The sequence below is a fragment of the Kurthia huakuii LAM0618 genome, from assembly GCF_000505545.1.
Taxonomy (GTDB): domain Bacteria; phylum Bacillota; class Bacilli; order Bacillales_A; family Planococcaceae; genus Kurthia; species Kurthia huakuii.
Window position 1 is genome coordinate 1 of sequence record NZ_AYTB01000002.1, and the last position, 57,671, is coordinate 57,671.

54 protein-coding genes, 2 rRNA genes and 2 riboswitches (1 of these 58 running past the window's edge) are annotated in these 57,671 nt (G+C 41.3%); of the genes, 42 read left to right on the forward strand and 14 right to left on the reverse strand.

Annotated elements, in window-relative coordinates; all coding sequences use genetic code 11:
* From V514_RS0100010 to V514_RS0100040, 7 genes are all read left to right on the forward strand, one after another.
* Positions 1-642: ribosomal RNA gene (locus V514_RS0100010) — 23S ribosomal RNA — on the forward strand; the annotation flags it as partial.
* 117 nt (positions 643-759) lie between these two features.
* A 5S ribosomal RNA gene (rrf, locus tag V514_RS0100015) occupies positions 760-875 on the forward strand.
* 110 nt (positions 876-985) lie between these two features.
* The gene (locus V514_RS0100020; protein WP_029497618.1) at positions 986-1,804 is read left to right on the forward strand and encodes a metallophosphoesterase; all 819 of its coding nucleotides are present in this window, start codon (positions 986-988) and stop codon (positions 1,802-1,804) included.
* Positions 1,805-2,010: 206 nt separating this feature from the next.
* Positions 2,011-2,448, forward strand: coding sequence for an NEAT domain-containing protein (locus tag V514_RS0100025; RefSeq protein ID WP_029497619.1), 438 nt, complete (start codon positions 2,011-2,013; stop codon positions 2,446-2,448).
* Position 2,449: 1 nt separating this feature from the next.
* Complete coding sequence (gene isdE / locus V514_RS0100030) at positions 2,450-3,331, forward strand: heme ABC transporter substrate-binding protein IsdE (RefSeq protein WP_029497620.1); 882 nt, start codon at positions 2,450-2,452, stop codon at positions 3,329-3,331.
* Positions 3,332-3,340: 9 nt separating this feature from the next.
* On the forward strand, positions 3,341-4,318 hold the full coding sequence (locus V514_RS0100035; RefSeq protein ID WP_029497621.1) for a FecCD family ABC transporter permease: 978 nt from the start codon (positions 3,341-3,343) through the stop codon (positions 4,316-4,318).
* Entirely contained in the window at positions 4,315-5,085 is a 771-nt protein-coding gene (locus tag V514_RS0100040) for an ABC transporter ATP-binding protein (RefSeq protein ID WP_029497622.1), read from the forward strand. Before V514_RS0100035 ends, V514_RS0100040 begins: the two co-directional genes overlap by 4 nt.
* A 39-nt stretch (positions 5,086-5,124) precedes the next feature.
* Here the strand turns inward: V514_RS0100040 and V514_RS0100045 are convergent, their stop codons facing one another.
* Together V514_RS0100045 and V514_RS0100050 are read right to left on the reverse strand one after the other, a co-directional pair.
* A complete protein-coding gene (locus V514_RS0100045; protein ID WP_029497623.1) occupies positions 5,125-5,379 on the reverse strand; it encodes a hypothetical protein in 255 nt (84 codons plus the stop codon).
* A 55-nt stretch (positions 5,380-5,434) separates the two neighbouring features.
* Complete coding sequence (locus V514_RS0100050) at positions 5,435-6,349, reverse strand: EamA family transporter (protein ID WP_029497624.1); 915 nt, start codon at positions 6,347-6,349, stop codon at positions 5,435-5,437.
* Between the two features lie 94 nt (positions 6,350-6,443).
* On the opposite strand from V514_RS0100050, the gene V514_RS0100055 reads away from it, so the two are divergent.
* Positions 6,444-7,133, forward strand: coding sequence for a Crp/Fnr family transcriptional regulator (locus V514_RS0100055; RefSeq protein ID WP_029497625.1), 690 nt, complete (start codon positions 6,444-6,446; stop codon positions 7,131-7,133).
* Positions 7,134-7,162: 29 nt separating this feature from the next.
* Here V514_RS0100055 and V514_RS0100060 read toward each other — a convergent pair whose 3' ends face one another.
* Entirely contained in the window at positions 7,163-7,729 is a 567-nt protein-coding gene (locus V514_RS0100060; RefSeq protein ID WP_029497626.1) for a GNAT family N-acetyltransferase, read from the reverse strand.
* A 186-nt stretch (positions 7,730-7,915) separates the two neighbouring features.
* Here V514_RS0100060 and V514_RS0100065 point away from each other — a divergent pair, with 186 nt between their 5' ends.
* Together V514_RS0100065 and V514_RS18610 are read left to right on the forward strand one after the other, a co-directional pair.
* Positions 7,916-8,866 carry a carbohydrate kinase family protein gene (locus V514_RS0100065; RefSeq protein WP_029497627.1) on the forward strand — a complete coding sequence of 317 codons (951 nt, stop codon included), beginning with the start codon at positions 7,916-7,918 and terminating at the stop codon, positions 8,864-8,866.
* Between the two features lie 87 nt (positions 8,867-8,953).
* Positions 8,954-10,150, forward strand: coding sequence for an MFS transporter (locus tag V514_RS18610; protein WP_035944038.1), 1,197 nt, complete (start codon positions 8,954-8,956; stop codon positions 10,148-10,150).
* A gap of 148 nt (positions 10,151-10,298) precedes the next feature.
* On the opposite strand, the gene V514_RS0100075 is transcribed toward V514_RS18610, so the two are convergent.
* On the reverse strand, positions 10,299-10,979 hold the full coding sequence (locus V514_RS0100075; protein ID WP_029497628.1) for an adenine nucleotide alpha hydrolase family protein: 681 nt from the start codon (positions 10,977-10,979) through the stop codon (positions 10,299-10,301).
* 270 nt (positions 10,980-11,249) lie between these two features.
* Between V514_RS0100075 and V514_RS0100080 the strand changes: the two genes are divergently transcribed.
* The 11 genes from V514_RS0100080 (at position 11,250) to V514_RS0100130 (ending at position 20,318) form a co-directional block, all read left to right on the forward strand.
* Positions 11,250-13,655 (forward strand): Na+/H+ antiporter subunit A, encoded by a 2,406-nt coding sequence (locus V514_RS0100080; protein WP_029497629.1) that lies wholly within the window; start codon positions 11,250-11,252, stop codon positions 13,653-13,655.
* On the forward strand, positions 13,645-14,073 hold the full coding sequence (locus V514_RS0100085) for a Na(+)/H(+) antiporter subunit B (RefSeq protein WP_029497630.1): 429 nt from the start codon (positions 13,645-13,647) through the stop codon (positions 14,071-14,073). Before V514_RS0100080 ends, V514_RS0100085 begins: the two co-directional genes overlap by 11 nt.
* On the forward strand, positions 14,073-14,417 hold the full coding sequence (locus V514_RS0100090) for a Na(+)/H(+) antiporter subunit C (protein WP_029497631.1): 345 nt from the start codon (positions 14,073-14,075) through the stop codon (positions 14,415-14,417). The genes V514_RS0100085 and V514_RS0100090 overlap by 1 nt, the downstream gene beginning before the upstream one ends.
* Positions 14,410-15,888, forward strand: a complete 1,479-nt coding sequence (locus V514_RS0100095) for a Na+/H+ antiporter subunit D (RefSeq protein WP_029497632.1) — start codon at positions 14,410-14,412, stop codon at positions 15,886-15,888. The genes V514_RS0100090 and V514_RS0100095 overlap by 8 nt, the downstream gene beginning before the upstream one ends.
* 12 nt (positions 15,889-15,900) lie before the next feature.
* Positions 15,901-16,395 carry a Na+/H+ antiporter subunit E gene (locus V514_RS0100100; protein WP_029497633.1) on the forward strand — a complete coding sequence of 165 codons (495 nt, stop codon included), beginning with the start codon at positions 15,901-15,903 and terminating at the stop codon, positions 16,393-16,395.
* Positions 16,388-16,672, forward strand: a complete 285-nt coding sequence (locus tag V514_RS0100105) for a Na(+)/H(+) antiporter subunit F1 (protein ID WP_029497634.1) — start codon at positions 16,388-16,390, stop codon at positions 16,670-16,672. Before V514_RS0100100 ends, V514_RS0100105 begins: the two co-directional genes overlap by 8 nt.
* Positions 16,650-17,027 carry a Na+/H+ antiporter subunit G gene (locus V514_RS0100110; RefSeq protein ID WP_029497635.1) on the forward strand — a complete coding sequence of 126 codons (378 nt, stop codon included), beginning with the start codon at positions 16,650-16,652 and terminating at the stop codon, positions 17,025-17,027. Before V514_RS0100105 ends, V514_RS0100110 begins: the two co-directional genes overlap by 23 nt.
* 127 nt (positions 17,028-17,154) lie before the next feature.
* A complete protein-coding gene (locus V514_RS0100115) occupies positions 17,155-17,772 on the forward strand; it encodes an NAD(P)-dependent oxidoreductase (RefSeq protein ID WP_029497636.1) in 618 nt (205 codons plus the stop codon).
* Positions 17,773-17,797: 25 nt separating this feature from the next.
* The gene (locus V514_RS0100120; protein ID WP_029497637.1) at positions 17,798-18,469 is read left to right on the forward strand and encodes an ankyrin repeat domain-containing protein; all 672 of its coding nucleotides are present in this window, start codon (positions 17,798-17,800) and stop codon (positions 18,467-18,469) included.
* 231 nt (positions 18,470-18,700) lie between these two features.
* On the forward strand, positions 18,701-18,901 hold the full coding sequence (locus tag V514_RS0100125; protein ID WP_029497638.1) for a cold-shock protein: 201 nt from the start codon (positions 18,701-18,703) through the stop codon (positions 18,899-18,901).
* Between the two features lie 160 nt (positions 18,902-19,061).
* Positions 19,062-20,318, forward strand: a complete 1,257-nt coding sequence (locus V514_RS0100130; protein ID WP_029497639.1) for a hypothetical protein — start codon at positions 19,062-19,064, stop codon at positions 20,316-20,318.
* Between the two features lie 496 nt (positions 20,319-20,814).
* Here V514_RS0100130 and V514_RS0100135 read toward each other — a convergent pair whose 3' ends face one another.
* The gene (locus V514_RS0100135) at positions 20,815-21,993 is read right to left on the reverse strand and encodes a serine-tRNA(Ala) deacylase AlaX (RefSeq protein WP_029497640.1); all 1,179 of its coding nucleotides are present in this window, start codon (positions 21,991-21,993) and stop codon (positions 20,815-20,817) included.
* Between the two features lie 129 nt (positions 21,994-22,122).
* Here V514_RS0100135 and V514_RS0100140 point away from each other — a divergent pair, with 129 nt between their 5' ends.
* From V514_RS0100140 to V514_RS0100165, 6 genes are all read left to right on the forward strand, one after another.
* Positions 22,123-22,416, forward strand: coding sequence for a DUF6509 family protein (locus V514_RS0100140; protein WP_407636635.1), 294 nt, complete (start codon positions 22,123-22,125; stop codon positions 22,414-22,416).
* 63 nt (positions 22,417-22,479) lie between these two features.
* A complete protein-coding gene (locus V514_RS0100145) occupies positions 22,480-23,628 on the forward strand; it encodes a VanZ family protein (protein WP_029497642.1) in 1,149 nt (382 codons plus the stop codon).
* A gap of 134 nt (positions 23,629-23,762) precedes the next feature.
* Positions 23,763-24,527 (forward strand): ABC transporter ATP-binding protein, encoded by a 765-nt coding sequence (locus V514_RS0100150; protein ID WP_029497643.1) that lies wholly within the window; start codon positions 23,763-23,765, stop codon positions 24,525-24,527.
* A complete protein-coding gene (locus tag V514_RS0100155; RefSeq protein WP_029497644.1) occupies positions 24,514-26,403 on the forward strand; it encodes an ABC transporter permease in 1,890 nt (629 codons plus the stop codon). Before V514_RS0100150 ends, V514_RS0100155 begins: the two co-directional genes overlap by 14 nt.
* Positions 26,404-26,407: 4 nt before the next feature.
* Positions 26,408-26,764: a YxeA family protein gene (locus V514_RS0100160; RefSeq protein ID WP_029497645.1), complete on the forward strand. Its 357-nt coding sequence runs from the start codon at positions 26,408-26,410 to the stop codon at positions 26,762-26,764.
* Between the two features lie 170 nt (positions 26,765-26,934).
* A complete protein-coding gene (locus V514_RS0100165) occupies positions 26,935-27,567 on the forward strand; it encodes a DedA family protein (protein ID WP_029497646.1) in 633 nt (210 codons plus the stop codon).
* Between the two features lie 45 nt (positions 27,568-27,612).
* On the opposite strand, the gene V514_RS0100170 is transcribed toward V514_RS0100165, so the two are convergent.
* Both V514_RS0100170 and V514_RS0100175 read right to left on the reverse strand, forming a co-directional pair.
* On the reverse strand, positions 27,613-29,025 hold the full coding sequence (locus V514_RS0100170) for a sensor histidine kinase (RefSeq protein WP_029497647.1): 1,413 nt from the start codon (positions 29,023-29,025) through the stop codon (positions 27,613-27,615).
* A gap of 4 nt (positions 29,026-29,029) precedes the next feature.
* Entirely contained in the window at positions 29,030-29,719 is a 690-nt protein-coding gene (locus V514_RS0100175; protein WP_029497648.1) for a response regulator transcription factor, read from the reverse strand.
* A gap of 105 nt (positions 29,720-29,824) precedes the next feature.
* Here V514_RS0100175 and V514_RS0100180 point away from each other — a divergent pair, with 105 nt between their 5' ends.
* Complete coding sequence (locus V514_RS0100180) at positions 29,825-30,442, forward strand: PH domain-containing protein (protein ID WP_029497649.1); 618 nt, start codon at positions 29,825-29,827, stop codon at positions 30,440-30,442.
* 37 nt (positions 30,443-30,479) lie between these two features.
* Here V514_RS0100180 and V514_RS0100185 read toward each other — a convergent pair whose 3' ends face one another.
* A complete protein-coding gene (locus tag V514_RS0100185) occupies positions 30,480-30,953 on the reverse strand; it encodes a hypothetical protein (protein WP_029497650.1) in 474 nt (157 codons plus the stop codon).
* Between the two features lie 208 nt (positions 30,954-31,161).
* Here V514_RS0100185 and V514_RS19550 point away from each other — a divergent pair, with 208 nt between their 5' ends.
* On the forward strand, positions 31,162-32,994 hold the full coding sequence (locus V514_RS19550) for a S8 family peptidase (RefSeq protein ID WP_029497651.1): 1,833 nt from the start codon (positions 31,162-31,164) through the stop codon (positions 32,992-32,994).
* Positions 32,995-33,154: 160 nt separating this feature from the next.
* On the opposite strand, the gene V514_RS0100195 is transcribed toward V514_RS19550, so the two are convergent.
* Positions 33,155-34,354, reverse strand: coding sequence for a class I SAM-dependent rRNA methyltransferase (locus V514_RS0100195; protein ID WP_029497652.1), 1,200 nt, complete (start codon positions 34,352-34,354; stop codon positions 33,155-33,157).
* A gap of 223 nt (positions 34,355-34,577) precedes the next feature.
* Between V514_RS0100195 and V514_RS0100200 the strand changes: the two genes are divergently transcribed.
* On the forward strand, positions 34,578-35,474 hold the full coding sequence (locus tag V514_RS0100200; RefSeq protein WP_029497653.1) for a C40 family peptidase: 897 nt from the start codon (positions 34,578-34,580) through the stop codon (positions 35,472-35,474).
* Positions 35,475-35,614: 140 nt separating this feature from the next.
* Here V514_RS0100200 and V514_RS0100205 read toward each other — a convergent pair whose 3' ends face one another.
* Positions 35,615-36,775: an acyl-CoA dehydrogenase family protein gene (locus tag V514_RS0100205; protein WP_029497654.1), complete on the reverse strand. Its 1,161-nt coding sequence runs from the start codon at positions 36,773-36,775 to the stop codon at positions 35,615-35,617.
* Positions 36,776-36,951: 176 nt separating this feature from the next.
* Here V514_RS0100205 and V514_RS0100210 point away from each other — a divergent pair, with 176 nt between their 5' ends.
* Positions 36,952-37,707, forward strand: coding sequence for an amino acid ABC transporter ATP-binding protein (locus V514_RS0100210; RefSeq protein WP_029497655.1), 756 nt, complete (start codon positions 36,952-36,954; stop codon positions 37,705-37,707).
* A gap of 147 nt (positions 37,708-37,854) precedes the next feature.
* Here the strand turns inward: V514_RS0100210 and V514_RS0100215 are convergent, their stop codons facing one another.
* Complete coding sequence (locus V514_RS0100215; protein WP_029497656.1) at positions 37,855-38,202, reverse strand: heme oxygenase; 348 nt, start codon at positions 38,200-38,202, stop codon at positions 37,855-37,857.
* A 461-nt stretch (positions 38,203-38,663) separates the two neighbouring features.
* On the opposite strand from V514_RS0100215, the gene V514_RS0100220 reads away from it, so the two are divergent.
* From V514_RS0100220 to V514_RS20730, 4 genes are all read left to right on the forward strand, one after another.
* The gene (locus V514_RS0100220) at positions 38,664-40,235 is read left to right on the forward strand and encodes a sensor domain-containing diguanylate cyclase (protein ID WP_029497657.1); all 1,572 of its coding nucleotides are present in this window, start codon (positions 38,664-38,666) and stop codon (positions 40,233-40,235) included.
* 148 nt (positions 40,236-40,383) lie between these two features.
* Positions 40,384-40,830, forward strand: a complete 447-nt coding sequence (locus V514_RS0100225) for a helix-turn-helix transcriptional regulator (protein WP_029497658.1) — start codon at positions 40,384-40,386, stop codon at positions 40,828-40,830.
* 137 nt (positions 40,831-40,967) lie between these two features.
* Positions 40,968-41,900, forward strand: a complete 933-nt coding sequence (locus V514_RS0100230; RefSeq protein WP_029497659.1) for an AEC family transporter — start codon at positions 40,968-40,970, stop codon at positions 41,898-41,900.
* A 63-nt stretch (positions 41,901-41,963) separates the two neighbouring features.
* Positions 41,964-42,092 (forward strand): hypothetical protein, encoded by a 129-nt coding sequence (locus tag V514_RS20730; protein ID WP_268744190.1) that lies wholly within the window; start codon positions 41,964-41,966, stop codon positions 42,090-42,092.
* A 135-nt stretch (positions 42,093-42,227) separates the two neighbouring features.
* Here V514_RS20730 and tnpB read toward each other — a convergent pair whose 3' ends face one another.
* On the reverse strand, positions 42,228-43,373 hold the full coding sequence (gene tnpB, locus V514_RS0100240; protein WP_029497660.1) for an IS200/IS605 family element RNA-guided endonuclease TnpB: 1,146 nt from the start codon (positions 43,371-43,373) through the stop codon (positions 42,228-42,230).
* Between the two features lie 219 nt (positions 43,374-43,592).
* Positions 43,593-45,080: a catalase gene (locus V514_RS0100245; protein ID WP_029497661.1), complete on the reverse strand. Its 1,488-nt coding sequence runs from the start codon at positions 45,078-45,080 to the stop codon at positions 43,593-43,595.
* A 462-nt stretch (positions 45,081-45,542) separates the two neighbouring features.
* Here V514_RS0100245 and V514_RS0100250 point away from each other — a divergent pair, with 462 nt between their 5' ends.
* The 5 genes from V514_RS0100250 (at position 45,543) to V514_RS0100270 (ending at position 53,081) form a co-directional block, all read left to right on the forward strand.
* Entirely contained in the window at positions 45,543-46,592 is a 1,050-nt protein-coding gene (locus V514_RS0100250) for a nitric oxide synthase oxygenase (RefSeq protein ID WP_029497662.1), read from the forward strand.
* A gap of 72 nt (positions 46,593-46,664) precedes the next feature.
* Positions 46,665-47,492 carry a response regulator transcription factor gene (locus V514_RS0100255; RefSeq protein WP_029497663.1) on the forward strand — a complete coding sequence of 276 codons (828 nt, stop codon included), beginning with the start codon at positions 46,665-46,667 and terminating at the stop codon, positions 47,490-47,492.
* Positions 47,489-48,535: a HEAT repeat domain-containing protein gene (locus tag V514_RS0100260; RefSeq protein ID WP_029497664.1), complete on the forward strand. Its 1,047-nt coding sequence runs from the start codon at positions 47,489-47,491 to the stop codon at positions 48,533-48,535. The genes V514_RS0100255 and V514_RS0100260 overlap by 4 nt, the downstream gene beginning before the upstream one ends.
* Complete coding sequence (locus tag V514_RS0100265; RefSeq protein ID WP_029497665.1) at positions 48,519-49,910, forward strand: glycosyltransferase family 2 protein; 1,392 nt, start codon at positions 48,519-48,521, stop codon at positions 49,908-49,910. Before V514_RS0100260 ends, V514_RS0100265 begins: the two co-directional genes overlap by 17 nt.
* A 12-nt stretch (positions 49,911-49,922) precedes the next feature.
* Complete coding sequence (locus tag V514_RS0100270) at positions 49,923-53,081, forward strand: hypothetical protein (RefSeq protein WP_029497666.1); 3,159 nt, start codon at positions 49,923-49,925, stop codon at positions 53,079-53,081.
* A 685-nt stretch (positions 53,082-53,766) separates the two neighbouring features.
* Here the strand turns inward: V514_RS0100270 and V514_RS0100275 are convergent.
* Positions 53,767-54,975 (reverse strand): CynX/NimT family MFS transporter, encoded by a 1,209-nt coding sequence (locus tag V514_RS0100275; protein WP_029497667.1) that lies wholly within the window; start codon positions 54,973-54,975, stop codon positions 53,767-53,769.
* A gap of 180 nt (positions 54,976-55,155) precedes the next feature.
* A riboswitch (Lysine riboswitch) is annotated at positions 55,156-55,333 on the forward strand.
* Between the two features lie 123 nt (positions 55,334-55,456).
* Between V514_RS0100275 and V514_RS0100280 the strand changes: the two genes are divergently transcribed.
* Both V514_RS0100280 and V514_RS0100285 read left to right on the forward strand, forming a co-directional pair.
* Complete coding sequence (locus V514_RS0100280; RefSeq protein WP_029497668.1) at positions 55,457-56,908, forward strand: amino acid permease; 1,452 nt, start codon at positions 55,457-55,459, stop codon at positions 56,906-56,908.
* 353 nt (positions 56,909-57,261) lie between these two features.
* Positions 57,262-57,363, forward strand: a riboswitch (purine riboswitch).
* 132 nt (positions 57,364-57,495) lie between these two features.
* A protein-coding gene (locus V514_RS0100285; protein WP_029497669.1) for a xanthine phosphoribosyltransferase crosses the window boundary here: on the forward strand, positions 57,496-57,671 show its start. 394 nt of this gene lie beyond the right edge of the window; the window shows 176 of its 570 coding nt (coding positions 1-176); its start codon is at positions 57,496-57,498; the stop codon falls past the right edge of the window.

Sequence of the window (57,671 nt, forward strand, 5' to 3'; positions counted from 1 at the left end):
CGCCTCCTAAAAGGTAACGGAGGCGCCCAAAGGTTCCCTCAGAATGGTTGGAAATCATTCGCAGAGTGTAAAGGCACAAGGGAGCTTGACTGCGAGACCTACAAGTCGAGCAGGGTCGAAAGACGGGCTTAGTGATCCGGTGGTTCCGCATGGAAGGGCCATCGCTCAACGGATAAAAGCTACCCTGGGGATAACAGGCTTATCTCCCCCAAGAGTCCACATCGACGGGGAGGTTTGGCACCTCGATGTCGGCTCATCGCATCCTGGGGCTGTAGTCGGTCCCAAGGGTTGGGCTGTTCGCCCATTAAAGCGGTACGCGAGCTGGGTTCAGAACGTCGTGAGACAGTTCGGTCCCTATCCGTCGTGGGCGTAGGAAATTTGAGAGGAGCTGTCCTTAGTACGAGAGGACCGGGATGGACACACCGCTGGTGTACCAGTTGTCTTGCCAAAGGCATCGCTGGGTAGCTATGTGTGGACGGGATAAGTGCTGAAAGCATCTAAGCATGAAGCCCCCCTCAAGATGAGATTTCCCATTACGCAAGTAAGTAAGACCCCTGAAAGACGATCAGGTAGATAGGTTCGAGATGGAAGTATGGCGACATACGGAGTTGACGAATACTAATAGGTCGAGGACTTAACCAAATATACTTTCATGTCACATTTTATCCAGTTTTGAAAGAACAATTCTTTCAAGGAACTTACGCTAAGTTCACAACGTCCATGTTGTAACACGTAAGTCAGTACATCCTTGTACGTAAGTCTAGTGATGATGGCAAAGAGGTCACACCTGTTCCCATGCCGAACACAGTAGTTAAGCTCTTTAGCGCCAATGGTAGTTGGGGGTTTCCCCCTGCGAGAGTAGGACGTTGCTAGGCACACGAAGTACCGATTTTTATCGGTGCTTTTTTTGTATTTTCAATTAGACTGTGGATATTTGCCAAACACGACACTTTTAATATACAGTGGATAAGTGAAGGATGATTAGATGAAAAAATGGATAGCGATTTTAGCAGTGATCGGCTTATTAGGTTGTTTTTTATATGCTAATCAACAATGGCTTCATCTAACGAAATATACAATGACCTTAAAAAAGCTACCCAAAGAAATGGATGGCTTGAAAATTGTACAAATTTCGGATTTGCATCATGCAGAATTTGGACCTGAACAAAGTAAGTTGATTGAAAAAGTGAAAGACGAAAAACCAGATATGATTGTTATTACAGGGGATTTGGTCGATCGTTATCGCTATGACTTAGATAATAGTTTAGAGGCTGTTGAGGGCTTTGTGAAGATTGCACCTGTTTATTATGTAAATGGGAATCATGAAGTGTCATTAAATGATGTGCCACAAATCAACAAATTATTGAGAAGTATTGGTGTACATGTGTTAGAAAATGAAACGGTGTCATATTATCGTAATGGTGCGGCCATCGACATTATCGGTATTGATGATCCGCTTAATGGTAAAGAGTCTCCGGAGATGTTGCGTGAGGCGTTAGTCGGTACATCAGATAAAACGTTTCGATTATTGCTGGCACATCGCCCAGAATATTATCAAGACTATGTAGATGCGGGCATTGATTTAACGTTTAATGGGCATGCACATGGCGGCCAGATAAGAGTTCCTGGTATTGGAGGTCTTGTCGATCATCAGATGAATTTATTCCCGTCACATATTGAAGGCATTGAACGCAAAGGTCAGCTGACACAAGTGATTAGCAGAGGCCTTGGTAATAGTCGTGTTAATGTGCGTATTTTTAATCCACCTGAAATTGTCGTAGCCACGCTACATTCGGAAAAGTGATCATGATTGATCACTTTTTTTATTTTGCACGAAGAAAAATACTTGACATGATTTATTACGCTGAAATAGAAAAAGCATGGACTTTTGAGCTATAACTGTGCTTAATATGGATTTTTGCGTAAAAATAAGTGATTCCATTGACGATATTGGATTATCGTTTAAAATTTAAATGAGAATGATAATCAGTTAATCGGAGGGAATAGGATATGAAAAAGTTTTTAGCAATGGCATTGGCATTTATTTTAGCGCTCGCATTAATCCCAGCGCAACAAGGGCAAGCTAAATTAAAGGATGGTACGTATAAAGTGAATTATACGGTTATGAATGCACAAGGAAATTCGACTTCTTATGGCAATGATTATTTTGTGAAGCCAGCAACAATTACTGTGAAAAATGGCAAAATGACCGCGCGCATTACAATTAAAAAAAGTAGTTGGATTAAAAAGTTTTCAGCTACAACGGGTGGCAATAAGGTCGTAAGCCGCAATAAAAAGAAAGATACACGTGTTGTGCAATTTAAAGTGAGTAGCTTGAGCTCGAAAAAACCGACAAAAGTGAAAACACGTGTGGAGATTCCTTCACAAAATTACTACCATTCATACACAATGAAATTGAAATTTGGTTCTGTGAAAAAGGTGAAGTAACGTGAAAAAAAGATGGTTACTACTACTCGCTAGCTGCATGATGCTCGTTGCGTGTAGCAATGAAAAGACAGAAGAAAAGGCGGCTGCAGAAGCGACGGCTGATACGAAAACAGTGGTCGCTGGAACGATGGTTGTAGCGGACATTTTGGATAAGTTAGAAATTGATTCAGTTGTTGGGGTACCCACATCAACGGTGGAGCTACCAGTACGTTATAAAGATGCAACAGAGATTGGCAATGCGATGAACCCCGATATGGAAGTCGTGAAATCATTAAAACCGGATGTCTTTATTTCGGTGACGACGCTTGAGTATGATTTAAAGCCTGCTGTGAAGAATATTAATGTAGAGGGGCAATACCTCGATCTACAAGGTGTCACGCAAATGCAGCAGACGATTTTAGCGCTCGGAAAAGAATTTGACCGTGAGGCGCAAGCGCAGAAACTCGTTGCGTCTTTTGATGCGAAGCTAGCAGCATTAAAAGAGCAGACTGCGCATAAAACGAAACCGAAAGTATTAGCAGTTTTAGGAGTGCCAGGGAGCTATTTAGTCGCCACTGAGCATTCATACATTGGTAGTTTAATCGAAGCTGCTGGAGGCGAAAATGCGATTCAAGGACCTTCAGAAGAGTACTTAGCATCGAATACAGAATATTTACAGCAAAGTAAGCCAGACATTATTTTGTGTATGGCACACGGTATGCCAGATGAAGTAATGGCCATGTTTGATAAGGAATTTAAAACGAATACGGTGTGGAAACATTTTGATGCCGTAAAACAGGGGCGTGTCTATGACTTAGAGGAGCCGTTATTTCAAACGACGGCTAATCTTCAATTAGGTGATGCGCTTGACGAATTATATCGAATTTTTTATGAGGAACAATAGGGGATTATGATGACAAAAAGGATTGTAAGCTTTGTAGGAGTGACGTTACTGTTGCTTGTCGCGATTTTTTTCTCGGCAACGACAGGTAGCGTCAATATGGGGTTAGGTGAATTTATTCGCGCATTGTTTGGTGCACATAATGACGATTTTGCGGTTATTAAAGATTTGCGCTTCCCGCGAATTATTATTGCTATTTTTGCAGGTGCTGCGCTATCCGTAGCAGGTGCATTGTTGCAAGCTGTGATGCGTAACCCACTAGCAGATGCAGGGGTGATCGGGATTTCAGCTGGTGCAGGTTTTATGTCGATGTTCATTATTACGTTTGTGCCAACGCTATTTTTCTTTACACCACTGTTTGCGTTTATCGGTGGGGCACTTGCTTGCTTCCTCGTCTTTGCATTGTCGTGGAAGTCAGGGCTAGAGCCGATGCGGTTGATTTTAGTCGGCATTGCGATTAGTGCGGTATTTACGGGACTGCGCGAGGCCTTCATTATGATTTGTAGCTATATGAATGTGACGATTGATGGCTCGTTTACATCGAATATGACGATGAAAACATGGACTGAAGTGGAAATTATGGTGCTGTACGGCACGATTGGTTTAGTGCTCGCATGGCTGCTTGTGAAATGGTGTAATTTACTGACACTCGATGATAAAACGGTGCGCAGTCTAGGCTTTCCATTAATGACAGCGCGCGTCATCATCGCGGCTGTCGCGGTTTTATTATCAGCGATTGCGACGGCTGTTGCAGGTGTTATTTCATTTGTTGGCTTGTTGATTCCACATATTGCACGGCGCCTTGTCGGCAATGATTATAAATACGTCATTCCGTTTTCGATGCTTGCAGGGGCGCTATTAATTTTAGTGGCGGATACGTTAGGACGGACATTAGTAGCACCGCAAGAAATTCCCGCCTCTACATTGATGGCTATTATCGGCGGGCCATTTTTAATTTTCTTACTGCGAAGAGGTGACCGAGCGAAATGAATATTGACCATGTAACGTTATCATACGATGGCAGTCGCAATCATTTAGAAAATGTGTCGACGATTATTCCACAACAAAAGATTACGACGATTATTGGGCCAAATGGCAGCGGCAAATCGACGCTATTAAATGTCATTTCACGTAATCATAAAGTGAATAGTGGGATTGTTACAGTTGAGCAAAAAGATATTTTAACATTTAAGCCAAAGGAGTTTGCGCGCAAATTAGCGATTGTTTATCAGCATAATACGACGCCTGAGGAGCTAACGGTTGAGAAGCTTGTCGCATTTGGCCGCGTGCCGCATCAAAGCTTTATGAAACGTCAAACAACACTTGACGATGAGGCGGTTGATTGGGCGCTTACGGTGACGAACTTATTGGATAAACGCGAGCGCTCGCTAATGGCACTGTCAGGCGGCGAACGTCAACGCGTATGGATTGCGATGGCGCTTGCACAGCGTACGGCGATTTTATGCTTAGATGAGCCGACGACGTACTTAGATATGTATTATCAGCTTGAGCTACTCGATTTAGTCAAGCGATTAAATGATGAGCACGGGTTAACGATTGTTATGGTGCTTCATGATATGAATCAGGCGCTGCGCTATAGCGACCACATCATCATGATGAACGATGGCTACATTGTAGCGGAAGGAACACCAAGAGAGGTCGTGACGGCTGAACGTGTTTATGATGTGTACGGTGTGACATCGCGCATTTATGAGGATGACGAGCTAGGGACAGTTATGTTGCCAATTTCACGCTAAAAAAGAGCAGGAAGTGCATAATGGCGCTTCCTGCTCTTTTTAGTTTACTCGCGCTACACGAATAACAGAAAAAATCGCACAAATGACAACGGGGATTCCAAGATAGAGTGTGAAGTCGATGCCGAGGTCAAGTGAGCCGAGGACAATAAACAATATGCCAGCTACTAAAAAGGAAATCGTAATCATCATCGCTGTTTGCTTAGGCATACGTTGACGCAAAAAATTGCCAATTACCCAATATTCGGTGATGCCCATGATTGTACCTACTGAGAGCATTAAAACTGCAATGGTCATATGCATCCACCTTTCTATAGTATTCTTTACCCGGGCGTTGAAAAAAAGAACCGCACTAATGTGCAGTTCCTTTAGAGTGTAATGCCTGTTTTCGTTGTTCTAAAATGGTCGGTAAAATCATACCACCGATTATGAGAATGATACCAAAAATTTGTAAGTTTGTCAGTACTTCGCCAAGGACGATAACCGATGCAATAATTGCTACCGGTAATTCTGTCGCACTTAAAATCGAGGCTGTGGCGCCACCAACTTTTGGGACCGCAATCGAGAATAAAATAATCGGTAAAATAATCCCGAAGAAGCCAAGTGCTAGACCAAAGTATAATAAGTCTGTCGTAAATAGCTTGCCGTTAGTGATGACTTCTGGTGATTGGAAAATCAACACGATGATCAATGCGAAAATCGACATTAGTAACATACGGCTAATCGGTGTGACACCTTCGACTTGCTTTGAGTTAAATTGCATAAAGCACGCAAAGCTAAATGCTGCTGCAAAGCCAAATGCCCAACCACGCCAGTCAAGACCTGTTAAATCAGCGTCAATGACACCGGCAGCTAAAATCGTCCCAACGATTAAAATCGCAATCGAAATGATTTCTGGACGTTTTGGTAGGCGGCGGTGAACGACGCAGTCTAATAGTACGCCAATCCATGTAAATTGGAAGAGCATCACGACTGCAAGTGACGCTGGTAAATAGTGTACTGATTGTCCGTAAACAATACCGGTTGTTCCTGTTAGAAGACCAGCACACATAATAATTAAAAATCCTTTGCCTGTTAGTTTAGGCATCGAGCGTTGTGTCAAAATAAAAAGAAAGGCTGCTAATAAAAAGCCAATTACATATTGTGCAGTGACGGCTTCTGAGGTTGTAAAACCATGTTCCATCGCAACTTTAATCATCGTTGATAAAATCCCATAGCAGCTTGAGCCAATAATGATTAACAGCGGATAAAGTAATTTTTTGTTCATATTTTTTGTACTCCTCAAGTAAATTCACTTTCCCCATCATAACAATTCTTTCTATAATGAAAAAGGACATATGTCCAAAAAGAGGAGGCTTTGCGTGAAGATTGTTAAAAATGAACATTTATTACATGAAAAATTAGTGACGTATCATTTTGAAACGATATTTCCTCAGCTAAAAAAGCATCCATTTGTGCTACAAGCATTTGAAGCGGGTGAGGTGATGCTTGCCGAGGGGGCGGACATGACGAGCTTGCTGTATTTAGTCGAGGGCACGATGAAGGCGACTGCGAGTGTAGGAAACGGGAAATCGTTGTTGTTGCGCTTTAATCATCCACTAGCGGTCATTGGCGACATCGAATTTATTCGCCATGTACCGGTGCAATCACAAATCACCGCGGTGACGGACTGCCTGTGCATCGCGTTGTCATTTGAATATTTGCGGCGCTTTGAAATGAACAATGCGGCCTTTTTAAAGTCGCTGTTGCAACATGTGACGTATAAATTACAGACGAATACGACGGCGTCGCGCGTCAATTTACTATCATCGGTCGACCAGCGCTTTGCGAGTTACTTATTGTCGGTAACTGATAGCGAGGATTTTGCGTATGACATGCAGTATGCGAGCGTTAGCGAAATTGCCGATTTACTTGGGACGACACATCGTCATCTAAATCGCGTGATGAAGCAGCTAGTTGAACGGCGCGTTATCGAAAAAAGTCGCCGTTCAATCCATATTTTAAATAAAGCAGCGCTCGAAGAATTGTCACAAGGGGCACGTTATGAATAAAAAAAGTATCGCCCGGAAGCGATACTTTTTTAATGTAATTCTTTTACTAAGTGGTCAAATTCTTCGCCGATAATCATCCACGGCTCAGAGAACTTAAAGCCAACGCGTTCGTACAATTGACGTGCGCGTACTTTTTGTTTTTCGACACTAAGTGATACTTTATGATAGCCTTTTTCTTTCGCTACAACATCGGCATGGTTTAATAGCGCTGTACCGACACCTTGGCCACGATGTGCACGTGATGAGCAAATCGTATCAATATAAAATTCATCTGGGCGCGCTTCTACTTCAATTGTAGGAACAGCGGCCCCTTTATCTGCTAACCATTTTTCTAAGTTTTTATCGAGTGTTTCCGCTTTATCGCCGCCGTACACGACCATAACGCCTGCAAACTCCCCATCAAGCTCTGCCACATACGTGTTCAAATATGAATGACGGTTCGCTGTGCGTTTAAACAGCTCATCTAACATTTGTAATACTTTTTCAGAATCTTCTTCACCTGTTAAACGATTGGCAATTTCATCGATTGCATCTACGATTAACGGTGCAGCAAGTACGCCATCTTCCGGCTTCGCTGGTCGAATGGTTACTACCATGAAAAATCATCTCCTCTAGACAGCAGTATAGCAGAGCTTTATGAAAAATGCGTTCAATATACTTAAAAATGCAGTAGAATTTTCACATTTTCAAAAAAATTGACGTAATTCTTTTTCAACTAGCTTTCATGTTGTCTGACTTCTATGGTACGATATGGGGACATATTATTTTGAAGGAGCAGAGCAATGACACAGTCCAAAAAAGAGTTCGTTTTATTATATGGGGACGCATTTGTTGATTTTATTTCAAACGACCGAACAAATACAACATTTACGAAGTTTTTAGGGGGAACAACGGTTAATGTAGCTGCAGGTGTAGCTCGTATTGGCGCACCAGCCGCATTAATTACACTTACAGGTGATGACGAAGTATCCGAATTCGTACGCGATGAAATTACGACGGAGGGTGTTCGTTTAGATTACGCGAAAATGGTTCCAGAAAAACGTGTCACAAGTGTAGATGTTTATTTGTTAGAAGGCAATGAACGCATGTTTACAAACTATATTGATGAAACACCAGATTTACAAGTAGAAGCGGATTCTTTAGCGGAAGAAGCATTTGAAAAAGCTTCTGTTTTTAGCTTTTGTTCCAATACAATGTTCCACCCTGTCGCATTAGAAACGACGAAAAAAGCTGTTCATTTAGCGGTGAAACATGAGGCGATTATTGCGATGGATGCCAATATCCGTCCGCTGCGCTGGGAAAGTCCGAAGCAATGCCATGACACAATCGCTGAATTTTTATCACAAGCAGATGTGTTAAAACTTGCCGATGAAGAGCTGTTATTCTTAATGGAAGCAGACACAATCGAAGAAGGTATCGAAAAGTTAGCGGCATACAATATCGGTTTAGTGATGATTACAGTTGGCGCTAATGGCACATATTTAGTCATGAACGGAGAAACGCGTCACGTGCCGTCTATCGACATTGTGTGCGTTGATACGACAGGTGCTGGCGATGCCTTTATGTCCGGGATTTTACGTCAAATCCACTTACAAGGGATGCCTACAACAATAGATGAAGCATTTGACTATGTGTATTTTGCGAATCGCTTGGGCGCGATGGCTGCGACAAAGCCGGGCGCGATTACGGCGATGCCACATTTAAAAGATATTCAACAATTAATCAACGCATAATCGTTAGCGAGCAGCTCAGAATCATTTCTGGGCTGCTTTTTTTTTAGGAGAATTCTGTATACTGAGAGAAAGACGGGGGGAAAGTACATGAAGAAAGTTGCGAATGTGACAGGAAATCCGGTATATCCGATTATTTTAGCGATTGGCTTTTGCCATCTATTTAATGATACGCTGCAGGCGGTCGTACCGGCGATGTTTCCGGTGCTTGAAAACGAAATGGGGCTGACCTTTACACAGCTCGGCTTTATCACGTTTACACTGCAAATGATTGCGTCGGTATTGCAACCGGTGTTTGGTTATTATAGTGACAAAAAGCCAAAGCCATTTTGGTTGCCGCTCGCGATGACGTCATCGTCGATTGGGATTTTAGGACTCGCATTTGCGCCAAGTTATGCGTGGATTATCGTGTCGATGATTTTTTTAGGGCTTGGTTCGGCGATTTTTCATCCGGAGGGCTCGAAAGTATCGTTTATGGCGGCTGGTTCAAAGCGTGGGTTAGCGCAGTCTATTTATCAAGTTGGTGGCAATGTGGGGCAGTCACTCGCACCGTTAATTAGTGCCTTTGTGCTCGTACCGTTTGGACAAATCGGTGCCGCGTGGTTTTTAATTGTGTCATCAGTTGGCATTTTTGTACTTTCACGCATTGCTTTGTGGTATCGTGATGTTTTAGAAGAAGAAAAGCGCTCGAAGAAAAAACGCATGCTTATTTCTAAATTTACGGCGCTGACGAAGAAGCAAGTCTATTCGGCACTTGGCATATTATTGTTCTTATTATTTATTCGTTCATTTTACGTGGCCAATATTACAAACTTCTACGTCTTTCATTTAATGGAGCATTATGATTTACACGTTAAATCCGCACAAATTATCGTGTTTGTCTTTTTATTTTTCGGCGCCATTGGGACGTTTGTCGGCGGGCCACTCGCTGACCGTATTGGCAGTAAACATGTCATTATGGCATCGATGATTATTCCGATGCCGTTTGCGCTCATGTTGCCGTATGTTCCGCTGTGGGGCGCGTGGGTACTAGCATTCATCATTGGTTTTAGTATTATGCTGAGCTTCTCGGTGACGGTCGTCTATGCACAGGAGCTTGTGCCGGATAAAATTGGCATGATGTCAGGACTAACGGTCGGTTTATCGTTTGGTATGGGAGCACTTGGCTCGGTTGTGATTGGCGTGCTGATGGACCAGCTTGGCATTACGGCGACGATGCAACTTGTTAGTTTTTTACCGCTACTCGGCATTTTTGGCTTTTTCATGCCAAACGACCGCAAAGTATAACGAAAAAGAAGCGGTTAGGACAACATACGTCCTTTTTCTTTTTTCGCGTTCGCAACGAAAAACCGGAACCGCGCCACAGCGCAATTCCGGTTTTTTTATGCTCATCGGAGCGGTTGTTTTTACACATCTGTTCCAATCTCTTCTTACTTTATGCGGATTCAAATTCCGGTAGCTTTTTGGCATCTAGTTCATCGACAGCGCCTTCATCAATTGGAATTTCATGGAGCGCACCTTTGTACATGAATTTAAAAATGCCATTTTCAAAATCCGTACCAATTTCCTTAAAGAAAATCCCTTCACAAATCATGTTTTTCTTACACACAAATGTGACTTTGTAGCGATCTTCTTCATGGACTAAATATGCACGTGCCCCTTTTTCAAACATCGTGTCATTTGAATTAATAACTTCACGTTCAACTGATACGACATGTAAATCAACGAATGGTAGTGCACGTAACAATAAGTTGACGAACGAGCCTTTTGTAATTTCTTCCCAGCGACTTTGCGCTGTCTGGCCGATAATCGCTTGCGTAATGTTTAAATCATGACAAACTTCGGCGATAACGCGTTGAATCGGGCGGTCTTCATCATCTTTAATAATAAATTCCTCGACTTCGAGTTCATCGCAAAGCGTGTGCCACTGCTCGAGGCTGTCGCGTTTAGTTGAATCGATTTCGTCTAGCGGTAGTCGATCAATTGTTAATACATATAAAGGACAATCGAGCATTTGCGCGATTTCATGTCCCCTGCGAATTAAACGTTCTCCGTTTGGACCGTAGTACACACATACTAAAATGCTTTCATCCATACGTCCGCGTAAATATTTCACAGAAATTCCCACCTTTTCAACGATTTTTTGTGTTTTCAATATAATTTCATACGAAATCAATCCTCATCGATGAAAAATGCGAGAGGATTGTGTATAATTTTAGTATAAAAATAACTCAAAACAGCTTTTTATTGTTCGAAATAGATGCTGTTTTATGTGCTATTTTACGACAGAAGAATCGTAGGACATTCTTTTTTACTGTATGGCTATCTATTATGATGGCTTACTACAACAACGTCAAGTAAATTGAAAAAGGAGGACAAAAGATTTGTGACCATTCATTTCGCAATTATTTTCCCATTATTGATGGCTGCACTTATTCCATTTATTTATAAGGCATTTACAAAGGTGAAAATCGGCTGGTTTGTGTTACTTGCACCAGTGACGGTATTTATTTTACTAGCGCGCCTTATTCCACTGATTTCCTCAGGTGAAACTCAAACGCATACATATGAGTGGATCCCATCGCTCGGCATTAACTTTACGACATATTTAGACGGTTTAAGTATGATTTTCGGCTTGTTAATTTCCGGCGTTGGGGCGCTCGTTGTGCTCTATTCTATTTTTTATTTATCCACAAAAGAAGCACTTCATAATTTTTATTGCTACTTACTACTATTCATGGGTGCGATGCTTGGCGTCGTATTCTCAGACAACTTAATGGTGCTTTATGCATTTTGGGAATTAACGAGCGTCTCGTCATTCCTATTAATCGCCTTTTGGCATCACCGCCGCGCCTCAAAAGCAGGTGCACGAAAATCGATGCTCATTACCGTTACAGGCGGTATTGCGATGCTTGCCGGTTTTATTATGCTGCATGCGATGACCGATACGTTTAGTATTCGCGCAATGATTGCACAAGCACCATCACTCGTTGAGCATACGCTTTTTATTCCGGCTATGATTTGTGTATTATTAGGCGCCTTTACAAAATCCGCACAATTTCCATTCCACATTTGGTTACCTGATGCGATGGAAGCACCAACACCGGTTAGCGCATATTTGCATTCGGCAACGATGGTGAAGGCAGGGATTTATGTAGTCGCGCGTCTAACCCCGCTATTTGCTTATGATTTAACATGGTTTTGGACGGTCATGATTGTCGGGCTTATTACGCTATTTTGGGGTTCGTTTAATGCGGTGAAGCAGACTGATTTAAAAGCATTACTCGCGTTTTCAACCGTTAGTCAGCTCGGCTTAATTATGAGTTTGCTTGGAATAGGCTCGCTTGCGTTTCATGTGGACATAGATGCCACGGCGATTATTTATACACAAGCCGCTTTTGCTGCCTTATTTCATTTAATCAATCACTCCACATTTAAAGGCGCCTTATTTATGATGGTTGGCATCATTGACCATGAGGCGGGAACGCGCGATATTCGCCGCCTTGGTGGTTTGATGACGATTATGCCAGCGACGTTTACAATCGCCGTCATCGGGAGTATGTCGATGGCAGGGCTACCGCCGTTTAATGGCTTTTTAAGTAAGGAAATGTTTTTCACATCGGCACTTCATATCGCAGAAGCTGATGTGTTGTCACGTGCAAGTGCTACGGCGCTCGTACCGGTTATTGCCTGGATTGCGAGTGTCTTTACATTTATTTATTGCATGATTATTGTCGTTAAAACATTCTTTGGGACGACCGAAAAATTACCGCAAGACCGTAAGATACATGAGGCTCCGCTTGGCATGCTTATTTCCCCATTTGTGCTCGTGTTTTTTGTCATTGCGATTTTCTTTTTCCCGAATGTGTTAGCGACGTATATTTTAGCGCCGGCGATGGTAAGTATTTATCCGGGGCTTGCGTCGATGCAAGAGATGACGCCACATGTTTATGCATGGCATGGTTTTAATACCGAGCTCATCATGACGCTTGGCGTTGTGCTGTTAGGGTTTGTCCTATACCGGACGCTTGCTGTGTGGCGCCGCATTTACAATACGTTGCCGGCACAGTTTACGCTTAATCATGTTTTTAATCGTGTGCTAAGCGAAGGTGAGAATGTGTCGTCATTCGTGACAAAACTGTATATGACTAGTTCACTACGCCATTATTCGCTGTACATTTATGTGTTTTTAATTGTGATAATTGGAGGCTATTTCATCGTGAATGATGCCTTCCGTTTTAGCATGGCAAATAATGCGGAAATTCATGTGTATGAAGTATTGCTCGTATTTATGATGGCCGTTGCAGCTGTCGCAATGCTATTTGTCCAGTCGCGCGTCACGGCGACGGTGTTAAATGGTGTGATTGGCTTTGGTATTTCGATTTTCTTCGTTATTTTCCGCGCGCCAGATTTAGCGCTGACACAGCTCATCGTCGAATCAGTGACGACGGTCTTATTTTTATTATGCTTCACGTATTTACCAGCGTGGAAGCCTGAAAAATCATCACGTCGCGAAAAGACGACCAATGCGTTTATTGCGCTATTTGTTGGCGCACTCGTTGTTCTCGTGTCGTTATCGGTACTGCATTTCAATGAATTTAAGACAATTTCATCTTTCTTTGAAAATGCCTATGAGCTTGCGGGTGGTAAAAATATCGTCAATACGATTTTAGGTGATTTCCGCGCCTTTGATACGATGCTTGAAGTCGTCGTGCTTTGTATTGCCGGGATTGGTGTCTATACGATGATTAAATTTAGAATGAGGAAGGGAGACGACCGTCATGAGAATTAATGATGTTATTTTACGGACGGTTGTACGCTTTGTCGTCTTCATTATTTTAACGCTCGCGATTTATTTGTTTTTTGCCGGGCATTATTCGCCAGGTGGAGGCTTTATCGGTGGTTTAGTCATTGCGTCGGCATTTGTCTTATTGTATTTAACATTCGACATTGAAAAGGTACAGCAAGGCATTCCGGTAGATTTTAAAAAAGTAGCGGCACTCGGCGTCTTTTTAGCAGTAGGGACGGGTTTTGGTTCGGTGTTATTTGGCGCTGATTTTCTGACACAGACGGCACAAAAATTCCATATCCCACTACTTGGGGACAAGGAATTAGGTACGGTGATGATTTTTGAGCTTGGTGTCGCACTAACGGTTGTTGGTGTTGTGATGACGATTATTGTCAGTATTGCAGAGGGGGACGGGGACTAATGGAAACGTTAATGATTTTATTGATTGGCGTGCTCGTCTCTGTCGCCACGTATTTAGTATTATCGCGCAACGTTATTCGCGTGATTTTAGGGACGGCCGTTTTATCACATGCGGTCCATTTATTAATTTTAACGATTGGTGAAGTGAAAAAAGGTGAGGCGCCACTACTTGGCAATCAAACAGCAAATGGTCCGTATACGGATGCATTGCCGCAGGCGTTAATTTTAACGGCGATTGTCATTAGTTTTGCGGTAACGGCATTTGTGCTCGTACTCGCATTTCGTGCATACAAAACGAATGGTACCGATGATTTAGAGCAGTTGCGAGGTGATGAGCATGACTAATTTGATTGTGATGCCACTCGTTATACCAATTCTCGTAGCGGTCTTACTCATTTTCTTGCGCAATTATCGTTATTTGCAGCGCGCCATTGTTGTCGTGACGCTTGTTGCGATGATTGTCATGAGCGTGATGTTACTACAACTTGTGCATACAGAAGGAATTCAGCGCGTTGATTTTGGTGGCTGGCAACCGCCATTTGGTATTTTATTTGTCGCAGATCCGTTTGCGGTCTTACTTGTCGTCATCGCAAATGCCGTGACGCTCTGTTGTATGCTTTACGCGTTTCGTTCGTTTTCACCACACTATGAGCGAATGTTTGCCTATCCACTAATGCTCATGATGCTTGCGGGCGTTAACGGTTCATTTTTAACGGGCGATATTTTCAATTTATTCGTGTGCTTTGAAGTGATGTTGCTTGCGTCCTATGCGCTAATTGCACTTGGTGGTCGCGCGGAGCAGCTTCGTGAGTCACTCAAGTACGTCATTATTAATATTGTGGCGTCGTGGCTATTTCTTGTCGCGATTGCCTTTTTATACGGTACAATTGGAACGCTAAACATGGCACATATTGCCCAGCGTGTGCAAGAGCTTGGGCCGGACCCACTCATTACGACAATTGCGCTATTTTTCTTAGTTGTCTTTGCGTTAAAGGGCGGACTGCTGTTGTTCTTCTGGTTACCGGGGTCTTATAGTGTGCCACCTGTACCGATTGCGGCGATGTTTGCGGCGTTACTGACGAAGGTTGGGATTTATGCGATTATCCGCACGTTTACACTTCTATTTACGACGCAGCCAAACGTGACACATGGGTTGATTACTGTGATGGCGATTAGTACGCTAATTGCCGGTTCGCTTGGCGCCATTGCGTACCGCGATATTCGCCAGATTGCGGCGTTTAATGTTGTTATTGGTGTTGGCTTTGTGTTGCTCGCTGTTGGCGCAAATAATGAAGCGGCTTATGCTGGCGCACTTTATTACATGATGCACGATATGGTCGGGAAGGCGATGCTATTTTTAATTTGTGGCACGATGATTTATTTGACGAAGCAGGAGCGCTACGACGATATGAGTGGTCTTATTCATCACTATCCGCTGTTTGGCTGGATGTTCCTTGTCGTCATGGTCGCGCTGACAGGTATGCCACCATTTAGTGGTTTTGTTGGCAAGGTTCTGATGGGGCAAGGGCTTGTTGCATCGGGTTCTTACATTTCACTGGCGGTTGGTTTTGGTGCGAGCGTCATCGTGTTGTATTCACTGTTACGCGTCATGCTTCATGCGATTTTCGGTGAAACGATGATTGCTGATGAGGATAAAGTAAAGCTACCAAAGTCCATGTTGCTACCGATTGTCGCACTTGGCGCTATGTCGCTTTATTTAGGTGCGAGTGCTGAAACGTTGATGCCATATGTTACCGATGCGGCGCGTGTTCTTGCGGATTCATCTATTTATATTGAAGCGATTTTAGGAAAGTAGGAGGTGTACGACATGTCATCGCAATTTTTATTAAATTTATTCATTGCGGTTTTATGGATGTTGCTGAAAGATGAAAATGAAATTTATTTAACGACATTTTTCAGTGGGTTTTTAATTGGAATCGTCGTGCTTTATTTAATGCACCGTTTCTTCGGTACACCATTTTACTTGCGCCGCGTCGTTGCGATTATTAAATTGATACTGCTGTTTTTAAAGGAACTCGTCATGTCGAGTGTGCTCGTATTTAAACAAATTTTGAGCCCGAAAATGAACATTACACCGGGCATTTTCACATATAAAACGGAGTTAAAAAGCGATACCGAAGTGACAACTTTGGCGTTGTTATTAACATTAACGCCAGGCTCGGTCGTCATGGAAGTGTCGCCTTCTGGCAATGTTTTTTACATTCATGCGACCGATATGGGCGATGCACGTCTGTCGATTTTGAAGTCGATGAAGTCATTTGAAGATGCGATTAAGGAGGTGACGCGACGCTATGATGATTAACGCTATTTTAACAGTAGCACTTATTTTCTTTACGATTACGGTCGTCATTTGCCTTTACCGTGTTATAAAAGGGCCATCGTTACCGGACCGTGTTGTGGCGCTTGATATGATTGGCGTCAATATGCTATCGATGATTGCGATTATTTCATTGTTGCAGCGCACGACCGCGTATTTAGAAGTCATTTTAATTCTGGGCATTTTATCATTTATTGGCACGATTGCTTTTTCAAAATATATTGAGCGAGGTGTTATTATTGAGCGCAAATCAAATCGTTGAGTTGCTTGCCGCGCTACTCATTTTATTGGCGAGCATCATGAGTGTGATAAGCGCCTTTGGTATCATTCGTATGCCGGACGTTTATACGCGCTCTCATGCGGCGACAAAAAGTTCAACACTGGCTGTATTGCTAGCGCTGATCGGTGCGTTTATTTATTTGATTGCGTCGACAAATTACGTGAGTGTGCGCTTATTGCTCGGTATTATTTTTGTCTTTTTAACAGCACCTGTAGCGGGGCATTTAATTACGCGTGCAGCGTATCGTTCAGGTGTCCCATTATCACAGCAGTCCGGGGATGATGCATTGTATGAGCAATTATTCGATGAAAAAGGGAAAAAAAGAAGCGACTATTAAGATGAAGAAGCCGGTTTTTACGGCTTCTTTTCTTTTTGATAACAAAGCAAACTCTTACTAACAATTGTCGTGCAAAATAATTTACAATAAGGTATCACCAGCTTTAATAAACAAGGGGGAATTCGTCTTGCATATTGCTTTATTTGGCGCAACGGGACGCGTAGGGACTGTTTTTTTACAGAAGGCATTAGAAGAAGGGCATACGGTCACCGCACTTGTGCGTGATGTGACAAAATTAAAGGCGCATCCAAATTTAACAGTCGTTGTCGGCGATGCAAAAGTGTATGAGGACATTGAACAAACGGCTGAAAAGGCCGATATGATATTATCATCACTTAGCACTGATCAAACGACAACGCTGACAGAGTCGATGCAACATATGATTGATGTGTGCTTGAAACTTCAAATCGAGCGAATCGTCTCTATTGGCACGGCGGGTATTTTAGATAGTCGTTTAGAGCCTGGAAAGTTACGTTATGACTCCGTGGAATCGCGCCGCGCAAAAAAATTCGCGGCAGAGGAACACGCAAAAACATTTTATATGTTACAAAAAACGACGCTTGATTGGACGCTTGTTTGTCCAACAGCCTTACCGATGGGTGAGCGAACTGGTGACTACCGTGTAGAAGCTGACTTGTTACCAGAGGAAGGACAACGCATATCCGTTTATGACACCGCAGACTTTACGTACAAAGTAATGACCGACCACCTATTTTCTAAAAAGCGAGTCGGCATTGCGTATTAATCGATTATAGGATGTGTTCGCTTTTATGAAAAAACGCAATAAATTAGCGATGCTCGCGCTCTCAATTGGAGTGGCGCTTGGCTATAAAAAGAAAAAAGAAGGACCAGAGCCAACATGGTTTCGGTCGATTCAAGAACAAGAAATAAAAGAAGTAAAACGATATATAGCACGTGGGCAAAATGTGCATGTCACAAATCGGCGTGGGCGTTCAGCATTGATGATGGCTACATACAATCATCATGTTGAACTTGCTGAGATTTTAATCGAAGCGGGCGCCAATGTGAATCAACAAGATGATTTAAAAAACACACCGTATTTATATGCGGCTGCAGAAGGGTATGTCGATATTTTAGAGCTTATGAATGGGAAGATTAATCCACATATTACAAATCGATATGGTGGTAACGGCTTGATTCCTGCTTGTGAACGCGGCGCTGTTGAGACGGTAGCGTGGATTTTAACGCATACAGCGAGCGATATTGACCACATTAATAATTTAGGTTGGACGGCTCTTTTAGAAGCGATTATTTTAGGAGACGGCAGTAAAAATTACCAACAAATTATCAAGTTATTGTTAGAAGCAGGTGCAAACGCGAATATCGCGGATAAGGACGGTGTGACACCGCTTGAACACGCGGAAAAACGCGGCTATAGCGAGATTTCTCGTTTGCTAATCCAACATTTAAACCGACTCTAAAAACGAAATTCCCTCAGTAAATGGAAAAAATTCTGACGTTTTGTAAATTTTTTGTTCGACATTTAGGTCTATATCGTTATATAATGAGTGTAATAAAGAAATCGGTTCATCGTAATTAATACATTCACTTATTGGAAGGGAATCGTGTTTTGCGATTCACTCTCTAGTAAGTGAATTTTTTTACCAATTGAAAGATCTCTATTATTAATTTTTTTTAGGAGGTCATTACACATGACACAAGGTACAGTTAAATGGTTTAACGCAGAAAAAGGCTTCGGTTTCATCGCAGTAGACGGTGGCGACGATGTATTCGTACACTTCTCAGCAATCCAATCTGAAGGTTTCAAAACTTTAGAAGAAGGTCAAAAAGTTGAATTCACAATCGAAGAAGGCAACCGCGGACCACAAGCAGCTAACGTAGAAAAAATCTAGTAGCTGATTTAAACGAAGTTGGGATTTCCCAACTTCGTTTTTTTTGTACCTAAATCGCCTTATGGCTGATAATTTCAAAAACCTACAGAATCTTCTATAATAGAGTTATTCATTCGTTAAAATTGTATGCGCATACATGTGAGGGGAGTGTTGAATAAGTATGACGATTTCAAATGATGGGAAACGAACAGATCACATTGAGGGGTATGTAGATCCGACAGATTTGGCTGAGCTGAAACGTATTTATATCGAGCGAGCAGAAGAGCGCTTACCGCATTACTATTCACCAGATAAACAAGTCATGCTTCAAAATATGTCACGTGATGAAATTTATGAGAATGGGTTACCACGTGATATTTTATGGAAAATGGTTGAATACAATTTGAGTGCCAAAAATGGCATTTCGACAAAACGTATGTGTACGATTGTCGAACATGTCGATTATTTAGCATCGCAATATGTGACGTATCATGCGCGTATTCATCGCGATTTTGACGACGATGAGCGCGACGAACAACTGAATAGTTTACGCGAAATTTTTAATCGTAGTTTTGAGCGAATGACGAATGTATTCGTTGAAGGCATTGGCGACTTTTTTGCACGCAATGAATTGCCGAATGAGCGCCCGCTATTATTTGAATCAATTCAAGAACTGTATCGCCGAAAAATTTATCAATATGCGGAATATGTCCGTTTACATGAAGATTTTGCACAAGTCGTTGGGACACCTGAGGAATGGCTGTTACGTGATTCGTACTTTATGGGCGATATTTTACGTCTTGTAACACTTAAAAACGGCACAGAGCTTCCTGAACGCCTTTATAGTGAGCATGAATTAATTGCAGCAGCGGCTTTTTACCAATCAGCACGTAAATGGCTAATTATGCAAAAATCAACGTCTGTTAGTGAAGAGCAGCTCGGCATTGAACTCGGATTTTTTGCGATGAAAACACAAGTACTGATTGAACATCCGCAAATTACACCCGGCTTACGTGAAAAATTCCAAATTGCGTACAATTCATTTTATACTTATAAAGTAAATGATTTAGATAAACGTCAACGCGAGGAATCAAACAATCCATATGCGCCAGATAAGCGTTTATATGCACCGATTGATCGCGAAGCAGTCGCATTGTGGACGAATAAAATGCATAAACTCGCAATCGCACATGCCATCGAACCGATTTTTACGAATGTTGTGCATGAAGCATTTGAAGTTTTTGATGAAAAGGTGCGCATCGGCAGCACGCTTGAACGCTATCAAGATTCAAATGAATGGTATCGTTTTAATCAGCAAGATGATATGGTGAGCGCCGAAGCAGATGCTTTTACATTACAGCTTCGAATTGCGGATTGGAATAAGTTTTTAAATATCGTTAAAGCAGAAAAATATTGGTTTTTCGAGATAAAATATTAATATTTTAACAAAAAATAGGTTTTGTGTGAATGTGGCGGGGTAATTAATAAGTAATCCTTAATAGAAAATGCGAAATTGTACAAGACCACATTTGTTGGCTTATCCATTTCGCTTTGGATAAGCGAATTTCACTTACACCTAATGCTTTCTATTAAGGTACGTAATAGGACAGCTAGAATCTCCCATAGTCTAGATTTGTCAAATAGGCGTTCGCTCTTCCTTTTTCCGATTAACCATCGGAAGTGTCCATAATAATGAGCAAGAGTCGACGTCTATACATAACCACTTGCCTTGCAGGTGGTATGTAATCTCCCTTTTCATATTCTTTTTTGACTCATCGATGTTGGTGAGTTTTTTTTTGCGCAAAATAAGAGACTAGGACAAAACATGTCACTTTCCTTTTTTAGCGTTCGCAACGAAAAACCGGAACGGCGCTACAGCACGATTCCGGTTTTTCTTATGCTCATATGAGATGATATTTTTCAGCCTCTAGCGCTTAATGGAATTGCTTGGTAATAATCGCTAACACCGTTGCGGCATCAAGTGACGTATCGCCGCCACCTTGTGCAAACGTATCATTGCCGCCACCTTTACCGTTCATTTGTGCAAGCGTCGCCTTTAGCACGTCATTGGCGCTTGCGGCAACGCCTGATTGCTTGCCTTTAGCGAGGACGATTTGCGTTTTTGTATGGTCTGTTGTCACAAGTGCAACGGCTTTTTCAGCATGATTCGCAGTTAATGTGCGCGCGATTTTTTGGAGATGCTGCATGGAATACTGTTCAAATGTTGCGGCGATGATAGGTTCATTCGTTGCCGCTAACTTCGCAATCTCAAGATCAAGTAATTGCTCACGCGCTGCTGCCAGTTGTTTTTCGAGCTTTTTATTCGTGTCGATTAAATTTTCGATACCAATTGCGATGTCACTTTCTGGGCGACTTACAAGCTGTGCCGCCTTCGCCATGACCTGTTTACGCATCGTCATATTTTGGCGCAGACGCTCGCCACACATAAAATGCACGCGCGTTTGTTTTTTCTGACGCTCGGTCGATAAAATTTTAATCATCGCAACCTCACCTGTAGCGCGAGGGTGCGTGCCGCCGCAGCCATTGTAGTCAAAGTCTGGAATGATGACAAGGCGCACATCTTCGGTGAATTTTAATTGTTTGCGAAGCGGATAAGTTGCCGCTTCTTCAGCCGTTACCCATTTGGTTTCAATTGGACGATTTTCAAGGACGATTTCATTCGCGCGGTCCTCGGCTTGTTGAAGCTCGGCTGCTGTGACATTTTCAGTAGCTAAATCAATCGTAATCGTCCCAGAGCCTAAATGGAATGACACCGTTTGATAGTTGAATAATTCAACGAACGCGGCTGTTAAAATATGCTGCCCTGCATGTTGTTGCATATGGTCAAAGCGCACCGCCCAATCAAGTTGCCCGCGAACCACACCATGTAGCTCGGCGTCTACATAATGACGGATTTCGTCGCCTACTTTTTGGACATCACGAACGCGGACATCATCAAGTGTCCCAACATCTGTTGGTTGGCCCCCACCTTCTGGATAAAAAGCCGTATTGTCTAAGACGACATATAGACCTTGGTCATCGGTTGCTGTGCGTGTAACTGTTGCGTCAAACTGTTGTATGTACGCATCTTGATAATAAAATAACTCGCGCATAAAAAACGCCTCCTTTTTTAATTAACTCTATTGTACCGAATGTTCTAGTAAGAAAAAAAGTGGTCAAAACTTTACTAATTAAAAATATTCGTTATCATAAAGAGGTGAACTAGTATTAAAGGAGTCGAAATGATGAATATTCTCGCATATACGATGGAAGAAATTAAAGACCCAACAAACATTTTAGAAGGTCAACGCTTCGAATTTTTATTAGATATCGAAGTAGATGAAGAAGATGAACTTTATACTGAAGGCGGCATCGACCTACGTGTGATCGCATCAAAAAATGACGATGCTATTAAAATCGCTAATTATTTCTTCATTCAAAAATCAGATCAAGCAATTCTTGAATTTGGTTTAGAAGAGGATGAAGAGGCTGATGTGTTAGCGTTTATTACAGCGCATATTACAGCTGGAGAATAATCACGAGAGGTAGGCTAGGGCATTTGTCCAAGCTGCCTCTTTTTTATAAAGGGGGCGTAGTGCATGTCGGCTTATATGCAGCCGCTTTATTCTGCTTCGATTGTATTTATCTTGCTAGGATTTCTTTTATGGATTCCTTGGATGATACATATGTATCGAAAACATGGATTTTTTTCATTATCACAAACATTGTTATCATTTTCATTTATTTTCTACATGATTTCAGCACTATTTTTAGTGTTACTACCGCTACCAGATACGCGTAATACGTGCGCGATGCAAAATCCAAACACACAGCATTATTCGCTTATGCCATTCCGTTTTGTTGCGGACACATTAAGCGGTGGCTGGTTTGATATTACGCGTCCGGCGACGTATATGCTGATTTTTAAGCAACCAGCATTTTATCAAGCATTTTTTAACTTTATTTTATTAATGCCATTAGGTGTGTATTTACGTTACTTTTTAACGCATAAAAAATTATGGTGGAAAGCAGCCATCATTGCCTTTTTAACGACACTATTTTATGAAGTGACGCAAATTACTGGCATTTATGGCATCTACAATTGTGCGTACCGTATTTTTGACGTCGATGATTTGCTGTTAAATACATCAGGAGCCATTTTAGGTTTCTTCTTAGCACCGGCCGTACTTGCGATGTTCCCATCAAAAGAACGCATCGATGCGCGCGCAAACTATTTATTAGAGCGCGATGAAGTAAAATCAATGTCGGTCTTACTAGCGATTGCGATTGATATTTTCTTAATCGATATTATTCGCCAAGTCTTTTTATATTTCACAAATCAAAATGAAGTGACATCATTTATCGTCTTTTCAATCGTGTCATTCATTTGGATGTGCGTCGTGCCAATACTTTGGAATGGTCGCACAGTCGGTACGGCGATTATGCGTTTCCGTTACGATAGTAAATTATCGAAGAAAACGACGATTTCACGCTTAATTAAACGCTATGCCGCCTTTTATATGGCCTACTTTACACTCGCGGTTGTTGGCGTGTTAAATAACGTCGAAGTAACAATGGCGTCACCGTACTATAAAGCATCGGTCTTTTTAGCGGTTGGATCGTCGATTTTAACGGCTATTTTAATGGTCGTGCTCTTTATCCACATCATGCTTGTCGTATTTGGTAAAGGAAAACGCCGCTTCTTCTTTGATGAATCATCGGATTTATATACAACGCGTAAAAAATAATGTATGAAGACGTTCCTTACTACAAGGAGCGTCTTTTTTTGTGAACTTAAGGTTGTTGTAAGGTTTGCCTAAACAGCATGTAAGGTAGCAGCTTTAAAGTAAAGATATGAACAACAGCGAAAGAAGGGACATACATGGCATTATTAGATGTAGCACATATACAAAAAAAGTTTGGTAAAGGACAAAATGAAGTAGTCGCGCTCAATGATGTGACATTTTTGATTGATAAAGGAGAGTTTGTCGGTATTATGGGGCCGAGTGGGGCAGGGAAATCGACGCTTCTTAATTTACTCGCAACGATTGATACGCCAACAGCAGGCTCGATTGTCATGGACAATTTAAATTTACATGCGATGAGCGAAAATGAACTCGCTGATTTTCGTCGCGATCATCTCGGCTTTATTTTCCAAGATTATAATTTACTCGATTCCTTAACGGTAAAGGAAAATATTTTACTACCGCTGGCGATTGCAAAGGTGAAATCAAGCGATATTAATCAGCGTGTGCAACAGATCGCACAGCTCTTTGGCATCGCTAATTTACTCGAAAAATATCCGGTACAAATATCCGGTGGTCAAAAACAACGTACTGCAGCGGCGCGCGCGCTTGTGACCGAGCCGTCGATGATTTTAGCCGATGAGCCAACCGGTGCGCTCGATTCAAAATCAGCGACCGACTTACTTGAAAGTTTTCAACATTTAAATGAAGCGAAACAGGCGACAATTATGATGGTGACGCATGATGCGTTTGCGGCGAGTTTTTGTGAACGAATTTTATTTATTCAAGACGGAGCGTTATCGACTGAGTTACATAAAGGGTCAAAAACGCGCAAGGAGTTTTTCCAAGACATTTTAGCAACGGTCGCAACATTTGGAGGTGGCGCGCATGACATTATTTAGCATCGCTAAAAAGAATGTCGCGCGCAATTTCTCACAGTACTTTTTATACATGGCATCGATGATATTTTCGATTGTCATTTACTTCACGTTTGTGACGTTGAAATATAGCGAGACGATTGAAAAGGAAATTGAGGGCTCTCAAAAAATTGGCTCGCTGATGAGTGGTGCGGCCTTTGTATTAATCTTTTTTGTCGCGATTTTTATTTTTTATTGCAACGCATTTTTTATGAAAAAACGTAAAAAAGAAGTGGCGCTGTATGCGTTACTTGGCGTTCGAAAACGTCAAATCGGCTTCATGCTATTTTTTGAAAACTTATTATTAGGTGCGGTGTCATTACTCGCAGGGATTGTCGTTGGCTTTCTCGCTTCAAAAGGATTATTATCCATTTTAATTAAATTAATGGGTTATGATGTGGCGGCACCGTTTGCTTTTTCATGGCAGGCAGTTGCCAATACGGCGCTCGTCTTTATGATTATTTTCCTTATCACCTCGCTGCAAGGTTACCGCGTCATTTATCAATTTAAATTAATTGACCTATTTCATGCGTCGGCGCAGCGAGAGCTTGCCTCAAAACCGAATCCGGTCATTGCGGCGCTTGGCGTCTTTTTAATCGGTCTTGGTTACTTTTTAGCGCTACAAGATATGATGAGTGACATTTGGCAAACGCTCGGTTTACTCGTGGCACCGATGATTATTTTATTTTCGGTCATTATCGGCACGTATTTACTGTTCCATAGTTTTACGGGGACGGTATTAAAATGGCTGAAAAAATCTGAAACATGGTTGTGGCGTAATTTGCGTGTCGTGACGGTTTCGCAGCTCCTACATCGTGTAAAGGCACATGCGACAACGCTAACATTGATTGCGATTTTAAGTGCGACAACGATTACAGCGGGCGGCGCGGTATTTGGTATGTATTACAATATTTCATCAGCCGTAAAGCAAATGGACCCAAACACGTATATGTTTGTTGAGCAAGACGAGCTGGTAACGAATAAAGTGAATCGTCTTGTCGGCGATGTTGAATACAATCGTACAGTCCAAACGCTAGAGCAACCATTTGATTATAATGGTGAGCAAATGGCCTATACGCTTATGATGCAGTCAGATTATAATCGTTTAGCACATGTTCATGGACGCGATGAAATTCATGTGAAAGGGAATGAGTTCTACGTGCTTGATGCGACTTATGACGAACGTTTTTCACCAGCTTATAACGGTATGACCTTACAAGCGCATGATGAACAATACGAAGTTGTTGGCTATGAAACATACAATGTGTTAAATGTCGCATTAGCTTATTTAACGATTGTCGTACCAGACGACACGTATGAACAGCTAGCACGACAAAAAGGCGCAACAGCGCAAACATTCCAAGTTATTGTCGATGCGAATGCGACGAAAGACGAGGCCAAAAAAATCGCTACTATGTTACCTGAGGATGCGTATATTAGTAGTCAATTCGCCGATCAGCAGAGCAATGTTGAAAGCATTGGTGTGTTGCTATTTATCGGTAGCTTCTTAGGACTTGTATTCCTGGCGTCAACAGGTAGTATTATTTACTTTAAAATGTTAACAGAAGCTGAAGAAGATAAAGCAAAATATGTCATGCTGCATAAGATGGGCGTGTCGATAAAAGCGATGCGTAAATCGATTGCAGGACAAAACTTCATTATTTTCTTCGTACCACTTGTCGTTGGGATTTTACACAGCGCCATTGCGTTAAATGCATTTTCTAGTTTATTAGCGATGAATTTAGTCGTGCCAGTATGTATGTGGATGCTCGCTTACACGATCGTCTATGCGTTATTCTATGTATTAACAGTATGGTCTTACACAAATATTATGAAACAAACGATTCAATCGGAGGGATAATTTAATGAAAAAGTTTTTACTCACAATCGCTATTTTATTCGTTGTCTGTCTCGGCGCATTATACGCTTTAATGACAATCGACTTTAACCGCATGAATGCGGACCACTATTATGTACAAATTACCGAAGATGGGGAAGTATCTGAATCGCGCGGTCCGGGTGGTCAAGTGTATAAAGATTATAACTACAAATTACCAGCGTACAATGAACAAGGTGACGAGCGTGAATTAGTGTTTAGAGCACAAAAAAATCTGCGTCACGATGCTTATTTGAAAATGTATGTGAAAGAAGACGGTGTATCCTCATATGATGAAGTGAAATTTGACGATATCCCAGCAAAAGCACAAGCAAAATTACAATAATGAATGAGGTTGCGAAAAGCAGCCTTTTTTTTAATTTTTCTTGCAAGATATATGACGACTACATGGCAAATAGCAAAATTATACGATATGTCAGCTTGTTCATAGTTGCAATGCTAATTGAATCTATGTAAAAATCGAAGCAACGACAAAATAAGATTGGAGTATTATGAGTGATTGAAGAATTCGTTTTATCGATGATCATGGTGTTTAAAAGCCTCGGCTATTTTGGCGTGCTATTAGCATTATGTTTTGAATTTGTTCCAGCAGAAATTGTACTACCACTTGCAGGCTTTTGGGTCGCAAATGGCGAGTTTAACTATATTGGCATGGTCATAGCGGGTACAATTGGTGGTACGATTGGGCCGCTGACATTGTATGCATTGGGGCGTTATGGTGGCCGTCCGCTTGTCGTAAAGTATGGTAAATATTTTTTAATTAATGAACGTCAAGTCGATGCGGCTGACCGTTTCTTTGAAAAATACGGTGCGGGCGTAGCTTTTTTTGCGCGTTTTTTACCGGTTGTGCGTACCGCGATTTCTGTGCCATGTGGCATGGCAAAAATGAGCGTTTGGAAGTTTGCGATTTATACATTTTCCGCGATGCTACCGATTACGGCGCTTTATATTTATTTAGGTATGAAGCTTGGCGAAAATTGGGAAGAGGCGAGCGCGTTATTCTCTGAATATATGACGCCGGTTATTCTCGTGATTGCGGTAGGGATTATTGTTTATGCCGGTATTCAATTGTATAAAAAGAAACGCCAAAAAGCATCCAATTTAGTTGGCGCAAAAGAACGCGAGTAAGAAAAAAGCACGCACTGTAGGATTATTGACAGTGTGTGCTTTTTGTTATGGCAATAAAATGAATATGGTTGTCCCAATGCCTACTTCACTATGCAGTACAACGCGGCCACGATGCGCCTCAATAATGTCGCGCGCAATCGCCGTCCCAAGTCCTGTGCCGCGCGTATTTGTTGTGTTTGTTCCGCGGTAGTAGCGCTCAAAAATATTTTCAAGTTCATTATCTGCGATGCCTTTACCATTATCTTGTATTGTAATGCAGGCGCTTATTGTGGATAACTTTTCGTCGTCTAACATGTCCTGTGGATAACTTTTCGACAATGTTAAGGTGACGTCAACATCGGGTTCGTTGTGGATAAATGCATTGTAAATAAAATTCAGTAGCGCACGTTTCATGAGCTTATGATCCACGCATGCGCGAATCGGGTCGTCCTCTACAACATAAGTGAGCGAACGTTCATGAAACGCTTCATCGTTGAGCACATCAATGACGACTTCACGGCTAAATGTAACGAGATTCGTATCATTTAATTGAAGCGGTAAGGCATTGTTGCGCAACTTCATCGTTAAATTTAAATCATCTAACAGCTCTTTCATATAATATGATTTTTGTGTGATGATGCGGCTATATTCGGCCACTTCCTCGGGTGTTTCGGCATATTCTAAGAGCTCCGCATACCCTTGAATCGATGCGAGTGGCGTTTTCATATCATGCGAAATATTACTAATCCATTCATCGCGCATTTTTTCGTTTTGCTTTTGCGACTTTTCATAACTGTTTAGCGTATCGGATAGCTCATTCATATTATCAAATACTTCTTTATAAAGACTACTTTTCACCGGCAACTGCGTAAATTTGCGCTGTCGTAACGTGCTAATGCCTTCAATTAATTGATGCAGCGGCTTCGTCAGCTTTTGTCCAAAAAAGACGCCAATCAATAACGCAATTAAGACGTCAGCAAAGAGGAAAATGAGCAAATAGCGCGTAAACATAAGTGCCCACGTATCTTTATTTAACGTCCAGATGAGGCGCTGGATATTGGCATCTTTTATACCGACAATATAGCTTTGCCCGCTAGCGGTTTCGCTAATATAGAGCGTTGTATCGGCGACGATACGGTTTTTGTAATTGTTAATAAGTTCGGTTGGCGTGTAGTGCTTAGGAAATTCTTTTGCCACGTTATAACCGTAGATTTCATGACCGCGCTCATCAAGCACTTGTAGCCATGCATGACGCTCATCTAACAACGTTTTACCGCGTGTAGTAAAGGCAATGTTGCTACCGTCACTCTGAATTTCAGTGGCGAGCTGTCGCGTAAAGGCTTCTGGTGAATCACTCAACGGTTTTTGCGTTGCTTGGTACCAAATGAGCACGAAGCCAATGAGCGCATTGACGATTAAAACAATAATGACAATCGCAATTGTCGAGAGTAAAAAACGGCTCGCAATTTTCCAGCGCATTTAATCAACTCCCTTGGACAAATTTGTAGCCGAGTCCTTTAACGGTGACGATATGTTGTGGTTTTGAAGGGTCGTGTTCAATTTTTTCACGTAGGCGACGAATATGGACCATCATCGTATTATCGGAGCCGAAAAAGCTTTCGCCCCACACGCGTTCAAACAACGTTTCCTTGCTTAAAATTTGATTGGGGTGGCGTAAAAACATCGCCAGTAAACCAATTTCTTTCGCTGTTAAATCAAGCGCTACACCTTCTTTTGTGACGCTCGTTTCAGCAGCATCCATCGTAAACGGTCCAACGTGTAAGGGTTGTTGAACATCGCTATAGCCAAGGCGGCGTAAATGCGCTTTGACGCGATACGCAACTTCCTTTGGGCTAAAAGGCTTTGTAATATAATCATCGCCACCAATTGCAAGACCGAGCAGTTTATCGACCTCATCATCTTTTGCCGACATAAATAAAATTGGAATATTCGACTCCTCGCGCACCTTTTTACACAGCTCATACCCTTCGCCGTCTGGCAGCATAATATCGAGTAGAATGAGCGATGGTTTTGCTCGTTTAAATTGCACATAACCGTCTGCAACAGAGCCAGCCGTTACCGTATGCGCCATGCCTTCTTTATGTAATACACGTTCTAATAGCGAGGCAATTTCAGGTTCGTCCTCTACAATTAAAATCGTATGTTCCGTCATCTAAATCCCACCTTTTTCTTCAGTATAGAGAAACTGTCAAAAAAAATGAAACCTTTTGGCACGTTTCGGGGTAAAGAATATTAACAATATGAATGGGGGAATTAGATGTTTAAGAAAATAGCTTCAGATGCATTAGGGTTATCAGATATTGGGATTGTTGTACCACGCGAGGATTTTGATAAGACGGAATCAGATGACTTCGTGAAACATGAGAAACAAGAAACAATCTATTTTTTAATTAAAACAAAATCAGATGAATATTGCTTTACAAACTTCGCGTTAATTCACGTTGATGGTACGAGTGCGATGAGTAAAAAACGTACGCTACGTCGCTACGATTATGAAACAACGACATTTACCGATGTGACACTTGAAACAGCGGGAACGATTGATTTAGATGTGGAAATCAAATTTACCGTTGCCGGTATTCCTGTCTCTATCGACATTCATAAAAAATTTGATACGGAAATTAAAGATTTATATAAAGCGCTACATGAAATTTCAACGATTATGCACAACAATACGATTCACATGGACTACGCACAACAGAGCTTAAATTTAGCAGCGTCAGCAGTCGGTCGCAGTAGTTCTGAGGGTACTGTGACGCCATCGCAATCGTTTGAACAAATTACACGCTTTGCGAATAGCTGGTTAATTGAGCATAAAAAAGAGTACAAGCGCGTCGATTACAGCGATGTTTTTGAACTGTATATTAATCAATAGAAAAAGAGGCTTGGACATGATGTCCGAGCCTCTTTTTCTATGGTTCTGCTGGTGCGCTTTTCTCGTAGCTGAAAATGGCGATGATGCCATAAAACAGCGTAAATAAAATGATGATTCCGAGCCATTCCATCGAAATACGATCAAAATAAGGTAACACAAATTTATGGAAGATACCGATAGAGATGACCATTTGTATCAAAATGCTTATAAGGTCAACGAGTGTCGTAATTTGAATTTTAAATGCTGCAAGAATAAATAACGTTAAAAAATCGAGTGCAAAAATTAATAGAACAAGTAATAAAATAAAACCGCCAAAATACGTTATATCATGCCAAAATGATTCGAATAAATCGATGTGAGCAAGCTCAAATTTTGCGAGAATGTTGTAAAGGCCGAACATCACAAATAACGGCACGAATACAATCACGCTAACAAACAGCACGAGTGCTAACAAAATAACAACAAGCGCTGACCATCCATTTAGACGAATTTTGAAATTTTTGTTTTTCACTGTAAAATCCCTTCTCATATGTAGATGTCCCAGTTGCGAATGCAATACTTGTATATTATAGAACAGAGTCGTAAACATTGCACATTCAGGAGTCCATGTAGCGATGTTTCCTTTAGCTAACATGTAACATGGAAATTCGAATGAACCATTCAACAAAATAACGAAAATACGTTATAGTAATAGGAACGAATATGAAATGGTGGAGAATATGACAAGTTTTTATAAATGGAGTGTTATGTGTTTTGTGACCGTTTGTAGTTTTTTATTTATCGTGATTCCACAAGCCGAAGCGCATGAGCGGGAGGCGCTGGTAATCTATGAAGATGCAACCGGACTCGACAACATTCAACGCAACCATATCGATATAGAAAATCATTATGAAAATTTAAAAACCGTTGAAGGAACGTTTACGACAGCACAGCTTCGCATGTTGAAACAAGATGCGCATATCGAACTTGTTGAAATGCGTGAGATTGAGCTTGAAACGCTTAGTACGACGTTACCGTGGAATTTAGAGTTGCTGAATACATCATACGCTTGGGCACATGATTTAACCGGTGAAGATGTGAAGGTCGGCATGATTGATACGGGTGTCGTTGAGCAACAGGGTTTAGAAAATGTTCACCGCGTGTCGCTCGTTGACGATGATGAGGACCGCGATTTGAAGCGCCACGGTACGATGGTTGCCAATATTTTAGCATCAACAAATGAAACATTACCGGGCATCGCGCCGAATATGGAGCTTTATAGCATTAAGATTTTTGACGATGACAATAAAGCATCGGTGTCGGATTTTTTAGCCGGCATTGATTGGGCGATTGACGAGGATATTGAAGTATTGAATATGTCGCTCGGTACAAAAAAAGATTATCAGCTTTTACATAATGCGGTGAAAGCCGCCGAAGATGCCGGCATTGTCATGGTTGCAGCAGCAGGAAATGATTATGCGAAAAAACCGATTAATTATCCGGCATCATATGATGAAGTGATTGCGGTAGGGGCCGTAGATGCCGCAAAAAATCATTCGCGTTTTTCAAATACCGGCAGTGAATTAGAATTTGTCGCACCGGGCGAAAAGTTAACGAGCTTAACGAATAAATTGTATACCGGCACGTCATTTGCGGCGCCGCATGTGACGGCAATCATCGCGACACTTAAGCAGCAGCATCCCGATTGGTCAACTGAAAAAATTCGTGCGTATTTACGCAATTATACCGAGGATTTAGGCAGTGACGGCCGCGATCCAATCTATGGCTATGGCTTCCTATCTTATACGCTACAAGCACCGCAACAAGTGAGTTCATTAAAAGTGACATACACTGATGAAAATGAATTGCGCATTCGCTACAGCATGCCTAAAAATGCGACGGTTCCTGTTTCAAAGTATGAAATTTATGTTGATGGAAAGCGTGTGAAAACAACGGCGAACACGACGTATACAATCAAAAAGTTAAAAGCATCTTCCAAGCATGAGATTGCCGTTGTACCGGTAAGTACAGCAGGTGTGAAGGCTGAAACAGCGAAAAAAATTGTCGCGCGTACAGCGAAAAAAAATGCGTCGCGCGCTTATATTGAAACGCACGAAAAATCACTCAATCAATTATTGGCTAATTTAATGCACATCGATATGCGCGATGATTATTCGACGCTCTATAGTTTAAGTGATGAATTAAGTTATGCGAAGCGTAAAAATATGCGCGCAGCCGCTACAAAAAAACATGCCGTTGTTTTATCGGATGATAAGACAGCGGCATCGTTTGTGAAACTAACTAATTTAACGAATATGGCATCAAAAGGGTACAGTGACATCCAGTTTGAGGCGCCGCTAAAATCAGTGAAAACGTCAAGTCATCGCTTAAAACGAAGCGGGGAATCCGTAGCAGGCTATAAAGTGAGCAAGGTGAACAACAAGACGTGGTGCCTAAAATTACCAACAGAAGCAAAGCCAGGGCGTTATGCTTTCGTATTAGAACGCAGCGGTGTGAAAACGACGAAAAATAAACCGTTAGAAAAGCATATCATTGTTTATTTTGATGTTTAAAAATGCGGCATGACCAATGTTTCCTCACTACCCAGGCATCGCCACGAGATGCTGTTAACTACTTTTTTCGATGATTCATTGGAGAAAGGTCGTTTCATTTTATTTTTATTACTCGTAAAAAAACACTTCTAAAGTTTTGACCCTTTAGAAGTGTTTTTTCTTATGACAATTTACGAATGAATACCACTTTTAAATAGTTGAATTCTGGGAACTCACGCGTGGCGCGGAAATCTTTCGGCAAGCCGAATTGTTCAACAATTTTATATTTTGTATTCGTCTCTTTAAATGCTTGGTCGATAAATGTTTTGAATTTTTTCATACCGAAGCTCGCATTGTTTGTTGAAGCTACGATGATGCCGTTTTTCTCAGTGATCGCAATCGCATCCTTTACTAATTTCGGATAATCTTTTGCGGTAGAGAACGTCATTTTTTTCGTGCGCGCAAAGCTTGGTGGGTCTAAAACGACTAAATCAAATTTCAATTCATGACGCGCCGCATATTTGAAGTAGTGGAACACGTCCATCACTTTAATGTCCTGTTCTTCAAAATCGATGCCGTTAATCGAAAATTGTTCAATTGTTTTACCGAGGCTACGAGACGCTAAATCAACGCTTGTCGTTTTATTAGCGCCACCAAGAGCTGCTGCAACGGAGAAAGCACCGGTGTATGAGAATGTATTTAACATGTTTGTGCCAGCTGCATATTGGTCGCGAATTGTGCGGCGAACATCGCGTTGGTCTAGGAAAATACCAGTCATCGCGCCATCATTTAAATCAATCGCATAATTCATGCCATTTTCTTTAATAATGAGTGGGAACTCGCCCGGTGTACCTGCTACAAAATCATCTTGCTCGATGTACATCCCTTTTGTATCAAAACGTTTCTTTTCATACAATGCTGTGAATTGTGTGAGCTCTGATAATGCTTGAATGACGTAGTCGCGGAAGGAATAAATACCAGCGCTATACCAGCTCATCATATAATAACCGTCGAAGTAGTCAATTGTTAAACCACCGATGCCGTCCCCTTCGCCGTTAAAAATACGGAAAGCTGTCGTTTCTTCATCATTAAAGAAATCTTTGCGTAGCGCTAATGCTTTATTAATTTTTTTCGTAAAGAATGCTTGGTCTAGCTCTTGTTGTTCACTTGTTGATAAAATCCAGCCAATGCCTTTATTTTGAATCCCATGATAGCCTTTGCCGATAAAACGGTTAAAGTGATCGACAACCTCAATAATGTCGCCTTCCTCTAAACGAGCCATGTCTTCATCATCAATGGCTTTGCGTAGCACAAGCGGATAACCTTTCTTTAAATCTCCTGCGTATTTAGGGTCGATACGTAATGTAATAGTTTCTCGCATAATGTCATCCTTCATTTTTAAGTTTCTTCTATTATCTCATGTTTCAAATAATAAAGCGATGTTACAAGATACGATTGTGATGTCATATTTCTTAATTGATTTGTAAACATCCTGTCGTTGTATGACAAGGGTTATTAGCCTAGAATTAAAGTTGTTAATGATAAAAAAATAACAAATATATATTATAAAATCATAAAAATAACAAAGAATACGGAGATTTATTTTGAAGAAAATTTTAGCAACAACAATGGCAGCAGCAGTAGGTTTAGGGACAGTCACGAGCATCGATTTAACAACGGCAAGCGCAGCAACATCAAAAGCAACAAAAGTGTCAGGTACATATGTAACGACCGAAACAAAAAGTGTCTATCACCGCGCATCAACGAAAAAAATCGGTAAAGTTTCAAAGAACACAAAGATTAAACTTACACATAAACGTACAGTCAACGGCAAGACATGGTACAAAATTTCTTACAACGGTGGGAAATTAGGCTGGATTGTTGGAGCTAACATTAAACGTTTAACAGTCTCTAGCGCATCAACATATAAGAAAACATTCGTGACGAAAAAAGCGAAAAACTACTATAACTTAGCGGGCGGTCACAATAAGCGCCTCGGTACATTATCATCAGGCAAAAAGATTAAAACATCAGCATACCGTACTGTAAACGGTAAGGGTTGGGTGAAAGTAAACGGCTACGGCTGGACGCCAAAATCAAACTTAAAATCATACGTATCACAAACAGGGAATTCATCATCATTTGATTCATTATCAGCATACGGCGCGAAGTTTTTAGGCGTACCATATGTATGGGGTGGCTCAACACCAAGCGGTTTCGATTGCTCTGGTTTCACAAGTTATGTGTACAAACATGCTGCGGGTAAAACAATACCACGTACATCAGCAGCACAATACGTGGCATCGAAAAAGATTTCAAAATCACAACTTAAAAAAGGTGATTTAGTATTCTTCAATACGTCTGGCCGCGGTGTATCACATGTATCGATTTATGCAGGAAATAATAAATTAATCCATGCTGCAGGCAAAAGCGTCAAATATTCAAATCTTTACGATGGCTATTGGGATAAACGTATCGTTGGTTACGGTACATACCGCTAAAAAAAGAGGCTCGGACATACGTGTAACAACACCCTCTCAGATGAGCATAAAAAAACCCGGAATCGCGCTGTGGCGCGGTTCCGGGTTTTTGTTACGAACGCTAAAAAAGGAACATGGACTGTTTTGACCCAGCCGCTTTGTTATTTTTCATCTAACGCAGCTGTTGCGAGTTTCGTAATCGTCATATCGTCCATCGGCGGATTGTGCAGACCCGCACGCACGTCACGGTAGTAGCGATTTAGTGGGTTGCTCGCCTTTAAGCTTTGCGCCCCGACAATACGCATCGCGATATCGACCACATCAAGTGCATTGTTGACAACGACATGTTTTGCCGCACCGAGTTGGCCTGCTGCATAATCAGCTGTTTCAGGCGTTTCAAATTTTTTCGCCACATCATATAAGAAGTGGCGCGCTGTTGTTAGCTTCAGCTCCATTTGTCCGATTTTTTCTTGGATATGTGGTAGCTGGCCGATTGGGAATTCTAAGCTGTTAGGTTTGTATGTGCGTGCAAATTCCAGCGCATGATCGCGAGCAGCTTGTGCAATCCCTAAGTACACAGCCGGAATATGGAGCGCCCAGCCGTTCACTTTTGCGCTGCGCGGCTTGTTGTTAAGTTCAACGAGCGCTGCATCTGGTACGACCACATCATCGAAAATTAAATCATGACTCGCCGTACCACGCATGCCCATCATATCCCACGTTTCTTTAATTGTAAGGCCAGCGCTTTGCTGCGGAATTAAAAAGAAGCCAATCGATTCTTTTTCAGGAATCCATGCGGAGGTAATGTAATGTGTCGTTGCATAAGAAAGTGACGCAAAACTTTTATGGCCGTTAATATGCCACTGCCCGTCAATAAATGTCGCGTTTGTGCCAGGACGGCCACCACGCGTTGGACTACCGGTAATGACTTCACTTAAAATGCGATTTGTTAGCGCGCGTTCGTTGACAATTTTGTCGGCAAAATCATCTAAATGCCCATCGCTCCAAAGTTTTTTATCATATAAATCGCCAACGATTCCTAAATGCCAGCCAATTGATAGCGCTGTTGCGCCGTCAAAGCTTGCGAGTGTTTCTTGGAATAAAATCATATCGTAAATACCAAAGCCGAGGCCACCATATGTTTCAGGTAGCGTGATTTTATTGTAGCCAATCGTCAATAAGTCTTCGAAGCTCTCAGCAGGAAAGCCGTTTTCACGATCAGCTTGTTCACCGCGTTGTGCGATTGATTGTTTTAACGTATGTAATTGTTCAATTATGTGACGTTGTTTGTCTGATGTAATAAAAGCGTCCAGTGTACCCATTTTTAAAGCAACTCCTTAATGTATAGTTTTTTAGTAAGAATTAAATTTGATAGTTTAATCATACCGATAATAAACAGAAAAATCTATACTTTTCATTAAAAACATACTTTACAGGTAGGAATTATTATGTTAAATTTACGTTAACTTAGACAGATAACGATTTTGGCGGTGAATAGATGATTAAATTAACGAATATTCATAAAAGCTTTAACGATAATGAAGTGTTAAAAGGGGTTAGTCTTGAAGTTCAAAAGGGCGATGTCTTAACGATTCTTGGGCCATCTGGTTCGGGGAAAACAACTTTTTTACGCTGCATTAACTTTTTAGAAAAACCAAACGAGGGCACGATTGAACTTGGCGAGCAACTAAAAATTAACGCAAAGAAACCAGCGAAAAAAGATATTTTACAACTGCGTAAGCGTACGGCAATGGTATTTCAAAACTATAATTTATTTCAAAATAAAACGGTGCTTGAAAACATTGTGGAAGGTTTAGTCGTCGCGCAAAAGCGACCAAAACACGAAGCGATTCATATCGCCGAGCAACTATTAACAAAAGTTGGCTTAGCAGAAAAGCGCGATGTGTATCCATCAAGCTTATCGGGTGGTCAGCAGCAACGCGTTGGGATTGCCCGTGCACTTGCATTAAATCCAGAAGTGATTTTATTTGATGAACCAACCTCTGCACTAGACCCTGAGATGGTCGGAGAGGTGCTTAATTTAATGAAAGAAATCGCCAGTGAAGGTATTACGATGATTGTCGTGACACATGAAATCGATTTTGCGCGCGAAGTGTCAAGTCGCGTTGTCTTTATGGATGGTGGTCATATTATTGAAGAAGGCACGCCAGAAGAAGTCATTTTACATCCATCAAAAGAGCGTACACAGCAATTTTTACGACGACTCAATCGACAACCGGAATATATGATTTAAAAAAAGAGGCTAGGACATACGAGTAAAAACACTAACTCAGATGAGCATAAGAAAAACCGGGATGGCACTGTGGCGCCGTTCCGGTTTTTCGTTGCGAACTCTAAAAAAGGGAAATGAACTGTTTTATCCCAGCCTTTTTTTAGTTGCTTATGCTTCTGTTGATGAAACGATCTCAGCAACAACGATTTGGCTACCTAACATTGGAGAGTCTGCTTGTGGGCCGCCGTGACCTTGTGGTGCATCGCCTTCTTTTGGCTCTGGACGTTTATGTGCTGCTTGGAAGGCATCACTGTCACGCCATACTTTAAAGTCTTCTAATGATTCCCAGAACATATTAACGCTCATTTCATCATATTCTTCAAAGTCGCGTGCAACGGCTACTTCTGTTTTTACGAAGCCTTTGAAATCTTTTAGTCCTTCATTTGATGTGAAACGAGGGGCCATTTTTTCTGCGAAACCTTTTTTCACTTTAATGCGGTTTGTTACGATAAACATAGCTTTCCACTCCTTTAAAATTAAGTATACTGTACAGTGAAAATCGTATATTATTTTTCGAATTGTTGCAATGAAAAAGCGTCATTCTTTTTGGGGGAAGAATGACGCTTTTCACTATATTAAGGAGAGTTCTACTTTTGGGTATGCGTTATTTAGAAGACGAAGGTCATTTGGGGAATGTCCTTCCTAAACAATGTAGAACGTGCATATTACTAGTATGAGCGATACTAGCAAGGCGATAAGAATACAGGGGGACTAATTCCTAGTATTCTAATCTACCTCAATTATAAAACAGGAAGGGATTTCCAACAATGAAAATTGGATATTTATAGAAAAAAATAGATTGAAAGTCTAAAAAAGTTAATTGGACATCTAAATTATGTCTTACTTGAATTCATTCGCAATAGGTAAAAAGGATGTGTTAAAATGCTTGTAATGTCAAAAAAATTAGAGGACCGAATATGAAAAAATATGCAACATTTAAATTGCAATATCTTATTATGGGTGTTGCTTTTTTAGCGGTTTTGTTAACGTCACTCGTTAGTATTTGGAGTGGCTATCGCATGAATGAAAAAACGCTTATGGCAAGCACGCTTGAAACCAATCGTGTATATGCTGAAAAATTAGCAACTAGTGCAAATGACTATTTAGAAGAAACATTTAAATTGCTAAACGTTAATGCGACCGAAATGAGTGCGTATATCGATGATAACGCACGACTCGAACGCAAGGCTGATTTACTGCGCCGAGGCTCGACCGCATTCAATTCGATTCTTGTCATGAATCCGCAAGGTAAAGTCATTGCGACGTCGCCACAAACATTAAATTTAAAAGGTATTAAGGTGACGTCAGAGGCATCAAAGCGCGCGTTGAAAGAGCGTAGACCGATGATTTCAGAGCCTTATACCGGCGCATCAGGACGCGAAATTATCTTTATTTCGACGCCGATTTACGATGCGAAAAATAATTTTTTAGGCGTGTTAGGCGGTACGATTTATTTAAAAGAAAATAATGTCTTAAACCAATTGCTTGGCAAACATCCATATGAAGACGGTTCATATGTATATGTTGTCGATAGTGATGGTCAAATTATTTATCATGAAAACAAGCAACGCATCGGCGAGCAAGTAATGAACAATGCAGTCGTGAAAAAAATGCTGACAATGGATATAGATACCGGTGCGCAGCGCGTTACGAATACGAAAAATAAAGATATGTTGGCAGGATATGCGAAGATGGAGATTAGTGGATGGGGTGTCGTGGCACAGCGCCCGACCGATGTAGCGATAGCGCCAGCGGGTGAGATGGTGAAGCGCATGATATTAGTCGGCTTACCACTGTTATTAGTCGCCTTGATCATCGTGATTATACTTGCGCGCAAAATCGCGAAACCATTGCAAGAGCTTGCGAATATTACGGAATTTGACCGTGATGAAGCGGATGAGGCGCAGAAAAATTACCAAAGCGTCACGGCATGGTACTATGAAGCGATTCAATTAAAGCAATCGCTTATGTCGAGTTTTTCACATTTGCACAATCAAGTGCATTTCTTCCGCGATCAATCAACAACGGATGCACTTACCGGGCTGACGAATCGCCGTACAATCGATGAATTAATAAATAGTTGGTTTGCTGAACAGCGCATGTATTCGATTATTTTAATTGATATTGATAAATTCAAGTTAGTTAATGATACGTACGGTCATAGCGTTGGTGATGAAGTGCTACAATTTTTAGCACGTAAAATGGAAAATGTCGCGCGTAGTGAAGATGTTTGCTGTCGCTATGGCGGCGAAGAGTTTGTTATTTTATTACCGAATACACCAACTGATGTGGCAGCAACAATGGCGGAGTTACTACGACAAGATGTAGAGGCAACGCTTGCCCCACACGACATTCAAGTGACGTTGTCAGCCGGCGTTGCGACATTCCCGATTGATGCGAATCATCCAAAAACGTTGTTTGAAAAAGCAGATGAAGCGCTGTATTATGCGAAAGAGCATGGTAGGAATCAAGTAGTACTTGCGAAATGAGTCGACTTTAGTAAAGGATTAAATCGAGCGATATCTATAACAATGGTAACAAAATAGACAATTTTTTGGGTTTATTTTATGACAATTGTCCTTTTTTATTATTCATTTCTACTCGTAATGTGTAACATATGAGAGAGAGGTGGGAATAATGAATCGCGAAGAAATTATTCAAATTGTTTCAGAAAAAATCAAGCTTGTACGAACAGAAAATAGTTATACACAAGATCAAATGGCCGATATTGTTGGCATTTCAAAAAAAACACTTGTACAAATCGAAAAACAACGCATTATGTGTGGGTGGAATGTTGCCGTGACAATTTGTGCACTATTTAGAGACAGCACGATTTTACAAAATATATTGGGCGGCGACCCATTAGAAGTAATTGAACTAACAGCGCACGATTGCATTACTCGACCAATGAAAACGACACCAACTACAAATGTCTGGTGGGAAACACTTGAAGAAACCGTTGCATACCGTTTGCAACAAAATATTTTAAGCCACCATTATCGTATTGTAGATACAGAAGGATTCCGCATCTTTACGAGCTTCGACGAGCCACTGACACGAGATCATTACGCAAAGATTCAGTAATGACTGTTCGATATTGATTGAACGAAGTAATTTGAGAGAAGAATATGACATGAAATAAGAGGTCTGTTAAAGGGCCTCTTTTTCTTTTTACCAAAAAGAGGCATAATGAGAAGTGGAAAACAATTTGAGGTGAAAGAATGTACTATTTAAGCATGATTTTCTTTCAAGTCGTTGCGCCTATTCTCGTCCTACTCGTAATAGGGGGCGTTATTCAACAACGATTTCAATTTAATTTAAAAGCATTATCGAATCTCGTAACTTTTTGTTTAATGCCCGCTGCGATTTTTTTGAATATTTATGAAACGGAAGTCGAGGCAGCCGTACTTGGCAAAATTCTTCTTTATTTATTCGTCTTTATTTTTGCATTGATGGGCATTAGTAATGTGCTCGTGAAAATTTTACGGTTAGAAGGAGCGAAGGCCGCGGTATTTAAAAATAGTATCGTGCTCATGAACTCTGGAAACTATGGTTTGCCGGTTAGTCAGATGGTTTTTAGCACGCAACCACTTGGGACTGCGATTCAAATCATTACGATTGTCGTTCAAAATTTAACGACGTATACATATGGTTTGTACAATTTAATAGCGACGTCAAAAAAAGGCCTCGATATTTTGCGCGATATTATTAAATTACCAATCGTTCACGCGCTTGTATTAGGGTCGTTTATGAACTACTTTGATATTCCATTGCCACAATTTTTAAGCATTCCACTCAATCATGTGGCCGATGCCTTTATCGCGATTGCACTGATTACATTAGGTGCACAACTTGCGAAAATTAAAATGAAAACATTGTTTAATAAAATGTTGTATTTAAGCTGTTTTGGCCGTCTTATTTTAGCGCCAATTGTGGCGATGATTCTTATTTATTTGTTCCGCTTTGATGGTGTCGTTGCACAGTCATTGCTTATCGCAAGCTCCTTCCCGACATCACGTAATAGCTCATCGCTCGCGCTTGAGTATGATGTTGAGCCTGATTTAGCGGCGCAAACGGTGCTTGTTACAACGATTATTAGCTGTTTAACGGTAACGGTCGTTATTTATGCGGCGCGTATTTTGTATCCGATTTAAGTTTGTATAAATGGTTATTTTGTAGTAGAATATGGCTAATTACTGAAAGGAGGCCGTTATTCGATGAAGAAAAAATTATTGTTCGTATTGGCGGCGTGTACGCTTGTACTTGCAGCATGCGGTCCAAACGAGAATGAATCGAATGATGACCGAGATCATAATTATTACGCATCAGCTACTGACAATCATTAAAATGAACTTGAACTACCCCCACTTAGCGTTTTCACGATCTCGCTTGAAGTGGGGGATTCCTACGAACAGTGCATGCTTGTTCCTATTTGCTCGAAACAGCGGCTTCACTTTTTTAGTAGGCGAGCTCCGTAGTCCCTACGGTTGGGTTGCTTCAAAAAGGCGTAATCCTTCTGCTAAAATGTTGCGACTTGCATTGATGTCGCGGTCGAGTGTCGTGTGGCATGATGAACAAGTCCATTCGCGGATTTCTAAGGCTTTCTTGCCATCATGATGCCCACATACATGGCATAGTTGGCTTGATGGGAAGAAGCGATTGGTTTTCACGATTGTTCGGCCATACCACTTCGCTTTGTACATCCGTTTTTGCACAAACGAGGACCAGGATACATCGCTAATGGCTTTCGCTAATTTATGATTTTTCAGCATCCCTTTTGTGTTTAAATCTTCGACGCAAATGACATCGTACTGGCGAATGAATGCCGTCGTCAACTTGTGTAAAAAATCTTCGCGCCAAAACGCCACTTTTTCACGTAAACGCGCCACTTTACGGCGTTGTTTTTGGTAGTTCATGCAGTCTCGTAAAACCCGGTTGTCTTTTTTCGCTTGTTCGTAACGGCGTGAAAGTTTTCGCTGCTCACGTTTTAACTTTTGTTCCATCTTAGCCGTAAAGCGTTGGTTATCGACTTTACGTCCATCCGAAAGAATCGCGAAATCGGTGATGCCTAAATCAATGCCAATTGCTTGATGGGTTTTTGGTAGGGGCTGAAATTCGGGGACTTCGCACGTAATGGACACCGAAAAACGCCCACTCGCATGGTAATGAATCGTTGCACGCATAATTCGACCTTCGAGCGCGCGAGTTTGTTTGAATTTGACGAGTCCTAGTTTGGGTAACTTGATTTTGTTGCCGACAATCGCAATATTGTGATTCGTATTTTTGGTCGTATAGCTTTGCACGGCGTTTTTCTTGCTTTTGAAACGCGGATAGTTGTTTTGTTTCTTGAAAAAACGCCCGAATGCATCCACGAGCTGTTCACAGGAGGTTTGTAAGGCCACACTATCTACGTTGCGTAACCAGGCTGTCTCGTCCTGTTTTTTCAGTTTTGTCAGCAGTTTAGACATACTGGAGCGATTTAAGCCTTTTCCTTCTTCTTTGTATGCTGTATTCCATAATGAAAGAAAATGGTTATAGACAAAACGACAATGACCGTGCGTTTGATGAATCAACGCTTGTTGGTCTTTGTTCGGATAGAGACGAAATGGGTATGCTTTGTAGATCATGGCGAACACCTCCTTGTTTGCCTTCTAGTTTAACACAAACAAACGTTCCATTTCTACTTTTAAGCACCGCATTCATCCCCCACCTACTCGCTCCACGCGTTGAGGAGGGTGTCTTCTGCGAAAAAATGATAAAAAAGGAGTTTGAGCATTTAGTGCCCAAGCTCCTTTTTCGTCTGCAAAAAAAGAGAAGCAGCCGTGGCTACTTCTCTTAATCAAGGTCTAGAAGTATTTGATTTCTTTGTTGACGTCGATATCGTTAATATCTTTACCCATTGCTTTGGCAACACCTTCACCGTACGCAGGGTCTGCTTTGTAGCAGTGGATGATGTGGCGTTCTTTAATGAAGTCTTCAACCGGTGCCATATCAGCAGCCGTGTTATTAAATAACTGTTGCTTTTGGTCATCGCTCATTAAGTTGAATAATTTACCTGGTTGCTCGAAGTAGTTGTTGTCATCTTCGCGGAAGTCGTAGATGTCAGCAGGTCCATCAAGCTCTAGTGCAGGGTCTTTATATTCAGCTTGGCCATGTAAAGCACCGTAGCTGTTTGGATAGTACGTGATTGCAGAGCCACGGTTACCATCCACACGACCTTGACCATCACGGTGATAAACCATGAATGGACATTTTGGTGTGTTAACAGGGATTTGGTGATGGTTCACGCCTAAACGGTAGCGTGTCGCATCTTGATAGCCGAATAGACGCGCTTGTAGCATACGGTCAGGTGAGAATGAGATACCTGGCACAACGTTTGACGGTGCAAAGGCAGCTTGTTCAACATCAGCAAAGTAGTTTTCTGGGTTACGGTTTAATTCAAACTCGCCAACTTCGATTAATGGGTACTCAGATTTGTACCAAACTTTTGTTAAATCGAATGGGTTGTCTTTATGGTTGCGCGCTTGTTCTTCAGTCATTACTTGGATGAACATTTTCCATTTAGGGAAATCGCCGCGCTCGATTGAGCCGAATAAGTCGCGTTGTGAAGATTCGCGGTCGTTACCAACAACTTCAGCAGCTTCTGCGTTTGTATAGTTTTCGATACCTTGTTGTGTACGGAAGTGGAATTTCACGTATACGCGTTCGTTATCAGCGTTGATGAATGAGTATGTGTGAGAACCGAAACCGTGCATGTTGCGGAAACCTTTTGGAATACCACGGTCAGACATGACGATTGTTACTTGGTGTAATGCCTCAGGAAGCATTGTCCAGAAGTCCCAGTTTGAGTTAGCATTTTTCATGTTGGTTTTAGGGTCGCGTTTTACAACATGGTTTAAGTCTGGGAAGTGTAATGGATCGCGGAAGAAGAATACCGGCGTGTTGTTACCAACCATGTCCCAGTTTCCTTCTTCAGTGTAGAATTTTAACGCGAAACCACGAATGTCGCGCTCTGCATCAGCAGCACCACGTTCGCCGGCTACTGTAGAGAAACGAGCGAACATTTCTGTTTGTTTTCCTACTTCAGAGAAGATTTTTGCTTTCGTATATTTCGTAATATCGTGTGTAACGGTAAACGTACCGAATGCACCTGAACCTTTCGCGTGCATACGACGTTCTGGGATTACTTCACGGTTAAAGTTTGCTAATTTTTCAATTAAGAATACGTCTTGTAATAGGACTGGACCACGACGGCCTGCAGTTTGTGTATTATCATGTGATACAACTGGAGCACCAGTGATTGTCGTTAATTTTTCGTTGTTATTGTTCGTCATTCATATTGCCTCCCATATGAGTTAATGTTCTCTTCTCTAATTACTATAACAGAAGTTATTTAGAATGAAAAGTAAATAATAATAATTATTGTTTAGAAATTATAATTGTTAAGTGAATGATGTGTAAAGATATAATGAGTGTTCTGGAAACGTATAACATATATACATACCCTTTATTGCGCACGGAAAAACATTTCTTTACGAAGATAATCGCTGTTTTCTACATTGAAACAAGCTTTTTTATATTCTCATTAATACGTTCATAATAGTGATAATATAGGTGCTAATTGATAATTTAGTGAGGGAATGACAACAATAGAATAAAGACAGCTAGATGAAAATGAAGATGTGACGTTTTTTTTACATACATCTAAAATACATATTTTTTTATGGAATGAATGGTTGTACAATCGACGGAGCTAAGCACATGATGTAAGAAAGACTTATTTTAAGGAAGTGGCTATTTTGTTAGAACAACTACAAAATTTTTTAGAACAGTACACAGCTGAAAATAAACTAACACCGTCTTATGTGGAACAACGCTTACAACAAATCCACGCAGCGGGGACTGTTGAATATACATCAGAAGAAATCGATTACGCGATGAAGCTTGCGTGGCGCAACAGCAATAAATGCATCGGCCGCTTGTTTTGGAAATCGCTTCACACCTTTGACCGCCGCGATTTACGGACGCCACAAGCGATTTATGAGGCGTTGATTGAACATATTGATTACGCGACAAATGGCGGCAAAATTCGCTCGACCATTTCGGTATTTGACCCGAGCGTGCGCATTTGGAATCATCAGCTCGTTCGTTATGCGGGTTATGAAACAGCATCGGGTATTATCGGGGACCCAGCGTCGGTTGAGTTTACGAAAAAATGTCTTGAGCTTGGCTGGCGAGGGGAGCAAGGGCGCTTTGACGTTTTACCACTTGTCATTCAAGTAGCAGACGATGCGCCTGTCGTTTTTGACATTCCAGCGGCGCATATTTTAGAAGTACCACTGCGTCATCCAACACTTGAGTGGTTTAGCGAGCTTGGATTGAAATGGTATGCGGTGCCGATGATTTCCGATATGAAAGTAGATGTTGGTGGTATTGAATTTATATCGGTGCCATTTAACGGTTGGTATATGGGGACAGAAATTGGCGCACGTAACTTGGCTGATGAGAATCGCTATAATATGCTGCCGACTATCGCGGAAAAAATGGGCTTAGATACATCAAAAAATGCCTCGCTCTGGAAAGACTATGCTCTTGTCGAGTTAAATCGCGCCGTACTTTATTCGTATAAGGAAGACGGTGTGTCGATTGTCGATCACCATACAGCGGTGGAGCAGTTTCTTCTATTTGAAAAGCAGGAGCAACAAGCGGGGCGTGATGTAACCGGCAACTGGGTGTGGCTCGTACCGCCATTATCACCAGCAACGGCAGATATTTACCATCGAACATTAGACAATACGAAGAAAAAGCCTTTTTATTGTTACCAAAAGCCTCCATTCCATCTATAATAGCCATAAAGTTCCTTTTAACAGAAAATAATAAATTATTAATGTTATATGAATGAAAGAGAGGCTAGAAAGATGGATAAATTGTCCAATTTTTTATCTGAGGCAGAAGTAAAAAAAATCTCGAAATTTTTTCAACATCAAATTGAACGGCAATACGTTGTTGTGTCAACGATTAGTTTACGACCTTATGGCGATACAACCTTTAAGCAATTACAGCAAATGTTGTTGAAAACAGCGCGTGCCAATAACTTATATTTTGTGTTAGCTGATAATGTTATGGGCATTTTACTATATGAATCAACACAAAAAGAAGCGCAGTTTTATTTGAAACGTTTGGAGCGGGATTTCCCACAAGTGAGTTGGCAAGCGACGATTTGTGAGTTACGCCAAGGCGTAGAAGATTTTGATGTCATTAAAGCTGAATTGCTCGGACAGCTTCCAACGAGCGCTGTACCGTTTGATAAAAATAGTAGCCAATGTTTTAGTCGCCGCCAAAAAATGATGAAGAAAATTAGCATTGTCGAATCGAATGAAGTAGCGCGTCATATGTTGCAAAATGCGATTCGTAATATTCAACTGCCGAATGCCGAAATTACGCTTCGAACATTTTCAGATGGCGAAGCTTTTTTAACGTCTGATTGGTATCACTCAGAGCATGAACATATCGTGTTGTTAAATGCGAAATTGCCGCGAAAAAATGGGTTGCAAGTTGTCAGTGAATTGCGTGCACTCCCTAATGATCGTAAGTTTTCGATTTTCTTCATGTCTCGGTTACCTGCACCCGAGGACCAAATTTCGGCGTTTGAGCAAGGTGTCGATTTCTATATCATTCGTCCGTTTAACTTAGGAGTTTTAAGCGCACAAGTGAAACAACAGTTAATGAAGAGGACGCATAAATGACGGGGATTATTTGGTTATCATATGGTGTCGTTGCGGCGTTTATCGTGCTGTTTTTAATAACGATTTACGTGACAGTCGATACGAAAAAATTTCAAAAAAGGCAGCGTGAAATGGCGGCGTATGTGCAGGAGCATACACCTGCGTGCTATGCCTACTTTGTGGAAGGCAATGAACAGCAAAAAGTGATTTGTAGTACAAGTACTGAATTTGAAGCAATCGAAACAATCGCTGAAAGTTATATCGCGTACGTGAAAGATGACGCGATTTTACAGCGTATTTATCGTTATATGGATGCGTACTATAGCCCGGCATATAAGCGACAATTTCGCGGTAAAAGTAGAACGCAGCGTATTAATGCGTTGTATCAAATGTTGGATTTTCATATTGTGTCGCTCTTACCTGAAGTGAAAAAGATGTTAGCAAAAAAGAATATTGCACGTAAGGAACGCTTTCTTGGTTTGAAAATTATCGCGACATTAGATGAAGCAACTACATATGAATTTTATCGACATGCTAAAAAAAGTTTGGCAGCGAATCAAGTGACGATGATTGTAAACTGCATGAGCGATGATATGATTTACGACATTGTTGACGAAAAACATGCGGATACAGATTGGCTTGTAGCGGCGCTAAAAGTGATGGCAAAACGACAATTAGCTTATTCAAGTTTTATTGTTCATGAATTGTTATATCATGAAAATGTAGCAGTCCGCGATGAAGCGGTGAATGTACTGAGTGCGATTGGGACCGAAAAATCATTGGCGGATTTTGAAGAATATTTTTATTCGGAAAATCCCGAAAATCGTATGCTGTTTGCTAAACTTGCCGCGCAATATACGCTTGACGATGTACAAGCTTATTTAGTCGTGCTTGCGCAAGATAAATCATTTATCGTGCGACAAGCTGCCATTCAAGCAATCGGTCAATATACAAATGGCCGCGCGATGTTTGAAAAAATGTTAGCTTCGATTGATGACGCGTATATGCACGATGCGATTAACGCTTACTTGAAAGGAGGTAGCGCAGATGTGGCAGTGGATTAATACGATTTTTCAAACGCTTATTTTACTGTATATGTTTGTTGTAATCGGTGTGTATGTCATTATGCTGTTATTTTCATTACTTGAGTTGTACCGCGGGCGCAATATCGCGCGTGAAGCAGTCGATGAGGAGCTTCAAGACATTAACTATGTGTATCCGCTATCGATTCTTGTACCAGCATACAATGAAAGCATTAATATTATTAATACCGTACAGTCGCTATTAAGTAGCCGTTACCCGGAATATGAAATTATCATTATTAATGACGGCTCAAAAGACGACACGCTAGACGTCGCGATTAAACATTTCAACATGAAAAAAATTCACCGCGTCATTCAAACGACATTACCGTCAAAAGAAGTACGTGGCGTTTACCAATCAACGATTGACCCGCGTATTTTACTAATTGATAAGGAAAACGGCGGGAAGGCGGATTCGTTAAATAGCGGCATTAACTTATCAAAGTATCCGTATTTTTGTTCGATTGATGGGGACTGTATTTTAGGTGAAAACTCACTTGTGCAAGTAATGGAGGCATTCGTGAAAGATCCGAATGTCATTGCAGCAGGTGGTAACGTGAAAATAGCGAATGGCTCAGATATTCAAATGGGGACGTTAATGCGCTATGGCATGTCGGATAAACCGCTCGTTATGATGCAAATCATCGAATATTTCCGCGCCTTTTTAATGGGTCGTATTACGTTTAGCCGCTTCAATATGGTATTTATTATTTCAGGTGCATTTAGTATTTTTGCGAAAAAAGAAGTCGTTGAAGTAGGTGGCTATTTACGCAATACAATCGGCGAGGATATGGAATTAGTCGTGCGTTTGCATCGCCTCATTCGTAAAAAAGACAAGCAGAAAAAAATTAAGTTTTTACCGTATCCGGTTTGTTGGACCGAGGCACCGGAAACGTATCAGCAACTCAAACGTCAGCGCAGTCGCTGGCATCAGGGGCTGATTGAAAGTCTGTGGCGCAATAAGCAAATTTTCGCCAATCCACGCTACGGCAAGCTCGGCTTTATCGCATTCCCATATTTTTTATTTATCGAATGTCTCGGCCCGATTATTGAGTTTACGGGCTATTTATACGTTATTTTCGCGTTCTTTACAGGCGGTGTCTATTTAGAATTTGCGTTGTTACTTCTATTATTATTCGTAATCAACGGAGCGCTGTTCTCGATGGTGTCAGTCATTATGGAGTCATGGCTCATGAAACGCTATATGACGGTCAAAGACATTTGGCGGCTTTTCGTGTTAGCGATAACGGAAATTTTCTGGTACAAACCATGCACGCTATGGTTCCGTCTGCTTGGCTTATGGAATTACGCACGCGGTAAAAGCAGCTGGGGCGAAATGGTTCGAAAAGGCTTATAAGGGGATGCGACGATGAAAAAATTATTAGTAATTTGCGGGCTTGTTCTCGCGATGCTGCTTATTATTTTTGGCGGCTGGCAGTTGAAAAGTGATAAGCCGCTGTCGATTGCGGTCATTGATAAGACCGTTGCGACGACCGAGTATGCGGAACACCAAGGCTTCAACTGGCTATTGAAAGCAGAAAAATATGTGAATGCTCAGGACGAGCCTTACGCCATTACAGATTATTATGGCTATCATCCTGAAAAGAATAAGCCGGTCGGGAGCTTACCGACATCGTATGAGAAGACGAATTTAATTTATATCGCGGATACATACGGCGTGTATGAGGAGCAACAGGGCCGCGCCAAGCCGAAAAAACTTGATGGCGGCTTAACGATGGATGAGTGGGATGCGATTTTTAAACGCCTTGAAAGCGATAAAGCCGTAACACTTGTGACCGAGTTTAATACGCTTGCCACCCCAACAACGACAGAAGTACGCGAGCATATGAGCAGCGTGCTCGGCATTCATTCGTCGGGCTGGATTGGTCGTCATTTCAATGACCTGTCACTCGACAATCCCGATATGCCTACGTGGCTAAAAGCGACGAAGGATTGGACTTATAGTGGTTCAGGCTTCGTATTAGTCAATGAAGAACAAGAGCAATATTTTGTGCTCGAAGACGACAAAGATGTCGCGGATAAACTGACCGTGAAATTTACCGAAGCGGGTAAAAAGCAGTTTGGGTTAACGGAGTCTGTCGCTTTCAACGGCTGGTTTGATATTGTCGAAAGTGAGTCGGCAGAAGCGACACTCGCAAACTTTAACTGGGATTTAACCGATTCCGGCAAGAAGCGAATGAATAAATACGGCGTGCCGACAACATTTGTCGCCGTTAATAAAATGACGATCAACAATGCGACCTCGTATTATTTCGCAGGTCAATTTAATGTGACGCCGTCTGTGCCAAACTATTATCAATATTTTGGCGTTGAAACGCTTAATAAATGGATTAACTATTTTAGTAAAGAGACCGGCTTTTATTGGAATACGTATGTACCGATGATGAAGCACGTACTCGCACAAACCGATGAGCAAAAGGCGAAAAAGGTAGCGCAGCGTACGAAGCCAAAAGACGTACAGTATGTGTCACGCATTGATGATAGCGGTATGCAAGTACAAATCGACGGTAAGTGGCAATCGATGAAAATTCAAGGCGTCAATCTCGGTATGGGGAAGCCGGGTGCATTCCCAGGGCAAGCTGCAATTACCGAAAATGAATATTATAAATGGTTCCAAGATATCGGGAAGCTCGGCTCGAATACGATTCGTGTCTATACCGTACAACCACCGGGCTTTTACAATGCGTTGAAGCGCTACAATGAAACGCACGACCATCCACTTTATTTACTGCATGGGACGTGGATTGATGAGGAGCGCATCGTCAAAAAGGGCAATGTGTACGATAAGCAAGCAACGAAGGAATTCCGCGATGAAATCCGCCACATTGTCGATATTATTCATGGCAATGAAATGATTGCCTATAAAAAAGGGCATGCAACAGGCGCCTATACGGCTGATGTATCGGAATATGTCATTGGCTGGGTGCTCGGCATTGAGTGGGACCCTGAGATGGTGCAATCAACGAATAAGAAAAATAAAGAGGTTGGCGATTATAACGGCAACTACGTGTATACAAAAGATGCGTCACCATTTGAGCACTGGATTGCAGAAAATATGGATTACGTCGCCACGTATGAAAAAGAGCACTACAACTGGATTCGTCCGTTGAGCTTCACGAACTGGGTGACGACCGATATACTAGAGCATCCGGAAGAACCGGACCCGAAAGAAGATTTAGTGTCGGTTAATCCGAATGTCATTCATTTAAAAGGTGACGTTACAAAAACGAAGCAATTTGCAAGTTACCATGTCTATCCGTATTATCCGGAATCACTGAACTATCAATACAACGATTACGTGGACTTCCGCGGCAAGAAAAACAACTATGCGGCGTATTTAAAAGATTTACATGCGGCACATGATATGCCGGTGCTGATTGCTGAGTTTGGGATTCCGTCATCGCGCGGTAAAACGCATAATAACGTCAATGGTTGGAATCAAGGCCATATGTCAGAAACCGCACAAGGCGAAACGCTCGTTCATTTATATGAAGATATTTTACATGAAGATCTAATGGGTGGCCTGATCTTTACGTGGCAAGATGAATGGTTTAAGCGAACGTGGAATACGATGGATTTAGATGACCCGGACCGCCGCCCATTTTGGTCAAATGCGCAGACGAGTGAGCAGCAGTTTGGGCTATTGAGCTTTGATAGATTGAAAATCAAAGTAGATGGTGATGATAGCGATTGGCACGATGCGAAAACGATGTATCAATCAAATGGGCCGATTCAGTCGCTTATGATGCAGCATGATGAGCGCTATGTGTATTACAAAATTCAAATGGCCGATAATGCAAACGGCTACCCGATGCTGATGCTCGATACGAAGCAAACGCAAGGAAATAAAACAATCAACGACTATCACTTAAAAACGAAAAATGCGCTCGAATTTATTGCACCGCTAAAATCTGCAAACGATGCGCGACTACTTGTCGATACGCAGTACGATATTTTTGCGCTGTATTACGAGCGATTTAATCCGAACAACGTACAATATCATCCACAGCAAAATAGCGGTAACTTTACGCCGATTAATTACGTATTGAGTCAAAAGCTGTTGATTCCGACGACAAAGCAAGAAGTCCCATTTGATAGTTATGAAACAGGGAAATTGCTTGAAGGCAATGCGAATCCTGAAGCACCCGACTACAATTCGTTAGTTGATTTCAATATTAATGAGCACGAGCATTTTATTGAGTTACGCATACCATGGATGCTTATGAGCTTTACGGATCCAAGTTTAAAGGAAGTCATCGGTAATATTAGTAAATCAGATTACTATGCGCGTGAGAAAGTAAACGGTATTCAAGTTGGCGTGGCATTTGTCGATGACAACGATCAAGTCGTGCAAACATTACCAGCGCAGCAGCGTAAAACTGTACCAGCATTTAAACAATATACGTGGGACAATTGGGAGTTGCCAAAATCAACGTATCGATTGAAGCCTTCTTACTACATCGTTCAAAAATCATTTATGAACAATAAAGAGGCGTTCGTCAAATAGCTTGATGGTCGTAGCGATTATTAAATCGTTGCGGCCATTTTTTAATGTGTTGTCAGAAATCAGCTAGAAGCTCTAAAAGCGTGTTTTGGATACAACATAGTTGAAAATAAGTGCCAAACAAGGGCTATGTACGCACTGAAAAAAGAGTTTTTAGTAAGCATCGTGCAGAAAGCTGTCAACGAAAATTTTTATTTACTACTAAACAATCGATTTTTATTATTTTTCAGAAGTGGAATGGGCGTGTTTTTACGCGAAATGAGCCAAAAGCGGTCTGTTTTGCGTCTCTGACGGGCATTTTTCACACAAAAAAAATCGCGCGCCATACGTTGCTGTCATTTATTCAAAAAAACGAAAAATGCGACATGCTGCGGCGAAGCGGTGCATGGTTATAACATAAAAAGACCGTTAAAAAGCGAAAAACAGCTCAAATGGCATCTCTAACGGGCATTTTTTGTCCGCTTTTTGCAAGGTGCTGTTATGAAGTTGTCGTAACTATCGCTACACGCATAGCACTTATTTTAGAAAAGGACAGTTAGAAGCAAATGATTGTCCTTTTTCTAGTGGTATGTGCTTAGTGCTGACGCATATTTAAAATTATGTTGTATCCAAAACACGCTTCTTCGCATAATCGCTCATTTCTGACGGCGCATTAAAAAAGAGCCGCACCGAAATGCGACTCAAGTTATTAATCATTCGTCACGTAGCGATCTTTCGCACTCACATACGAGAATACGAATAAAATAATCGCGACAGCTAAGTAGACGAAGTTGGCGCTATGGAAGCCATTTGTTGAATGGTCATAGACATAACCGTATAATACGGGGCCTGTTGCTGCTAAAAGGTAGCCAATTGATTGACCAAAGCCCGATAGCTCGGCTGCTTCATACGCATTGCGTGCGCGAACGGAGAAGAGCATCATACAAATACCAAATGACGCGCCGCCTGCTAGACCGAGAAACACCATCCAAAGCCATGTCAGTGTTGTCCATTCAAGTAGTAGCCCGCCAAAGCCAATGAGATAAAATAATGAGAACATGATAACGAGCGGGCGTTGATCACGTGTGCGACCAGCTAATATCGGGACAATAAATGTCATTGGAATTTGTGATAGCTGCAACACCGAAAACATCGCACCTGATGCACTTGCGTTCATGCCTTGCTCTACAAGCATAGCGGGAACCCACGCAACAGTCGTATAAAATAAAAAGGATTGGAAGCCCATTGAAAATGTCAGTGCCCACGTCAGCGGGTATTGCCAAATTTTCTTTTTCGGTGGCTCACCTGCAAGATGCGCCGTGCTCGTATGGTCGCTTTGTTTTGTTTGCGGGAACCAAATGATGATGGCAATTATAATAAACACAAGCCAAATCGATAGCGAGCCTTGCCAGCCAAGTGCCGTTGTGGCAATTGGATAGCTGACGCCGGCTGCGACACTAGCGGTAACATTCATCGAGACGGTGAAAATCGCGGTTAGTAAGCCAATTTGTAATGGGAAGCGCAGCTTAATAATACTCGGCATGAGTACGTTACTAAAGGCGATGCCGACACCGATTAAAACCGTACCAATATAAAGCATTGTACTATCGCCGAGCGAGCGTAAAATGACGCCAATGCCGAGCATAAACATCGATACAAAAAGTGCGCGCTCGATGCCAATTCGTCGTGACACTTTTGGCACGAACGGGGACACAAGTGCAAATGCTAGAAGCGGGATTGTTGTAATGAAGCCCGCCACAACATTTGAAATATGTAAGTTTTCACGTAAAATTTCGACGATTGGTCCGACTGATGTGAGCGGTGAACGCATTGTAAATGAAATACAAACGATACCTAGCACAAACAGCCATGTTGCCTTCGTCCATTTTCGTGATGTTTCAAAATCCGAATGTTCCATAAAATGCCTCCTATTCAATGTTTGACCTAAGATTAACAGGTTACTTATCTAAAGTATAGGTTTAAAATGTCAGATAATTACATAAATTTTGTTGTAAATTAAGTCTTGAAGTAACATTCGATTTATATTAGAATGAAACGAGTATTAAAAAGAATATTGCAACGCCTCATCCAGCAAAAAAGGTGAGGTAGAGGTCGCGAACGTTATGACTATCATTTTCGAGATGAGAAAGCATTACTGACAAAATGAGAAAGGAACGTTTGCCGAAGTATTTCAAATGCTTTTTCATTTGAATGCTGGGGCTGTCGCTTAATAGGTGCAGAACTGTCACGTCACAGCGTGTTGAGCTATCTTTAATCTAAGTTTTGTGGGACTAACGTATACATATAACCCATTTTAGACGATTGCTCTAGAATGGGATTTTTTTATTCGGAAAAACCACTGTTAGACCTTGATAAGCAATAGGAAAAGAGGAAATTTTATGAGCAACAAAACAGAAGAGCTCGAGTTAAATCGCGGGTTAAAATCGCGCCACATTACGATGATTTCTCTTGGTGGTACGATTGGTACGGGCTTACTACTTGCAAGTGGTAACTCGATTGCACAAGCAGGCCCTGGTGGCGCACTCGTTGCCTATGCATTAATTGGTATTATGGTGTACTTCTTAATGACAGGACTTGGGGAAATGGCCGCATATATGCCGGTATCATCTACGAGCACATATGCGACAAGATTTATTGATCCATCACTTGGATTCGCATTAGGTTGGAATTATTGGTATAACTGGGCTGTAACGATTGCTGCAGAAGTAGCGGCCGTTGCACTTGTCATGAAATATTGGTTCCCAGATACACCTTCATATATTTGGAGTGCTGCATTCCTAGTTATTATTTTCTTACTGAATTATTTATCAGTAAACACATTTGGTGAAAGTGAATATTGGTTCGCATTTATTAAAGTCGCAACCATTATTATTTTCTTAGTCGTATCATTCTTAATGATTTTCGGTATTATCGGCGGCAAAGCACCGGTTGGCTTCACAAACTTCTTTGAAGGGGACGGTCCATTCCACGGCGGCTTCTTTGCAATGTTAGGTATTTTCCTAGCAGCTGGATTCTCGTTCCAAGGGACAGAATTACTTGGTGCTACTGCTGGTGAAGCGAAAGATCCTGAAAAAACAATTCCAAAAGCCGTAAAATCAATTTTCTGGCGTATTTTATTATTTTATATTTTAGCGTTATTTGCGATTGGTTTATTAATTCCATACACAGACCCTCGCTTAGTGAATACAGATGATAGCGTAGCGATTAGTCCATTCACATTAGTATTTGAAAATGCTGGTATCGCATTTGCGGCAACATTAATGAATGCCGTTGTGTTAACAGCGATTTTATCAGCAGGTAACTCTGGTTTATATGCATCATCACGTACATTATGGCAATTAGCGAAAGATGGTTTAGCACCGAAAATCTTCTTAAAATTAAACCATAAAGGCGTACCAGTTGCAGCATTACTCGTAACCGTCTTAGTCGCTTGTTTAGCGTTCTTAACGTCATTCTTTGGTACCGGTAACGTTTATATGTGGCTATTATCTTCATCTGGTATGTGTGGATTTATCGCATGGATTGGGATGGCCGCAAGTCATTACCGCTTCCGCAAAGCATACATTGCACAAGGGAAAGATTTACATGACTTACCATATCGCTCAGGTTGGTATCCATTTGGTCCGATTTTCGCCTTCATTTTATGTGCGATTATTTTAGTCGGCCAAGTGCAAGACTTTATCGGTGGCGATATCGATTGGGTCGGTATGACCGTTTCGTACATTAGTGTACCGATTTTCTTACTGTTATGGATTGGTTACAAAATCAAACACAAAACAAAAGTATACAAACTGCAAGATGTTGATTTAGAAACAGGTCACCGTCAATAAGAAAAACCGGAATCGCGCCAAAGTGCGGTTCCGGTTTTTTGTTGCGAACGCTAAAAAAGGAACATGACATGTTTTGTCTCAGCCTCTTTTTTGTGCAATTCATGTCCTAAAAAAAGTAAAACAACTACGCTCAACAAGACGTAAAAAGATGAACTTTTCACATCTTAAAAACTTATGTTAAGTACAAAAAAGAGAATAATGTTCGTGAAATGGCGTATAAATGGTGCATGAGTAAATGAATGTTAAGAATTCAGCTTAATTTCTTATTATTATGAATAAATAGAATTCTTAAACTTGTATTGATTTTGAGTTATAGAGTGATATACTTTGTACATTATTTCTTTTAACTAACAAACAACTTAGAACAACTTACTCATATAATAGTGGGGATATGGCCCACGAGTTTCTACCGATTCGCCGTAAATGAATTGACTATGAGAGGCAATAAATTCAAAACGTTTATTTCGTTTTATATTCGACTTGATACTCGATGTCTATTGCCCTACTCGTAGAATTACGAATGGGGTAGTATACCTCGAGTTTTTTTGTTTGTAAAAAAAGTGAACATTCGAAGGGAGCCTTTCATCGTGAAAGCATTAGAACAAGCAATTTTAGAAAAAGGTAAAGTTTTATCGGGAGACGTTTTAAAAGTTGATTCATTTTTAAATCATCAAATCGACCCAAAATTAATGCAAGCAATGGGCCAAGAATTTGCTGACTTATATAAAGATGCAGGCATCACAAAAATTTTAACACTTGAAGC

Bases quoted from the DNA above. Each gene is read 5' to 3' on its own strand.
- V514_RS0100035 (WP_029497621.1), top strand. From the start codon at position 3,341: ATGACAAAAAGGATTGTAAGCTTTGTAGGAGTGACGTTACTGTTGCTT.
- V514_RS0100160 (WP_029497645.1), top strand. From the start codon at position 26,408: ATGAAAAAGTTTTTACTCACAATCGCTATTTTATTCGTTGTCTGTCTC.
- V514_RS20730 (WP_268744190.1), top strand. From the start codon at position 41,964: ATGAAGAAAAAATTATTGTTCGTATTGGCGGCGTGTACGCTTGTACTT.
- V514_RS0100090 (WP_029497631.1), top strand. From the start codon at position 14,073: ATGGAAACGTTAATGATTTTATTGATTGGCGTGCTCGTCTCTGTCGCC.
- V514_RS0100150 (WP_029497643.1), top strand. From the start codon at position 23,763: ATGGCATTATTAGATGTAGCACATATACAAAAAAAGTTTGGTAAAGGA.
- V514_RS0100130 (WP_029497639.1), top strand. From the start codon at position 19,062: ATGACGATTTCAAATGATGGGAAACGAACAGATCACATTGAGGGGTAT.
- V514_RS0100270 (WP_029497666.1), top strand. From the start codon at position 49,923: ATGAAAAAATTATTAGTAATTTGCGGGCTTGTTCTCGCGATGCTGCTT.
- V514_RS0100145 (WP_029497642.1), top strand. From the start codon at position 22,480: ATGTCGGCTTATATGCAGCCGCTTTATTCTGCTTCGATTGTATTTATC.
- V514_RS0100205 (WP_029497654.1), bottom strand. From the start codon at position 36,775: ATGGGTACACTGGACGCTTTTATTACATCAGACAAACAACGTCACATA.
- V514_RS0100045 (WP_029497623.1), bottom strand. From the start codon at position 5,379: ATGACCATTGCAGTTTTAATGCTCTCAGTAGGTACAATCATGGGCATC.
- V514_RS0100230 (WP_029497659.1), top strand. From the start codon at position 40,968: ATGTACTATTTAAGCATGATTTTCTTTCAAGTCGTTGCGCCTATTCTC.
- V514_RS0100215 (WP_029497656.1), bottom strand. From the start codon at position 38,202: ATGTTTATCGTAACAAACCGCATTAAAGTGAAAAAAGGTTTCGCAGAA.
- V514_RS0100155 (WP_029497644.1), top strand. From the start codon at position 24,514: ATGACATTATTTAGCATCGCTAAAAAGAATGTCGCGCGCAATTTCTCA.
- V514_RS0100195 (WP_029497652.1), bottom strand. From the start codon at position 34,354: ATGCGAGAAACTATTACATTACGTATCGACCCTAAATACGCAGGAGAT.
- V514_RS18610 (WP_035944038.1), top strand. From the start codon at position 8,954: ATGAAGAAAGTTGCGAATGTGACAGGAAATCCGGTATATCCGATTATT.
- V514_RS0100020 (WP_029497618.1), top strand. From the start codon at position 986: ATGAAAAAATGGATAGCGATTTTAGCAGTGATCGGCTTATTAGGTTGT.
- V514_RS0100065 (WP_029497627.1), top strand. From the start codon at position 7,916: ATGACACAGTCCAAAAAAGAGTTCGTTTTATTATATGGGGACGCATTT.
- V514_RS19550 (WP_029497651.1), top strand. From the start codon at position 31,162: ATGACAAGTTTTTATAAATGGAGTGTTATGTGTTTTGTGACCGTTTGT.
- V514_RS0100095 (WP_029497632.1), top strand. From the start codon at position 14,410: ATGACTAATTTGATTGTGATGCCACTCGTTATACCAATTCTCGTAGCG.
- V514_RS0100175 (WP_029497648.1), bottom strand. From the start codon at position 29,719: ATGACGGAACATACGATTTTAATTGTAGAGGACGAACCTGAAATTGCC.
- V514_RS0100260 (WP_029497664.1), top strand. From the start codon at position 47,489: ATGACGGGGATTATTTGGTTATCATATGGTGTCGTTGCGGCGTTTATC.
- V514_RS0100120 (WP_029497637.1), top strand. From the start codon at position 17,798: ATGAAAAAACGCAATAAATTAGCGATGCTCGCGCTCTCAATTGGAGTG.
- V514_RS0100040 (WP_029497622.1), top strand. From the start codon at position 4,315: ATGAATATTGACCATGTAACGTTATCATACGATGGCAGTCGCAATCAT.
- V514_RS0100025 (WP_029497619.1), top strand. From the start codon at position 2,011: ATGAAAAAGTTTTTAGCAATGGCATTGGCATTTATTTTAGCGCTCGCA.
- V514_RS0100255 (WP_029497663.1), top strand. From the start codon at position 46,665: ATGGATAAATTGTCCAATTTTTTATCTGAGGCAGAAGTAAAAAAAATC.
- V514_RS0100050 (WP_029497624.1), bottom strand. From the start codon at position 6,349: ATGAACAAAAAATTACTTTATCCGCTGTTAATCATTATTGGCTCAAGC.
- tnpB (WP_029497660.1), bottom strand. From the start codon at position 43,373: ATGATCTACAAAGCATACCCATTTCGTCTCTATCCGAACAAAGACCAA.
- V514_RS0100100 (WP_029497633.1), top strand. From the start codon at position 15,901: ATGTCATCGCAATTTTTATTAAATTTATTCATTGCGGTTTTATGGATG.
- V514_RS0100060 (WP_029497626.1), bottom strand. From the start codon at position 7,729: ATGGTAGTAACCATTCGACCAGCGAAGCCGGAAGATGGCGTACTTGCT.
- V514_RS0100275 (WP_029497667.1), bottom strand. From the start codon at position 54,975: ATGGAACATTCGGATTTTGAAACATCACGAAAATGGACGAAGGCAACA.
- V514_RS0100140 (WP_407636635.1), top strand. From the start codon at position 22,123: ATGATGAATATTCTCGCATATACGATGGAAGAAATTAAAGACCCAACA.
- V514_RS0100245 (WP_029497661.1), bottom strand. From the start codon at position 45,080: ATGACGAACAATAACAACGAAAAATTAACGACAATCACTGGTGCTCCA.
- V514_RS0100085 (WP_029497630.1), top strand. From the start codon at position 13,645: ATGAGAATTAATGATGTTATTTTACGGACGGTTGTACGCTTTGTCGTC.
- V514_RS0100225 (WP_029497658.1), top strand. From the start codon at position 40,384: ATGAATCGCGAAGAAATTATTCAAATTGTTTCAGAAAAAATCAAGCTT.
- V514_RS0100220 (WP_029497657.1), top strand. From the start codon at position 38,664: ATGAAAAAATATGCAACATTTAAATTGCAATATCTTATTATGGGTGTT.
- V514_RS0100265 (WP_029497665.1), top strand. From the start codon at position 48,519: ATGTGGCAGTGGATTAATACGATTTTTCAAACGCTTATTTTACTGTAT.
- V514_RS0100180 (WP_029497649.1), top strand. From the start codon at position 29,825: ATGTTTAAGAAAATAGCTTCAGATGCATTAGGGTTATCAGATATTGGG.
- V514_RS0100125 (WP_029497638.1), top strand. From the start codon at position 18,701: ATGACACAAGGTACAGTTAAATGGTTTAACGCAGAAAAAGGCTTCGGT.
- V514_RS0100170 (WP_029497647.1), bottom strand. From the start codon at position 29,025: ATGCGCTGGAAAATTGCGAGCCGTTTTTTACTCTCGACAATTGCGATT.
- V514_RS0100210 (WP_029497655.1), top strand. From the start codon at position 36,952: ATGATTAAATTAACGAATATTCATAAAAGCTTTAACGATAATGAAGTG.
- V514_RS0100105 (WP_029497634.1), top strand. From the start codon at position 16,388: ATGATTAACGCTATTTTAACAGTAGCACTTATTTTCTTTACGATTACG.
- V514_RS0100280 (WP_029497668.1), top strand. From the start codon at position 55,457: ATGAGCAACAAAACAGAAGAGCTCGAGTTAAATCGCGGGTTAAAATCG.
- V514_RS0100135 (WP_029497640.1), bottom strand. From the start codon at position 21,993: ATGCGCGAGTTATTTTATTATCAAGATGCGTACATACAACAGTTTGAC.